Annotated in this window: 56 protein-coding genes and 1 pseudogene (1 of these 57 running past the window's edge); 21 read left to right on the forward strand and 36 right to left on the reverse strand. The window is 64.9% G+C overall.

All coding sequences use genetic code 11. The annotated features are described in order from the left end of the window. The coding region (locus QM590_RS13785) for a hypothetical protein (RefSeq protein WP_283279194.1) at positions 1-195 on the forward strand (195 nt) is incomplete at its 5' end. 192 nt (positions 196-387) lie between these two features. On the opposite strand, the gene tuf is transcribed toward QM590_RS13785, so the two are convergent. The 16 genes from tuf to QM590_RS13865 form a co-directional block, all read right to left on the reverse strand. Next, positions 388-1578 carry an elongation factor Tu gene (gene tuf / locus QM590_RS13790; protein ID WP_032380840.1) on the reverse strand — a complete coding sequence of 397 codons (1191 nt, stop codon included), beginning with the start codon at positions 1576-1578 and terminating at the stop codon, positions 388-390. 102 nt (positions 1579-1680) lie between these two features. Next, the gene (fusA, locus tag QM590_RS13795) at positions 1681-3783 is read right to left on the reverse strand and encodes an elongation factor G (protein ID WP_037191357.1); all 2103 of its coding nucleotides are present in this window, start codon (positions 3781-3783) and stop codon (positions 1681-1683) included. 94 nt (positions 3784-3877) lie between these two features. Continuing rightward, positions 3878-4348, reverse strand: coding sequence for a 30S ribosomal protein S7 (gene rpsG / locus QM590_RS13800; protein WP_003941856.1), 471 nt, complete (start codon positions 4346-4348; stop codon positions 3878-3880). A 1-nt stretch (position 4349) separates the two neighbouring features. Beyond that, complete coding sequence (gene rpsL, locus QM590_RS13805; protein ID WP_008714048.1) at positions 4350-4724, reverse strand: 30S ribosomal protein S12; 375 nt, start codon at positions 4722-4724, stop codon at positions 4350-4352. Between the two features lie 291 nt (positions 4725-5015). Next, positions 5016-5543: a DUF3558 domain-containing protein gene (locus QM590_RS13810; protein ID WP_269595325.1), complete on the reverse strand. Its 528-nt coding sequence runs from the start codon at positions 5541-5543 to the stop codon at positions 5016-5018. Next, entirely contained in the window at positions 5540-6040 is a 501-nt protein-coding gene (locus QM590_RS13815; RefSeq protein ID WP_411741343.1) for a DUF3558 domain-containing protein, read from the reverse strand. The genes QM590_RS13810 and QM590_RS13815 overlap by 4 nt, the downstream gene beginning before the upstream one ends. A gap of 21 nt (positions 6041-6061) precedes the next feature. Next, on the reverse strand, positions 6062-6589 hold the full coding sequence (locus QM590_RS13820) for a hypothetical protein (protein WP_269595327.1): 528 nt from the start codon (positions 6587-6589) through the stop codon (positions 6062-6064). Positions 6590-6631: 42 nt separating this feature from the next. Next, positions 6632-8038, reverse strand: a complete 1407-nt coding sequence (locus tag QM590_RS13825) for an amidohydrolase family protein (RefSeq protein WP_269595391.1) — start codon at positions 8036-8038, stop codon at positions 6632-6634. 61 nt (positions 8039-8099) lie between these two features. Further along, a complete protein-coding gene (locus QM590_RS13830) occupies positions 8100-8723 on the reverse strand; it encodes a TetR/AcrR family transcriptional regulator (RefSeq protein ID WP_094641518.1) in 624 nt (207 codons plus the stop codon). A gap of 45 nt (positions 8724-8768) precedes the next feature. Continuing rightward, positions 8769-9521: an enoyl-CoA hydratase family protein gene (locus tag QM590_RS13835; RefSeq protein WP_269595328.1), complete on the reverse strand. Its 753-nt coding sequence runs from the start codon at positions 9519-9521 to the stop codon at positions 8769-8771. Then, entirely contained in the window at positions 9521-10681 is a 1161-nt protein-coding gene (locus QM590_RS13840; RefSeq protein WP_068283787.1) for an acyl-CoA dehydrogenase family protein, read from the reverse strand. The genes QM590_RS13835 and QM590_RS13840 overlap by 1 nt, the downstream gene beginning before the upstream one ends. Next, complete coding sequence (locus QM590_RS13845; protein ID WP_269595329.1) at positions 10678-12651, reverse strand: acetyl/propionyl/methylcrotonyl-CoA carboxylase subunit alpha; 1974 nt, start codon at positions 12649-12651, stop codon at positions 10678-10680. Before QM590_RS13845 ends, QM590_RS13840 begins: the two co-directional genes overlap by 4 nt. Before the next feature lie 4 nt (positions 12652-12655). Further along, positions 12656-14254: an acyl-CoA carboxylase subunit beta gene (locus QM590_RS13850; RefSeq protein WP_269595330.1), complete on the reverse strand. Its 1599-nt coding sequence runs from the start codon at positions 14252-14254 to the stop codon at positions 12656-12658. Next, on the reverse strand, positions 14251-15399 hold the full coding sequence (locus QM590_RS13855; protein ID WP_269595331.1) for an acyl-CoA dehydrogenase family protein: 1149 nt from the start codon (positions 15397-15399) through the stop codon (positions 14251-14253). The genes QM590_RS13850 and QM590_RS13855 overlap by 4 nt, the downstream gene beginning before the upstream one ends. Continuing rightward, positions 15396-17090, reverse strand: a complete 1695-nt coding sequence (locus tag QM590_RS13860; RefSeq protein WP_269595332.1) for an acyclic terpene utilization AtuA family protein — start codon at positions 17088-17090, stop codon at positions 15396-15398. The genes QM590_RS13855 and QM590_RS13860 overlap by 4 nt, the downstream gene beginning before the upstream one ends. Further along, a complete protein-coding gene (locus QM590_RS13865) occupies positions 17087-17914 on the reverse strand; it encodes a TIGR03084 family metal-binding protein (RefSeq protein ID WP_269595333.1) in 828 nt (275 codons plus the stop codon). The genes QM590_RS13860 and QM590_RS13865 overlap by 4 nt, the downstream gene beginning before the upstream one ends. Before the next feature lie 100 nt (positions 17915-18014). Here QM590_RS13865 and QM590_RS13870 point away from each other — a divergent pair, with 100 nt between their 5' ends. From QM590_RS13870 to QM590_RS13880, 3 genes are all read left to right on the forward strand, one after another. Next, entirely contained in the window at positions 18015-19082 is a 1068-nt protein-coding gene (locus QM590_RS13870) for an endonuclease/exonuclease/phosphatase family protein (protein WP_269595392.1), read from the forward strand. 7 nt (positions 19083-19089) lie between these two features. Then, a complete protein-coding gene (locus tag QM590_RS13875) occupies positions 19090-19494 on the forward strand; it encodes an ASCH domain-containing protein (protein WP_269595334.1) in 405 nt (134 codons plus the stop codon). A gap of 397 nt (positions 19495-19891) precedes the next feature. Beyond that, complete coding sequence (locus tag QM590_RS13880; RefSeq protein ID WP_269595335.1) at positions 19892-21757, forward strand: HNH endonuclease signature motif containing protein; 1866 nt, start codon at positions 19892-19894, stop codon at positions 21755-21757. 94 nt (positions 21758-21851) lie between these two features. Here QM590_RS13880 and QM590_RS13885 read toward each other — a convergent pair whose 3' ends face one another. From QM590_RS13885 to QM590_RS13895, 3 genes are all read right to left on the reverse strand, one after another. Further along, a complete protein-coding gene (locus QM590_RS13885) occupies positions 21852-23924 on the reverse strand; it encodes an ArnT family glycosyltransferase (RefSeq protein WP_269595336.1) in 2073 nt (690 codons plus the stop codon). A gap of 102 nt (positions 23925-24026) precedes the next feature. Beyond that, a complete protein-coding gene (locus tag QM590_RS13890; RefSeq protein ID WP_269595337.1) occupies positions 24027-24704 on the reverse strand; it encodes a class F sortase in 678 nt (225 codons plus the stop codon). Between the two features lie 3 nt (positions 24705-24707). Continuing rightward, positions 24708-26108, reverse strand: a complete 1401-nt coding sequence (locus QM590_RS13895; RefSeq protein ID WP_269595338.1) for an ice-binding family protein — start codon at positions 26106-26108, stop codon at positions 24708-24710. Positions 26109-26505: 397 nt separating this feature from the next. On the opposite strand from QM590_RS13895, the gene QM590_RS13900 reads away from it, so the two are divergent. Further along, positions 26506-27192, forward strand: coding sequence for a TetR/AcrR family transcriptional regulator C-terminal domain-containing protein (locus tag QM590_RS13900; protein WP_269595339.1), 687 nt, complete (start codon positions 26506-26508; stop codon positions 27190-27192). A gap of 67 nt (positions 27193-27259) precedes the next feature. On the opposite strand, the gene QM590_RS13905 is transcribed toward QM590_RS13900, so the two are convergent. Both QM590_RS13905 and QM590_RS13910 read right to left on the reverse strand, forming a co-directional pair. After that, positions 27260-28954 carry an MDR family MFS transporter gene (locus QM590_RS13905; RefSeq protein WP_269595340.1) on the reverse strand — a complete coding sequence of 565 codons (1695 nt, stop codon included), beginning with the start codon at positions 28952-28954 and terminating at the stop codon, positions 27260-27262. A gap of 92 nt (positions 28955-29046) precedes the next feature. Then, positions 29047-30335, reverse strand: a pseudogene (locus QM590_RS13910) (MFS transporter). A gap of 92 nt (positions 30336-30427) precedes the next feature. On the opposite strand from QM590_RS13910, the gene aroQ reads away from it, so the two are divergent. The 5 genes from aroQ (at position 30428) to QM590_RS13935 (ending at position 34758) form a co-directional block, all read left to right on the forward strand. Beyond that, a complete protein-coding gene (gene aroQ, locus QM590_RS13915) occupies positions 30428-30862 on the forward strand; it encodes a type II 3-dehydroquinate dehydratase (protein WP_082899543.1) in 435 nt (144 codons plus the stop codon). 63 nt (positions 30863-30925) lie between these two features. Further along, positions 30926-31678, forward strand: a complete 753-nt coding sequence (locus tag QM590_RS13920) for a DsbA family protein (RefSeq protein ID WP_269595341.1) — start codon at positions 30926-30928, stop codon at positions 31676-31678. 16 nt (positions 31679-31694) lie between these two features. After that, complete coding sequence (locus QM590_RS13925; protein ID WP_269595342.1) at positions 31695-32267, forward strand: vitamin K epoxide reductase family protein; 573 nt, start codon at positions 31695-31697, stop codon at positions 32265-32267. A 145-nt stretch (positions 32268-32412) separates the two neighbouring features. Further along, on the forward strand, positions 32413-33945 hold the full coding sequence (locus QM590_RS13930; protein ID WP_269595343.1) for a C40 family peptidase: 1533 nt from the start codon (positions 32413-32415) through the stop codon (positions 33943-33945). 21 nt (positions 33946-33966) lie between these two features. Continuing rightward, positions 33967-34758, forward strand: coding sequence for an acyl-[acyl-carrier-protein] thioesterase (locus tag QM590_RS13935; RefSeq protein ID WP_411741342.1), 792 nt, complete (start codon positions 33967-33969; stop codon positions 34756-34758). Here the strand turns inward: QM590_RS13935 and QM590_RS13940 are convergent. The 7 genes from QM590_RS13940 to QM590_RS13970 form a co-directional block, all read right to left on the reverse strand. Further along, positions 34662-36107, reverse strand: a complete 1446-nt coding sequence (locus QM590_RS13940) for an AMP-binding protein (RefSeq protein WP_269595344.1) — start codon at positions 36105-36107, stop codon at positions 34662-34664. The two genes, QM590_RS13935 and QM590_RS13940, sit on opposite strands and share 97 nt — an antisense overlap. Further along, positions 36097-36714, reverse strand: a complete 618-nt coding sequence (locus QM590_RS13945; RefSeq protein WP_269595345.1) for an energy-coupling factor transporter transmembrane component T family protein — start codon at positions 36712-36714, stop codon at positions 36097-36099. The genes QM590_RS13940 and QM590_RS13945 overlap by 11 nt, the downstream gene beginning before the upstream one ends. Beyond that, a complete protein-coding gene (locus QM590_RS13950; RefSeq protein ID WP_269595346.1) occupies positions 36711-37391 on the reverse strand; it encodes an energy-coupling factor ABC transporter ATP-binding protein in 681 nt (226 codons plus the stop codon). The genes QM590_RS13945 and QM590_RS13950 overlap by 4 nt, the downstream gene beginning before the upstream one ends. Before the next feature lie 10 nt (positions 37392-37401). Then, a complete protein-coding gene (locus QM590_RS13955) occupies positions 37402-38553 on the reverse strand; it encodes a thiolase family protein (protein WP_269595347.1) in 1152 nt (383 codons plus the stop codon). Continuing rightward, positions 38550-39677 (reverse strand): AMP-binding protein, encoded by a 1128-nt coding sequence (locus QM590_RS13960; protein ID WP_269595348.1) that lies wholly within the window; start codon positions 39675-39677, stop codon positions 38550-38552. The genes QM590_RS13955 and QM590_RS13960 overlap by 4 nt, the downstream gene beginning before the upstream one ends. After that, positions 39674-40225: a biotin transporter BioY gene (locus tag QM590_RS13965; RefSeq protein ID WP_269595394.1), complete on the reverse strand. Its 552-nt coding sequence runs from the start codon at positions 40223-40225 to the stop codon at positions 39674-39676. Before QM590_RS13965 ends, QM590_RS13960 begins: the two co-directional genes overlap by 4 nt. Positions 40226-40376: 151 nt before the next feature. Then, positions 40377-42560, reverse strand: a complete 2184-nt coding sequence (locus QM590_RS13970; protein ID WP_269595349.1) for an HNH endonuclease signature motif containing protein — start codon at positions 42558-42560, stop codon at positions 40377-40379. Between the two features lie 74 nt (positions 42561-42634). Between QM590_RS13970 and QM590_RS13975 the strand changes: the two genes are divergently transcribed. After that, entirely contained in the window at positions 42635-43144 is a 510-nt protein-coding gene (locus tag QM590_RS13975) for a GNAT family N-acetyltransferase (RefSeq protein ID WP_269595350.1), read from the forward strand. Here QM590_RS13975 and QM590_RS13980 read toward each other — a convergent pair. The 3 genes from QM590_RS13980 to QM590_RS13990 all read right to left on the reverse strand — a co-directional run bounded on the left by QM590_RS13980 (position 43134) and on the right by QM590_RS13990 (position 45114). Then, a complete protein-coding gene (locus tag QM590_RS13980) occupies positions 43134-44081 on the reverse strand; it encodes a CPBP family intramembrane glutamic endopeptidase (RefSeq protein ID WP_269595351.1) in 948 nt (315 codons plus the stop codon). The genes QM590_RS13975 and QM590_RS13980 overlap by 11 nt on opposite strands. A 105-nt stretch (positions 44082-44186) precedes the next feature. Further along, entirely contained in the window at positions 44187-44438 is a 252-nt protein-coding gene (locus QM590_RS13985; RefSeq protein WP_269595352.1) for a hypothetical protein, read from the reverse strand. A 34-nt stretch (positions 44439-44472) separates the two neighbouring features. Next, a complete protein-coding gene (locus QM590_RS13990; RefSeq protein WP_269595353.1) occupies positions 44473-45114 on the reverse strand; it encodes a GAP family protein in 642 nt (213 codons plus the stop codon). A 66-nt stretch (positions 45115-45180) separates the two neighbouring features. On the opposite strand from QM590_RS13990, the gene QM590_RS13995 reads away from it, so the two are divergent. Next, positions 45181-45786: a TetR/AcrR family transcriptional regulator gene (locus QM590_RS13995; RefSeq protein ID WP_269595354.1), complete on the forward strand. Its 606-nt coding sequence runs from the start codon at positions 45181-45183 to the stop codon at positions 45784-45786. Here the strand turns inward: QM590_RS13995 and QM590_RS14000 are convergent. Further along, complete coding sequence (locus tag QM590_RS14000; RefSeq protein WP_269595355.1) at positions 45765-46958, reverse strand: MFS transporter; 1194 nt, start codon at positions 46956-46958, stop codon at positions 45765-45767. The two genes, QM590_RS13995 and QM590_RS14000, sit on opposite strands and share 22 nt — an antisense overlap. A 62-nt stretch (positions 46959-47020) precedes the next feature. On the opposite strand from QM590_RS14000, the gene QM590_RS14005 reads away from it, so the two are divergent. Both QM590_RS14005 and QM590_RS14010 read left to right on the forward strand, forming a co-directional pair. Further along, positions 47021-47563 (forward strand): GtrA family protein, encoded by a 543-nt coding sequence (locus QM590_RS14005; RefSeq protein WP_269595356.1) that lies wholly within the window; start codon positions 47021-47023, stop codon positions 47561-47563. Next, positions 47550-48074: a SixA phosphatase family protein gene (locus QM590_RS14010; RefSeq protein WP_269595357.1), complete on the forward strand. Its 525-nt coding sequence runs from the start codon at positions 47550-47552 to the stop codon at positions 48072-48074. Before QM590_RS14005 ends, QM590_RS14010 begins: the two co-directional genes overlap by 14 nt. Here the strand turns inward: QM590_RS14010 and QM590_RS14015 are convergent, their stop codons facing one another. Then, positions 48075-48275, reverse strand: a complete 201-nt coding sequence (locus QM590_RS14015) for a hypothetical protein (RefSeq protein ID WP_068053408.1) — start codon at positions 48273-48275, stop codon at positions 48075-48077. A gap of 161 nt (positions 48276-48436) precedes the next feature. Between QM590_RS14015 and QM590_RS14020 the strand changes: the two genes are divergently transcribed. The 3 genes from QM590_RS14020 to QM590_RS14030 all read left to right on the forward strand — a co-directional run bounded on the left by QM590_RS14020 (position 48437) and on the right by QM590_RS14030 (position 50978). Continuing rightward, positions 48437-49012, forward strand: a complete 576-nt coding sequence (locus QM590_RS14020; protein ID WP_269595358.1) for a hypothetical protein — start codon at positions 48437-48439, stop codon at positions 49010-49012. 62 nt (positions 49013-49074) lie between these two features. Continuing rightward, complete coding sequence (locus tag QM590_RS14025; protein ID WP_269595359.1) at positions 49075-50325, forward strand: histidine kinase; 1251 nt, start codon at positions 49075-49077, stop codon at positions 50323-50325. After that, positions 50322-50978 (forward strand): response regulator transcription factor, encoded by a 657-nt coding sequence (locus QM590_RS14030; RefSeq protein WP_269595360.1) that lies wholly within the window; start codon positions 50322-50324, stop codon positions 50976-50978. Before QM590_RS14025 ends, QM590_RS14030 begins: the two co-directional genes overlap by 4 nt. Positions 50979-50980: 2 nt before the next feature. Here the strand turns inward: QM590_RS14030 and QM590_RS14035 are convergent, their stop codons facing one another. Next, the gene (locus QM590_RS14035) at positions 50981-52303 is read right to left on the reverse strand and encodes an NAD(P)/FAD-dependent oxidoreductase (protein WP_269595361.1); all 1323 of its coding nucleotides are present in this window, start codon (positions 52301-52303) and stop codon (positions 50981-50983) included. A gap of 130 nt (positions 52304-52433) precedes the next feature. Between QM590_RS14035 and QM590_RS14040 the strand changes: the two genes are divergently transcribed. Next, a complete protein-coding gene (locus tag QM590_RS14040; RefSeq protein ID WP_269595362.1) occupies positions 52434-53333 on the forward strand; it encodes a LysR family transcriptional regulator in 900 nt (299 codons plus the stop codon). Here QM590_RS14040 and QM590_RS14045 read toward each other — a convergent pair. Further along, positions 53309-54277, reverse strand: coding sequence for an MsnO8 family LLM class oxidoreductase (locus QM590_RS14045; RefSeq protein WP_269595363.1), 969 nt, complete (start codon positions 54275-54277; stop codon positions 53309-53311). The two genes, QM590_RS14040 and QM590_RS14045, sit on opposite strands and share 25 nt — an antisense overlap. 93 nt (positions 54278-54370) lie before the next feature. Here QM590_RS14045 and QM590_RS14050 point away from each other — a divergent pair, with 93 nt between their 5' ends. After that, the gene (locus QM590_RS14050; protein ID WP_269595364.1) at positions 54371-54745 is read left to right on the forward strand and encodes a VOC family protein; all 375 of its coding nucleotides are present in this window, start codon (positions 54371-54373) and stop codon (positions 54743-54745) included. On the opposite strand, the gene QM590_RS14055 is transcribed toward QM590_RS14050, so the two are convergent. Continuing rightward, the gene (locus QM590_RS14055; protein WP_269595365.1) at positions 54742-55695 is read right to left on the reverse strand and encodes an endonuclease/exonuclease/phosphatase family protein; all 954 of its coding nucleotides are present in this window, start codon (positions 55693-55695) and stop codon (positions 54742-54744) included. The two genes, QM590_RS14050 and QM590_RS14055, sit on opposite strands and share 4 nt — an antisense overlap. 133 nt (positions 55696-55828) lie before the next feature. On the opposite strand from QM590_RS14055, the gene QM590_RS14060 reads away from it, so the two are divergent. Next, on the forward strand, positions 55829-57469 hold the full coding sequence (locus tag QM590_RS14060; protein ID WP_269595366.1) for a GMC oxidoreductase: 1641 nt from the start codon (positions 55829-55831) through the stop codon (positions 57467-57469). A gap of 45 nt (positions 57470-57514) precedes the next feature. Then, positions 57515-57671: the 5' portion of a hypothetical protein gene (locus tag QM590_RS14065; RefSeq protein WP_269595367.1), read on the forward strand. It continues 185 nt past the right edge of the window; only the first 157 of its 342 coding nucleotides appear in the window; it begins with the start codon at positions 57515-57517; its stop codon lies off the right edge, out of view.

Here is a 57671-nt window from a genome sequence, read left to right on the forward strand (position 1 = left end):
AGCAAGTTTGAACTCGAACGAGAAGTGTTGTCGATCCGGTTTCTCCACCAACGCATTCCTCCCTCGAACCCGCCACCGGTCGTAGAGCAAGATCACTGGGCCTGCCCCGCCACCGACCTTCTTAGCAGCCGAGACGGCACCGACACCATCCTCGAACAACGCTACCGCCGCGACCCGCTGATCCTCGGTAAGTGAACTTCGTGCACGCATACAAAACTCCCCGGTAGTCGGAACTGAATTACTCAGTCCAACTTCCGGGGAGCGGTGCACATACGTCTGAGCGGTACAAGGGTCCATTGACGCTCACGGGAGGGGTGCACGCACGCAAAAGCGGCACCCACCCCGTGAGGGTGAGTGCCGCTTCAGGTACAGCTGGGTGAAACTAGATCACTTGACGATCTTCGTGACGCGACCGGCTCCGACGGTACGACCGCCCTCACGGATTGCGAAACGGAGGCCGACATCCATGGCGACCGGCTGGATCAGCGTGACGGACATCTCGGTGTTGTCACCGGGCATGACCATCTCGGTGCCCTCGGGAAGGGTCACGACGCCCGTAACGTCCGTGGTACGGAAGTAGAACTGCGGGCGGTAGTTGTTGAAGAACGGCGTGTGGCGGCCGCCCTCGTCCTTCGAGAGGATGTAGGCGTTGCCCTCGAACTCCGTGTGGGGAGTCGTGGTGCCGGGCTTGATGATGACCTGTCCACGCTCGACGTCTTCGCGCTTGATGCCACGAACGAGGAGGCCGACGTTGTCGCCTGCCTGACCCGAGTCGAGCAGCTTGCGGAACATTTCGATTCCGGTGACGGTGGTCTTGGTCGAGCCGGGGCGGATGCCGACGATCTCGACCTCTTCGTTGACGTTGACCGAGCCGCGCTCGATACGCCCGGTGACCACGGTGCCACGACCGGTGATGGTGAAGACGTCCTCGACGGGCATGAGGAACGGCTTGTCGGTCTCACGGACGGGGTCCGGAACCGAATCGTCGACGGCCTGCATGAGCTCCAGAACCGACTCGCCCCACTTCTCGTCACCCTCGAGTGCCTTGAGTGCGGAGACCTTGATGACCGGTGCGTCCTCGTCGAACTCCTGCGAAGCGAGGAGCTCGCGGACCTCCATCTCGACGAGCTCGATGATCTCGTCGTCGTCGACCATGTCGGCCTTGTTCAGTGCGACCAGGATGTACGGAACACCGACCTGGCGGGCGAGCAGCACGTGCTCGCGGGTCTGCGGCATCGGGCCGTCGGTTGCTGCAACGACCAGGATTGCGCCGTCCATCTGTGCCGCGCCGGTGATCATGTTCTTGATGTAGTCGGCGTGACCCGGTGCATCGACGTGCGCGTAGTGGCGCTTCTCGGTCTGGTACTCGACGTGGGAGATGTTGATCGTGATACCACGAGCCTTCTCCTCCGGAGCCTTGTCGATCTGATCGAAAGCCGAGGCCTCGTTCAGGTCCGGGAACTTGTCGTGCAGAACCTTGGTGATTGCAGCCGTCAGCGTCGTCTTACCGTGGTCAACGTGACCGATGGTGCCGATGTTGACGTGCGGCTTCGTCCGATCGAACTTCGCCTTCGCCACTGTGTGTCCTCCTGGACTGATCTGTGCGGGCCCCGACGGGGCCGGCACGCGTATGTGTTCTTACTTATTACAGGTCGAGCGTGGTCCAGCAAACGAAGAGAATTACTCTCCGTTGACCTTCGCGATGATTTCCTTCGCTACGTTCGCGGGAACTTCTGCGTACGAATCGAAGACCATGGAGTAGTTAGCGCGGCCCTGTGTCTTCGACCGAAGGTCTCCGATGTAGCCGAACATCTCCGACAGCGGAACCAGTGCCTTGACGATACGGGCACCGCTGCGCTCCTCCATGGCCTGAATCTGACCACGGCGGGAGTTCAGGTCGCCGATGACCTCACCCATGTAATCCTCGGGCGTGATGACCTCGACGGCCATGACGGGTTCGAGAATGACGGGGCTGGCCTTGCGGGCGGCTTCCTTGAACGCTTGTGAGCCGGCGACCTTGAAGGCCATTTCCGACGAGTCGACGTCGTGGTAAGCACCGTCGAGCAGTGTGACCTTGACGTTGACCAGGGGGTATCCGGCGAGAACACCGTACTGCATGGCGTCCTGCGCACCGGCGTCGACCGAGGGGATGTACTCCCTGGGCACACGACCACCGGAGACCTTGTTCTCGAATTCGTAGGTCGCACCGTCTTCGCCCTCGAAAGGCTCGAGCTTGATGATGACCTTCGCGAACTGGCCGGAGCCACCGGTCTGCTTCTTGTGGGTGTAGTCGTGCTTCTCGACCGTCTTGCGGATGGTCTCGCGGTACGCGACCTGCGGCTTGCCGACGTTGGCCTCGACCTTGAACTCGCGACGCATACGGTCGACGAGGATGTCGAGGTGCAGCTCGCCCATGCCGCCGATGACGGTCTGGCCGGTGTCCTCGTCCAGCTTCACCGAGAAGGTGGGATCCTCTTCGGCGAGCTTCTGGATTGCTGTTCCCAGCTTCTCCTGGTCGGACTTGGTCTTCGGCTCGATCGAGACCTGGATGACCGGGTCCGGGAAGCTCATGGACTCGAGGATGATCTGGTTCTGCGGATCGCAGAGCGTGTCACCCGTCGTGGTGTCCTTGAGGCCGATGACCGCGTAGATGTGACCGGCAGATGCGGTCGCGATCGCGTTCTCCTTGTTGGAGTGCATCTGGAACAGCTTGCCCAGACGCTCCTTCTTGCCCTTGGTCGAGTTGATGACCTGAGCGCCGGAGTCGACCTTGCCCGAGTACACCCGGACGTAGGTCAGCTTGCCGAAGAAGGGGTGAGTCGCGATCTTGAACGCGAGAGCCGCGAACGGCTCGTCTGCGGACGGCTTGCGAGTGATCTCCTTCTCCTCGTCGCCGACGGCGTGTCCGATGGTCTCAGCAACGTCGAGGGGAGACGGGAGGTAGTCGATGACCGCGTCGAGCATGGGCTGGACGCCCTTGTTCTTGAACGCGGATCCACACAGGATCGGGTACAACTCGCTGTTGACCGTCATCTTGCGGATGGCGCCCTTGATCTCGTCGATCGTGAGCTCTTCGCCGCCGAAGTGCTTCTCCAGAAGCGCTTCGTCGGACTCGGCCACGGTCTCGAGCAACATGGTGCGGTACTCGTCCGCGCGCTCCTTGAGGTTTTCCGGGATCTCCTGGATCTCGTACTTCTCGCCGAGCTTGGTCTCGCCACTCCACACGAGAGCCTTCATCTGCACGAGGTCGATGACGCCCTCGAAATCATTCTCTGCGCCGATGGGCAGCTGGATGACCAGCGGCTTGGCACCGAGACGATCGATGATGGTCTGCACGGTGTAGTAGAAGTCCGCGCCGAGCTTGTCCATCTTGTTGACGAAGCAGATGCGCGGCACGTCGTACTTGTCGGCCTGACGCCAGACCTGCTCGGACTGCGGCTCGACACCTTCTTTGCCATCGAACACTGCGACAGCGCCGTCGAGGACGCGGAGCGAGCGCTCCACCTCGACGGTGAAGTCGACGTGACCGGGGGTGTCGATGATGTTGATCTGGTTGTCGTTCCAGAAGCACGTCGTGGCAGCAGAGGTGATCGTGATGCCACGCTCCTGCTCCTGCTCCATCCAGTCCATGGTGGCTGCGCCATCGTGAACTTCACCGATCTTGTAGGAGATACCGGTGTAGAAGAGGATGCGTTCGGTAGTGGTGGTCTTGCCGGCATCGATGTGGGCCATGATGCCGATGTTGCGGACCTTGAGTAGGTCGGTCAGCACGTCCTGTGCCACGAGTTAACCCGCCTTGGTGTTGGAAGAGGTATTGCCTGAGCTGATCAACGCTCCGGCGGTATCGGATAGTTCCGACACCGCCCGAGCGAGGAGATCACCAGCGGTAGTGAGCGAACGCCTTGTTGGCTTCGGCCATCTTGTGAGTGTCCTCGCGACGCTTCACAGCGGCACCGAGGCCGTTGCTGGCGTCGAGCAACTCGTTCGCCAGACGCTCGACCATGGTCTTCTCACGACGAGCGCGCGAAAACGTGACCAGCCAGCGCAGTGCCAGCGTGGTGGAACGGCCGGGACGAACCTCGACGGGCACCTGGTAGGTGGCACCACCGACGCGACGGCTGCGAACCTCGAGGGCCGGCTTGACGTTGTCGAGTGCACGCTTGAGCGTGACGACGGGGTCGGTGCCGGTCTTCTCGCGAGCCTGCTCGAGCGCCTGGTAGACGATGCGCTCTGCGGTCGACTTCTTGCCGTCGAGGAGAATCTTGTTGACGAGCTGCGTGACCAACGGCGATCCGTAGACCGGGTCGTTGATCAGCGGCCGCTTGGGTGCTGGGCCCTTGCGTGGCATATCAGCTCTTCTCCTTCTTGGCTCCGTAGCGGCTACGAGCCTGCTTGCGGTTCTTGACACCCTGGGTGTCGAGCGAGCCGCGGATGATCTTGTAACGCACACCCGGGAGGTCCTTCACACGACCACCGCGAACGAGCACCATCGAGTGCTCCTGCAGGTTGTGACCCTCACCGGGGATGTATGCGGTGACCTCGACCGAGGAGGTCAGGCGAACACGCGCGACCTTACGGAGCGCGGAGTTCGGCTTCTTGGGGGTGGTGGTGTACACGCGAGTGCACACGCCACGGCGCTGTGGACTGCCCTTGAGGGCAGCGGTCTTCAGTTTCGCGACCTTGTCGGTGCGTCCCTTACGGACCAGCTGGTTGATCGTTGGCATGAACCGGCTTTCTTCGTGTCGATAAACAGGGATCTAGCAGTTGGAGCAAGAGAACACTGCTCCTCACCCGGTACTGCTGCTCCAGTACTGCTACCGCGGGTCTCTTGCACCCCGCGGTCGGGTGTGTCGCATACCCCCACACGTCCAGCCGGTTGCGCGCTCTCAGAGCGAACGTGCGCACGGCTGTACCTCGCATAGGCACACAAACTGTCCGGCCAGGCCGGACACGACCCATAACGATACCCGGCGGCGCGGCCTCGGGTCAAAACACCCTTCGCCCTGATACGCAACCTATCTGCTCAGGTTGAGTGTGAGGTCGGCCAGCTTCGCCGCGGCCTGGCACGGATCGGGATGAGCGGCACCGGGCTGGTACTGCACCCACCACCCGAAGATGCCGTCCCGATCCGCCCCGGCCGAGACTCCGCACGAATCGGGATCGTTCGGACGCTGAGCCTGGATTGCCTTGCGGCCCTGCACCGTTGTGTCGGTGACGGTGTACATCATCTTTTCCTCGGCGGCCCGCTCGGCGGCCAGAGTGCCGGATTCGAACCAGTTGAACGTCACCTTCACCGTGCCCGCGGAGCCGACGAGATCCCACCGACAGATGGCCCCGAAGAAGCCGCGTTCGATGGCGTCGGCTCCGGTGGTCTCGGCGATCTGGTCGTCGGAGACGGCATCGCACTCGGACAACAATTCGGTGAATTCTTGGCCACCGGAGCCTGCGAAGCTCGCCGGTCTCGCAGTTCCCTCGACGGTCTGGGCGCACCCGGCGACGAGCAACAGGGTCGACGCCGCCGCGACCACTCGTCTGCGTGTCATTGCTTGCGCTCCACGGTCAGAGTCGCGAGTTCGTTTCCGACGTCGCACGGCGGACGCGCGGCCGGTCCGAGGGAGTACGTGATCGACCAGTGGAAGAAGTCGTCGCCGAACTGCACACCTATTTCGCACAGAGTGTCCTGCTCTGCCTCGAATCCCGGGTTGCCGTCGATCTCGATGTCTTTCGCCGGACGGCCGATCAGCTCGGAACCGGCGCGTTCGCGTCCGATAGGGCTGCCGCGGTACCAGGAGAAGCTGACGCCCGGTCCGCCGAACCCCGTGGTCTCCCACTGGCATCCGACGGAGTTACGGGTGATCTGCGCGAACGGGCCCGCTTCGAACGCGGACTGCACCTCGGCGTCGGTGATCGATCCGCATTCACCGAAGAAGGGACCCGGCTCGTACACCGTGGTCGTCGGGGCAGTCTCTTGCGTCGATGCAGCGTCGTCCTCCGCACCGCCGCACCCGGCGATCAGCACGGCTGTTGCCGTCACGACCATCGCGAACCGTCTCGTCATCTGCTACGGGGCCGAGAATCCGCCGACGCCGGGAATGTCGAACACGATTCCGGAGGCAAGGACGTGCGCGGTGAACAGGACCGGGCCGCTGCCGGTATCGGCGACGACCGGTCCCGCGGGCTCGAACACGCCGTTTCCCTGCCGGCAGATCGGTGCGTTGACCGACCCGGTGCGTCCGTTGGCGATGTTGACGAAGTCGACTTGCAGGCTGGCGAAGTTCTGGTACGACGTGCAGACCCGCGGATCGGCGGCACGGCCCCAGATGTGGGTCAGTCCCGGCGTCTCGGTACCGGCGACCTCGATCGTGCCGATCCACTGATCCGGAACGATGAGTCCGCCGACGGTGACCCCGAGGTTGGGAATCTGCAGAACGGGGACGGGACCCGGTCCAGGCGGGGGTGCAGGTGCGTTCTCGGTGGGTGCAGGCGGCGCATCGGCAGGCGGTTGCGCCTGTGCGAGCGGCGCGAGGGCCATGGTGCCCACAGCCGCGAATGCAGCTGCGAGGAGACCGAATCGAGTCCGACGAGCCATACCTGTGTGTCTCCTGATCCTTTGGAAGCGAGTCGCCATACGTTACCGCGAAGGCGCGAGCTTCCGGCCCTGGACGTAGACGCCGACGATGGCGGGCTCGCGCATCGACATCAGCAGCGCGAACAGGGTCTGGTCTCGGGCGAGCTCGGCATCGTCGGCGCGGACGCCGTGGTCGATCGCCGCCGCGAGCTGCGGCCATGCGGACGGATCGACCACTACGAAGTCGGCTTCCTTGCCCGCGTCGAAGTTGCCGATTCGGCTCTCCATGTCCAGCGCTCGTGCCCCGGCGAGGGTTCCGGTGAACAGCAATTCGGCGGGATGCAGGGACAGTCCTGCGTCACCGGCCTCGGAGATGTGCACCTTGAACGCGTCGGCCAGGACCTGCGGCAACAGCCACTCGTCACCGCCGCCGAAGTCCGACCCGATGGCGATGTTCACCCCCGCGGCGACGGTTCGCAGCCACGGCATGGTGCCCGAGCCCAGGAACTGCTGCGAGGTGGGACAGTGCGCGATGGACGTGCCGGTCTCTGCCATTCGCGCGAGTTCGACGTCCTGACAGTGCACCGCGTGGGCCAGGATGGTGCGCGGGCCCAGGAAGCTCTTCCCACCGACCTGCGAGCCCGGCAGAAACTTGCCGTCGTAGGTGTCGAGGTACGTCTCCACCCCGTAGGCATTCTTGGTGGCGTCGATCTCGCCGGTCCCCGGCCGGTTGTTCTCGTTCAGGTGTGTGTGGAAGTAGACGCCTCGGGCGCGCACGGAATCGTAGAGCTCGCCGAGGTTCTTCAGCGTCTGCGTCGTCACCGAGAGCGAGAACCGCGGTACGACGGCCACGTGCAGCAGTGCCGTGTCGACATCGCCGGTGTCGGCTGCGTGCCATTTCTCGATCTCCTCGGACACCAGTCGGATGGCCTCGTCCTCACCGGTGATCAATGCCTGCGCCGACGCCGGGCCGGTGGTCTGGATCCCTCGGCCGCTGACGATGCGTAGCCCGTGCTTCTCGGTTTCGGCGAACAGCGAGTCCTGCGCATGCGGGAACGCCGATCCGAACACCATCGCCTGCGTGGTTCCGGCCCGGATCCGCGCGGCGCAGAAGTCTCTGGCCGCAGCGGCAGCGAACTCGGGATCGGCGAAGCGGGACTCGGACGGAAAGATGCACGTGTTCAGCCACTCGAGCAGTTGCCCGCCGCCGTAGGAATCTCCGGCGTAGGTCTGCGGGAAGTGAATGTGGGTGTCGACGAATCCCGGCAGCAGGAACCCGAGCCGATGGTCGGCAACCGTATGCTGCGCGAATTCGGTTGGGAGCGAATCGAACTCACCGCAGTACTCGATGATTCCGTCGTCGCCGACCACGAGGGCACCGTCGGGAATCGAGACCAGCGCGGCGGCGGCGTCGAGCACCGTGGGCGATCCAGCGACGTGAAAGATGTGGCCGCGGTGCACGCGAGCGATTTCGGAAGTCACCCGCCAGACTCAAGCACACGTCGATCGGAACTGCAGATCGTGCGGCTCTCTACTGCGCTACCGCTCCCGCGGCGGACAGCCGCGCGTTCAACGACGCATCCAACACCTCTGCCCACGAGCGCACGACCTCGGCACGTCGTCGTGCGTCGTCGGTGAGCACATCGGCCAGACCCAGACCGCGGGCGAGGTCGAGGGTTGCCTGAACGAGACGGTGGGTGACGGGATCGTTGTCGTCGACCCCGAGGTTCTCGACGGCCATCTTGTGGGCGCGACGACCGAACCGTTCTTCGAGAGGAACGATCCGATCGCGCAACTCGGGGTCGGCCGAGGCCGCGGTCCAGACCTGCAGTGCCGCTTTGAACATCGGCCCGGTGTAGTACTCGACGAGCCGCTCCACCACCAGTGTCGTCCGGCCGGGGCCCGCCGGAATCTCCTGCGCCTCGCGGCGAGCACTGTCCATCCGAGTGTCGAACATGTACTCGAGCGCTCCGGTGATCAGGTCCTCGCGCGTCGGGAAATGATGCTGGGTGGCGCCGCGGGAGACGCCTGCACGTTCGGCGACCACGCCGACCGTCGTTGCGACCCAGCCCTGCTCGGCGAGCGAATCGATCGTCGCCTCGAGCAGTCGCTGACGCGTCACCCTGCTGCGGTCCTGCTTGGGTTCGCGCGCCATCACCATCGCCATACTCCCTACTACCGACCTGACTTCTCGGCCGCTCTACTTCTCGGCCGCCCAGGACGGGGGCCTCTTCTCCAGAAAGGACATCATCCCCTCTCGGGCCTCGTCGGATGCAAACAACCTGGCCGATTGCTCGGCGACGGCCGTCCCGCGCTCGTCCATCTCGCGCCTGATCGCGGCCGTGGCAAGGAGCTTCGACTCGGCCAGGCCCTGCGGCGAACACTTCCTGAACACGATCATGTAGTCGGCCACCACGGCTGCGGGAACGGCGTCGGCCACGGTGACCAGACCGATCGCCTCGGCCGTCGCCCCGTCGAACGTCTCCCCTGTGAGGAAATATCGACTCGCCGCGCGAGACGTCAGCCGCGGCAGCACGGCCACCGAGATGACCGACGCGGCCAGGCCCAGCCGAACCTCCGTCAACGCGAACGAGCTCTCGGGTCCGGCGACCGCGATGTCGCAGGCCGCGACGAGCCCCATCCCGCCTGCCCGCACATGTCCGTCGATCTTCACGACGACAGGTTTCGGGGTGTCGATGATCAGCCGCATCAGATCCAGCATCTGCCGCGTGCGAAGTTCCGGTGATGCTCCGGCTTCGCGGAGATCTGCTCCGGCACAGAACGTGGTGCCGGTGTGGCCGAGCACGATCGTTCTGACGTCGTCGTCGTGCGCCGCAGCGATGAGTCCCGCGGTCAATTCTTCGACCAACACCGAGGACAGCGCGTTCCGGTTCTCCGGCGAATCCAACGTCAAATACGCTGTGTCCTTGCCCGACTCGACGAGAACGGCCATCAGTAGCTTCTCGGCAGGCCGAGCGAGTGCTGGCTCACGAAGTTCAGGATCATCTCCCGACTCACCGGTGCGACGCGGGCGATGCGAGCCGCCCCGAGCATCGCAGCCAGGCCGTACTCGCTGCTCAAGCCGGCACCGCCGTGGGTCTGGATCGCCTGATCCAGCGCCTTGATACTGGCTTCGGCCGCAGCGTATTTCGCCATGTTCGCCGCCTCGGCAGCACCGAAGTCGTCGCCGGAGTCGTAGAGCACCGCTGCCTTCTGCATCATCAGCTTGGCGAGCTCGAGTTCGATCTTGCACTGCGCCAACGGATGCGCGAGACCCTGATGCGCTCCGATCGGCGTCTTCCAGACGGTCCGCTCGTTGGCGTACTTCACGGCGGCGTCGATGGCGTAGCGCCCCATTCCGACGGCCATCGCGGCACCGAGAATGCGCTCGGGGTTCAGCCCGGCGAACAGCTGCATCAGAGCGGCGTCGGCCTCTCCGACGAGCGCTTCGGCGGGGAGCCTGACGTCGTCGAGGAACAGTACGAACTGATGATCGGGCTCGACGATGTCCATCTCCATCTGCGTCTTCTGCAGTCCCGGAGCGTCCGTGGGCACGATGAACAGCGCCGGCTTGAGCTTGCCGGTCTTCGAATCCTCGGTGCGTGCGACGATCAGGACCGCATCGGCCTGATCCACGCCGGAGATGTAGATCTTGTTGCCCTTGAGAATCCACTCGTCACCGTCACGACGCGCCGTGGTCGTGATCTGGTGTGAGTTGGAGCCGGCGTCGGGTTCGGTGATGCCGAAGACCATGATCTTGGACCCGTCGGCGAGGGCGGTGAGCCACTCCTGCTTCTGATCGGCCGTGCCGTACTTGCCGATGATGGTGCCGCAGATGGCCGGGCTGACGACGACCAGCAGCAGACCGGCGCCGTGCGCGGCCAATTCCTCCTGCACGAGCGCGAGTTCGTAGATGCCCGCGCCACCGCCGCCGTACTCCTCGGGCAGGTTGACGCCAAGGAAGCCGAGCTTGCCCGCCTCGTTCCACAGTTCGGTCAGCGGCTCACCCTTGCGCGCCTTCGGCAGGACGTAGTCGATGTAGTTGTAGCGCTTGCCGAGTGACGAGACTGCGTTGCGCAGACCCTTCTGCTCTTCGGTTTCGATGAAACTCATGATTGCTCCACTCCCTCTTCGGTGACGGCTTCTTCGGTGACAACGGCGAGAACTGCGCCGACTTCGACTTGCTGACCTTCCACTACGTTCAATTCGGTGAGCACACCGTCGGCGGGCGCGGTGACCGTGTGTTCCATCTTCATCGCCTCCAGCCACAGGATCGGCTGACCGGCGGTGACGGTATCGCCCTGCGCAGCAGCGATTCTGATGACACTGCCGGGCATCGGTGCGAACAACGAACCGGCCGCGACCTCGTCGGTGGGGTCGGTGAACCGCGGGGCCTTGATCAATCTGACCGGACCGAGAGCGGAATCGACGAAGACGTCCGAACCGTAGCTGCTCACCTGGAAGATACGACGAATTCCATTGTCGTCGAGCGTCACCCGCGTCGGGGTGTGCTCAATCAGTTCGACGCCCTCCACCGAAGAGGTGAGTCCGCTGCGTCCGATCGAGTATTCGACGGTGATGTCGTTGTACGTCTTGCGCTGTGGTTGGGACCGGAGATTGCGCCAGCCGCCGGGCAGTCCCCGGTTCACTCGCGCCCGCGCGGTGTTGCTCGCTGCGTCGGCCAACGCAGCCGCGAGAGCCGAGAGTTCCTCGGCGCGGCCGTGTGCGATCGGCTGAGCCAGTACCTCGAGCCCGTGCGTGTCGAAGAAGGCCGTGTCGGTATCCCCGGCCAGGAACGCCGGATGCCGCAGGATGTTGACCAGTAGATCGCGGTTGGTCTTCAGGCCGTGAACGGTGGCCTTGTGCAACGCTTTCGCCAGTAGATTCGCAGCCTGATCCCGCGTCGGCGCGAACGAGATGACCTTCGCGAGCATCGGGTCGTAATGAGTTCCCACCACACTGCCGGTCTCGACGCCGGAATCGACTCTGATGCCGGCCTTGTCCAGCACCTCGAACTGCGCACCGGGGATCTCGAATCGGTGCACGGCACCGCTCTGCGGCTGCCAATCCTGGGCCGGATCCTCCGCGTAGAGACGAACTTCGATGGAGTGTCCACGCGTCTTCGGCTGCTCGGCGGGCAACCGCTCCCCCGCGGCGACCCTGATCTGCAGCGCCACCAGGTCGAGTCCCGTCGTGCATTCGGTGACCGGGTGCTCGACCTGCAGACGGGTGTTCATCTCGAGGAAGAAGAAGTTGCCCTTCTCGTCGGCGAGGAATTCGACGGTGCCCGCACCCTCGTAGCCGATGGCCTCGGTGGCCAGCGTCGCCGCATGGAAGAGCTTCTCGCGCATGCCGTCGATGCGTTCGACGAGCGGCGACGGTGCCTCCTCGACGACCTTCTGATGCCTGCGTTGGATCGAGCACTCGCGCTCGCCCACCGTCCACACCGTGCCGAATCTGTCGGCCATGACCTGCACTTCGATGTGCCGACCGGTTTCGATGTACCGCTCGACGAACACTGTTCCATCACCGAACGCCGAGAGTGCCTCGCGTCCAGCGGCTTCGAGCTCCGCCTCCAGGTTCTCGAGGTTGCGCACGATGCGCATGCCGCGACCGCCGCCACCCGCGGATGCTTTGATCAGTACCGGAAGCTCGTTCTCGGTGACCGACTCGGGATCGAGCTGGGTCAGCACCGGCACGCCGGCGTCGGCCATCATCTTCTTGGACTCGACCTTCGAGCCCATCAATTCGATGGCCTTGACGGGCGGCCCGATCCACGTCAGGCCGGCGTTCTGCACCTGTTGTGCGAAATCTGCGTTCTCGGAGAGGAATCCGTATCCCGGATGCACGGCGTCGGCTCCGGCGGCCGCAGCTGCGGCGATGACGAGCTCGCCGCGCAGGTACGTCTCGGCCGAACTGTTTCCGGGTAGCCGCACTGCCGAATCGGCCTCGCGCACGTGCGGGGAGTTCGCGTCGGCGTCGGAGAACACCGCGACAGTGTCGATGCCTTCGGCGCGACAGGTGGTGAACACGCGTCGGGCGATTTCGCCGCGGTTGGCTACGAGGACGGAGGTTACGGTCATGGCGTCACATCCGGAAGACACCGAAGTTGGCGGTGCCTTCGATCGGGGCGGTGGCGATGGCCGACAGGCACATTCCCACCACCGTGCGGGTATCACGGGGGTCGATGACGCCGTCGTCGTAGAGGCGTCCGGAGAGGAACATCGGCATCGACTCGGCCTCGATCTGGCCTTCGATCATCGCGCGCATTCCGGCATCTGCTTCGGCATCGAAGGCTTGTCCGCGAGCTTCGGCGGCGGCGCGTCCGACGATGGAGATGACACCGGCGAGCTGCGCGCCGCCCATGACAGCTGATTTGCTGGACGGCCAGGCGAAGAGGAATCGCGGATCGAAGGCGCGTCCGCACATGCCGTAGTGGCCGGCACCGTAGGAGGCACCGAGCAGGATCGAGATGTGCGGCACCGTCGAGTTGGACACGGCGTTGATCATCATCGAACCGTGTTTGATCATCCCGCCCTCCTCGTACTCCTTGCCGACCATGTATCCGGTGGTGTTGTGCAGGAACAGGAGTGGGGTGTTCGACCGATTGGCGAGCTGAATGAACTGCGTCGCCTTCTGCGATTCCTCGCTGAACAACACACCGCGGGCATTGGCCAGAATGCCGATCGGATATCCGTGCAGCTCGGCCCAGCCGGTGACGAGCGAACCGCCGTACATGGGCTTGAACTCGTCGAAATCCGAACCGTCGACGATGCGGGCGATGACCTCGCGTGGGTCGAACGGGATCTTCAGATCCGTGGGGACGATGCCGAGCAGGTCCTCGGGATCGGCCAACGGCTCGATGACCTCGGCGCGCGGCTCGGGGCCCTTCTTCTTCCAGTTCAAACGGGAAACGATGCTGCGCCCGATGCGGATGGCATCCTGCTCGTCGACGGCAAAGTAGTCTGCGAGACCGGACTTTCGGGCGTGCATCTCGGCACCGCCGAGCGACTCGTCGTCCGAGTCCTCTCCGGTCGCCATCTTGACCAGCGGTGGCCCGGCGAGGAAGACCTTGGAGCGTTCCTTGACCATGACGACGTGATCGGACATGCCGGGGATGTACGCGCCGCCTGCGGTGGAATTACCGAACACCAGCGCGATCGTGGGGATGCCCGCCGCCGAGAGCTGCGTCAGATCACGGAACATGCGACCGCCGGGGATGAACACCTCCTTCTGCGTCGGTAGATCGGCTCCACCGGACTCGACCAAGGAGATGACCGGAAGCCGGTTCTGCGTGGCGATGTCGTTGCCGCGGAACCCCTTCTTGAGGGTCCACGGGTTGCTCGCCCCGCCGCGGACAGTCGGGTCGTTGGCGACGATGAGGCATTCGACGCCGCACACCACGCCGATACCCATGACGGTGCTGGCTCCGACGGGAAAGTCGCTGCCCCAGGCCGCGAGTGGGCACAATTCGAGGAAGGCCGAGTCCTCGTCGATCAGCAGTTCGATGCGTTCACGGGCGAGAAGCTTGCCGCGCTTCTTGTGTCGCTCGACGTATTTTTGACCGCCACCGAGCAGAGCCTTCGAGTGCTCGGCCTCGATCTCGCCGAGTTTGGTGTTCATGGCCTCGACGCTCCCCGCGTACTGCTCCGATGCGGTGTCGAGGGTGGATTTGAGCACGCTCATGCCTGGTACCCCAATCGTTTTGCAGCCAGCCCGGTGAGAATCTCGGTCGTCCCGCCGCCGATGCCGAGGATGCGCATGTCGCGGTACTGCCGCTCGACCTCGCTCTCGCGCATGTAGCCGAGCCCGCCGAAGAGCTGCACCGCTTGATTGGCGACCCACTCTCCGGACTCGACGGCGGTGTTCTTGGCGAAGCAGACTTCTGCGATGAAGTCGCTGTCCTCCAGCATGGACCGTTCGGCGATACTGCGGGTGTAGACGCGGGCGATGTCGATCTTGCGGGCCATCTCGGTGACGGTGTTCTGTACGGATTGCCTTGCGATGAGCGGCTTTCCGAAGGTCTCACGATCACGGACCCACTGCAGCGTCAGATCGAGGCACCGCTGCGCGCTGGCGTAGGCCTGCGCGGCGAGGGCGATGCGCTCGGTGAGAAACGCCTGCGCGATCTGCGCGAAGCCGCTGTTCTCGGCACCGACGAGGTTGGCAACCGGGACGCGGGCGTCGACGAACGAGAGCTCCGCGGTATCGGATGCGCGCCAGCCCATCTTGTCGAGCTTGCTGGTGACCTCGAACCCTGGCGTGCCCTTCTCGATGACGAGCAGCGAGACGCCCGCTGCGCCCTCGCCTCCGGTGCGCACCGCGGTGACGATGAAATCTGCTCGGCACCCCGAGGTGATGTACGTCTTCGAGCCGTTGACGACGTAGTGATCGCCGTCCTTGACGGCCTTCGTCCTGAGGTGCCCGACGTCGGAACCGCCACCCGGTTCGGTGATGGCGAGCGAGCCGATCTTCTCCCCCGCCAGCGTGGGCCGCACCCACTTCTCGATCTGGTCGGCGTCACCCGCAGCCACCAAGTGCGGCAACGCAATTCCACTGGTGAACAGTGATGCGAACAGTCCACCCGACGCACCGGCCTGGTGCATCTCCTCGCAGATCACAACGGCGTCGGCCAGATCTCCACCATCGCCGCCGACCTCCTCGGGAAAGCCTGCTCCGATCAGTCCGAGAGCCGCTGCCTTCTTGTGCAGCTCACGCGGAATCTCGCCGTCGGTCTCCCACTGATTCATGTGCGGGGCGATGTCCTGCTCCACGAAACTGCGGACGGTCTTGCGCAGCTGCTGACGCTCCGGCGTCGTCCAGATACTCATTCGAGTTCTCCCTTGTAAGCGAGTGTTTCCGGGATGTCGATGTGCCGCGACCGCAGCCATTCACCCAGTCCCTTGGCCTGTGGATCGAATCGGGCCTGCGAGGCGACGCCTTGGCCGAGGATGCCCTCGATGACGAAGTTCACGGCCCGCAGATTGGGCAGTACATGACGCGTGACGGTGAGCGGCTCGGCCTCGGGCAGCATCTGCTTCAGAGCCTCTACCGTCAATGCGTGCACCAGCCAGGAGAATTCGTCGTCGGTGCGGACCCAGACCCCGACGTTGGCGTTTCCGCCCTTGTCGCCGCTTCGAGCCGCTGCGATGGTGCCGAGTGGAAGGCGAATGGCCGCTTCGGCCGCTCTGGGTGCAGGCAGCACCGGTTCTTCCACGGGCTCCAGTACCTGAGTCTCGGCCGAAGGAGCGATGGTGGACTCGGTGCCATCGGCCAGGTGCGCGACGTGCGGCACCTCGGCTGCGTCGACGAAGCCTGCGGTGAACACCCCGTAGGGCGCACCGTTTCCGGGTGGGGCGGTGACCGAGAATCCGGGATAGCTGGCCAGGGCCAGTTCGACTGCTACGGCGGAGAACTGACGTCCGACGGCGTCGGGGTTGCTGTCGCGGGCAACGCAGCGCAGCAGGGCGCTGGCCGTCTCCTCGGTCTCGGCGTCGGGCTTGTCGGTGCGCACCAGCGTCCAGTCGAGCTCGGTGGGGCGAGCCGGGAGCCAGGACTCGAACTGCCGTTGTGCCAGTGCTGCTTTGGCTTCGATATCGAGGCCGGTGAGCACCATCGTGAATTCGTTGCGGAACCCGCCGAGTGCGTTGAGCGAGACCTTGTAGGTGGGTGGCGGTGCTTCGCCGGTGACGCCGGTGATGGACACTCGATCGCTGGACTCCTGCGCCAGGATCGCCGAATCTATTCGCGCGGTGACGTCGGGGTTCGCGTACCGCCCGCCGGTGATTTCGTACAGCAGCTGAGCGGTGACGGTGCCGACGCTGACGGCACCGCCGGTGCCCTCGTGCTTGGTGATGACGGACGAACCGTCGGACTCGATCTCGGCGACGGGGAATCCGGGCCTGGACATGTCTGCGATTTCGGTGAAGAACGAGTAGTTGCCACCCGTCGCCTGCGTTCCGCATTCGATGACATGTCCGGCGATCACGGCCCCGGCCAACGCGTCGTAATCGGTGGGTGCCCAACCGAAGTGGGCCGCGGCCGGTCCGACGATCACGCTGGCGTCGGTGACGCGCCCGGTGACCACGACGTCGGCACCGGAGTTCAGGCATTCGACGATGCCCCACGCGCCGAGGTAGGCATTTGCGGTCAGCGGGTTGCCGAGGCCGAGTTCGGCCGCTCGGCCGAGGAGGTCGTCGCCGTCGACGTAGGCGATCTTCGCGCCGGAGTCCAATTTTTCCAGCGCCTCTGCCAGGCCTCGGGGATTGAGCCCACCGGCGTTGGCGACGATCTTGACACCCTTGTCCAGCGCCAGCCCCAGGCAGTCCTCTGCCTGCCGCAGAAAGGTTTTGGCGTAGCCACGGGTCGCGTCCTTCATGCGATCGCGGCCGAGAATGAGCATCGTCAGCTCGGCGAGGTAATCGCCGGTGAGGTAATCGAGTTCGCCGCCCTCGAGCATCTCTCGCATGGCGGAGAGGCGGTCTCCATAGAAGCCCGAACAGTTGGCGATCCGTACCGTCATGCTTGCTCTCGTCCTGACTGTGTCCGTCCGGCCCTGTCTCGTCCTGCTCCGGGAGGGCCTGCGAAGGCTTGGGCGATGGTGAGCCAGTGCGCGGCGTCGGTTCCCTCGGCATGAACGGCGAGGTCGTCGGGGTGGGCGCGCTGTGTGACGAGGAGGCAGAAGTCCAGGGCCGGACCGCTCACTCGTTGGGTGGCGTTCTCGGGTCCCCAGGTCCAGAGCTCTCCCGAGGGCGCGGTGAGCTCGACGCGGAAAGGTTCGGAGGGAGGCGTTTGCTGGTTGATCGCGTAGGCGAAATCCCTTGTGCGGACGCCTATGTGTGCGACGCCGCGGATTCGGTCGGTGGCGACGCGGGTGACGCCCACCGCGTCGGCGACATCCTGACCGTGCGCCCAGGTCTCCATCAGACGCGCCGTGGCCATGGACGCCGTACTCATCGGGGGTCCGAACCAGTCGATCTTGGTCCCCGGCGGAACCTGTGCGAGTGCTTCGGTCATGGCACGGCGTCGGGTACGCCAGGTGCTCAGTAGTTCGGGATCGCGAGATTCCTCCTCGGCCGCCTCGTCGACGAAGCCGGTGGGGTTCTCCCATGCCTTCTTCAGAGTGAGAGCGAACTCCTCCTTGGCCTCGACATCGCCGGATGCTCCGGACGTGGTCCGCTCCGCGACGTGATCGGTCCAGGAGAGGTGCGCGATCTGGTGCGCGACGGTCCACCCCGCGGCCGGTGTCGGTGCCGCCCACTGCTCCGGGGTCAGCTCGGCGACGAGTGCATCGAGGTCATTGCCCTCGGCGCGTAGGTCGTCGACGAGAGAGTCGAGGTCTGCCATGAGCCCAGCTTCACAGGAGGTCCTGAAAAAAGCAAGCACGCCTGCTTGTTAATTCGTAACCTCGTGTTCGCTTGCCATCCCTACGGTGGCGAGCGTGAGAATGTCGAGACTCGTGGCCGTCACCGTTACCCTCGCCGTCATGGCCGCCGGTTGTTCCTCTGTGAATCCAACCGCCACGGACCCGGCCCCCGACGAGCCGTCGAGCATTCGGGTGGCGACGTTCAATGCCAGCCTCAATCGGCCGGTGGCCGGGCAGCTGGTGACGGACCTGAGTGGAGAGGACGTCCAGGCCCGCGCGGTCGCCGATGTGATCGCAGCGAACTCACCGGATGTGTTGCTGGTCAACGAGTTCGATTACTCGGGCCAGGACGCGGTGACATTGTTCAACGACAACTATCTCGAGGGGCAGTACCCGTATTTCTTCACTGCGCCGGTCAACACGGGCGTCGACTCGGGCCTCGACCTGGACCAAGACGGCAAGCTGGGCGGCCCGGGCGATGCCTGGGGATTCGGGCAGTTTCCCGGTCAGTACGGGATGGTCGTGTACTCGAAGTTTCCGATCGCGACCGATTCGGTACGTACGTTCCAGAACTTCCTGTGGAAGGACATGCCGGATTCGCTGCTACCGCGCGACTACTACGGAGAGGTGTCCCACGCGCTTCGACTGTCCAGCAAGGCCCATTGGGACGTGCCGATCGACGTGAACGGGAAGACGCTACATGTGTTGGCGTCCCACCCCACTCCCCCGTCCTTCGACGGGCCCGAAGACCGCAACGGCAAGCGCAACCACGACGAGATAAGGCTCAGTGCCGATTACATCTCGGGTGCGGACTACCTGTACGACGACAACGGTGTGCGCGGCGGGCTGGAGGACGGCGCATCGTTCGTCATGCTGGGCGATCAGAACAGCGATCCGGTCGACGGAGATTCGGTGGCCGGTGCCATCGCGCAGGTTCTCGACCTTCCGCGGGTGCAGGATCCGGCACCCATGTCGGCCGAACATGGCACGGACACAGCCGATTTCGCCGACCCTACGCCCGGCGACCTGCGCGTCGACTACGTGCTGCCGTCGGACGATCTGACGGTGATCGACTCCGCCGTCCACTGGCCCTCGGGCACCGAGCACCCGTCGGACCACCGGCTGGTGTGGGTCGACCTCGAAATATGATGTGCGAGTGACCGATCTACCGATTGTCGAATTCGCGTACCCAGGACCGCTGCGGGACAGACATGTTGCGGCTGTGCTGTCCGGTGAGAAGACCAGCACAGCGAGCCTGTTGATTCAGTACACCGAAGAGGAGCTTCCGAGGGTCGGTGAACGCGGCGCGGTGGTGGATTCGGCCGGAGTCGTGGTGGGAGTCATCGAAACCACGGGTGTCGATATCGTTGCGCTGAAGAATGTTTCGCTCCAACATGCCCTCGACGAGGGTGAGGGATACATCGACGTGGCACACTGGCGAGCCGGGCACGAAAGATTCTGGCACTCCACCGAGGTTCGCGCGGAACTGGGTGATCCCGATTTCACCGTCGACGACGACACTCGAGTGGTGTTGGAGCGATTCATACTCGTTCCGGAGTGAGTTGGGTGGGGATCGATGCCACTGGCCAGCGCGAAGAGGTCGAAGAAACCGAGAGCTCGGGTTCGGAATTTCGGTCGATTCAGCGAGATTCGCGGGGGGACGGTGACGAACATCGGCATGCCCTACAGGCCGCACAGGAGCTCGGGTGCGACGGCATCAGTTCCGGGAATCGATACCGGGCTCACCTCGAAGGCGGGGTAGTTCTGGCTCGTGATCATCCTGGAGCCTTACGCGGCGTCGGAGTCGAATAAAATTGTCGGCGGCTGGGTGTATAGGCCGTTTCGATCAATCCTTCCTCGGCACAACAGAATTGGGGTTGACGAACTTCGTACTGCGCCGTACCATCGAACGTACGTTCTACTTCTAGTCGGAACACGTGCCGGGGGGCGACTACACAGTGATCACATCCAGTTCGACGCGCAGTCGGTTCGCGGCCTATCTCGGGCCGCAACCGAAGCCGTATATCGACAGCACAGTGCTGGGCGAAATTCGCGACGTTGCGATTCTGGAGAATCAGGCGTGCGCTCGCAAGGTCGCTCTGGCCGCAGCTATCTGGGACTCGTGCATCCATCAGAACGTGCTTGTCGGTGATGTCATTCAGGACGCGGGCAACTATGCGGCATCCGAAGTTGCACGCGTTCTCGGTTGCTCGAAGACTGTTGCGAACACGTACGCCGAGGTAGGAATGGACCTTCGGCTACGGCTTCCTACCGTCGCGGCCGCGTTCGAGGCCGGCGAACTCGACCTTGCCCGCGTCCGCGCAATATACCGCTGTACCCACAACCTGACGAAGGACGCGGCGACGGCCGTCCAAGGCGAGGTTCTGCACGCTGCCCGACGCCTGTCACCTGGTCCCCTGGCGACGGAAATCTGGTCGATCATGTATCGCATCGCGCCCGAGCAGGCCGCCGCTCTGCGTAAGGACTTGGAACGGCACACGAACGTCACGTACACCGACAAAGACGTGCTGTCGACGCTGAAGGCCGACCTCACCGCCGCCGACGCCGCAGCTGCCTGGCAGTTGATCAACGAGATGGCCGCTACCGTCTGCCGTCGAGATCCGCGGAACAAGGGGCAGAAGCGTGCAGCAGCGTATGTTGCTCTACTGCAGCAGGAGTCGTCGGTGGTCTGCAAGTGCGAACCCGATGACGACAATCCTTGTACGGCCGATTCTGTGCGTCCTGATCGACGGGCACCGCTGACGGTGATCACGGTGGACCTCGCCACGCTCGCCGGTCTGCTGTCCAATCCTGCCCACCTTGCCGGCCACGGTCCCATCGATGCCGAGTACGCCCGTGAACTCGCCGACAACGCACACTGGCAGATCCTGCTCACCGAAGCCCGCGATCTGGCGGAGAATCTCGGTTACGGCGAAGACCTGGAGTCACTCATCGACCTCGATACCGATACCGATACCGGCGCAGGCGCAGGCACTGGTGACAAAGGTGCCGAGAGCAGAGCCGACAGCGGCACCGGCACCGGCAGCACGAACAACAGCAGATCGAAAAATGGCCAGAAGAAGCCCAGAGGATCCAAGGTAGGCAAATCGAGTAACAGCAGGTCCAAGGGCAGCACCTCACATCTGGTGTTTCATCCGCTGGGGCGTGGTCGTCGCCGTGTCGGCGGTATTGCTCCTCGGCACCCGCGGGCGCCGAAGTCCGCACAACCACCACGGAACAGCTGTGTCGCCACTCCGTATCGCGGTACTTACACTTTCGTTGCCGAACTCGAAGCAGCGATCGCATCGGATCCAGCTCTCGGGATCGCGCTGTACCCGGACGGTCACGGCGGTCTCGAGCTGCCACCACCCGGAACCCTCATCTATCGCCCGACTGTCGCACTGGCGGAACGTATTCGGTACCGCGATCGCACCTGCCGACATCCGGGTTGCGACGTCCCGGCCGAACAGTGCGAAATCGACCACATCGTCCCGTACTTCCATCGCGATCCCTCGTCGGGAGGCTGGACCATCGACACCAACCTGCACTGCCTGTGCCGCTACCACCACAGCCTCAAGACCATGGGTCTGTGGACTCCGGTGATGCTCGCCGATGGCGTCGAGTTCTGGGTCTCGAATGCCGGCACTTCAGCGGTTACGGTTCCCGGCACCACGCAACTCGCAGACCTGAGCCACCTGCCCGCCGTCTATCGCAGGCCCAAAGGTCAAGCGATACAGTCGGATACGTCGAGCCTGGAGATCATCCAGCCGCTGCCCGCGCCGGTACCTACCTCAGCATCGGACGATGATCCTCCGCCTTTCTGATGAATCTCGGTTCAGTACACAGAAGTTCCACCGCAGTCGAAGTGTCCGCGGTGGAACAGCTGTGCCTTCTGGCTGTCGCTCCGTTCGGTCGGTGTCAGCCTGTGTAGGTGCTGAGGTCGTACACCGTCGCGCTGCCGACCGTGGTGGCGGTGAAGTTCGCCTCGACCCATTCCTGGATCTGTGAGGACGTACTCTCAGAGTCGCCGCCCAAACCTCCGCGCGCCATGCCCCCGCCCATACCGCCCGAGACGTAGTACGTCACTTCATGATCGGCCACGTACTGGATGAACTCGTCGAGCGACGGCGCAGGATCTCCGCTCCACCCGCCGATGGCCATCACCGCCGTGTCGGACGCCAACTCGTAACCCGCAGCCGACATCGAACCATTTACTGCAGCAGACCATTTCGTGGTCGTCGACTCGAGCAGCGCAGCCAACTCCTCGTTGGACTCACCGCCCATGCCGCCCATGGCCATCCCGCCGCCCACGTTGCCGCCGGCAAAACCGGCCGGAAGATCGGCAGCATCAGCAGGCAGGCCCGCATCACCGCTCGGCATAGCATCGCTTGGCATCGCATCGATCGGCATTCCGCCACTGGGCATTCCACCGCTCGGCATTCCACCGCCTGGCATTCCGCCGGGACCGCCGTCGCTGACTGCACCGGTCGGACCTGCGGTGGGGACGGAACCACTGTGCGCATTGGTCGTCGTAGCGATGGCATACGACGCGCCGCCGCCCAGACCTGCCACGGCTCCGAGAATCAGCGCAGCCGCAGTGAGCCTTCGGTATCGCCCGGCCGCCAGGATCATCACGGCCGCAACGATGGTTCCCACCAACAGGATCCACTTCAATGCCGGTAGCCAGTCCGCGTTGCGATGCAACAGTACCCAACTCCAGACCCCGGCTGCGATCATCATCGATGCCATACCGGCTCTGCCCCAGATCGATTCACGTCTGAGCCACAGTGCGTAACCACCGGTTCCGATCATCCCGGCCAAAGCCGGGGCGAGCGCGACGGTGTAGTACGGGTGGATGGTTCCGGACATGTAGCTGAAGATCAACGCCGTCACCAGGAACCACCCGCCCCACAGAATCAGGGACGCACGCAGGAGGTCGGTTCGCGGTGCTCGGCCACGAGCGATCAGCCCGAAGACCAGCGCCACCAGGGCCGTCGGGATCAGCCAGGAGATCTGGATGCCCATCTCACTGCCGAACAGCCGATCCAGACCGGTCGAGCCGCCGAAGCTGGACCCGGCTGCCCCAGCGCTCATCCCGGCCGGAGCCTCCATGCCACCTCCGCCGCTGTTGCCGAAGATGCGGCCGAGCCCGTTGTACCCGAGCACCAGATCCACCACGGTGTTGTCGGTGGACCCACCGATGTACGGTCGGGCACTTTCCGGCCAGAGCTGGACCGTCACCAACCACCCGGCGGCGACCACGAGAGCGGCCGAGGCCCCGACCAGATGCAGCAATCTGGCCCGCAACTGAGCCTGTCCTGCAACGAGATACGTGAGACCGAACGCCGGCAACACCAGCAGCCCCTGCAGCATCTTCGTGAGGAACGCGAACCCCAGCGCCACGCCGGCAAAAGCGAGCCACATCGCGGCCCGCCTTCCGGCCGCTGTCTGCAGAGATCGCACGACGAAGTAGCCGCCGAGTGTCATGAGAAGCACCAGCAGCGCGTCGGGATTGTCGAAGTTGAACATCAATGCCGCCGCCGGCACCGATGCCAGGGTAAAGCCGGCGAGCAAACCGGCCATGGGGTTCGCGACACGCTTGACCGCGGCATACACCGTCGCGACCGAGGCGACACCCATCAATGCCTGCGGCAGAAGCAGACCGAAGCTCGAGAACCCGAACAGTCGAGCCGACAGACCCATGACCCACAGCGAGGCCGGCGGCTTGTCCACGGTGATGAAGTTCTCGGAGTCGAGGGATCCGAAGAACCACGCCGTCCAGTCCTTGGTACCGGCCTGCACCGCGGCGGCGTAGAACGTGTTCGCGTATCCACTTGCCGTCAAATTCCACAGGTACAGCGTTGCCGTGGCCGCGAGCAGAATCAGCAGACCGAGCAGGTGCCGGCGGCGATACCACCACGTGTTCTGCCAGGACGGCTGGCGGGCGTGCGACGGAGGCATCGCGGCCGGTCGGTCGAGTTGGGCAGTCATCGCACATCCTGTTCGTCGAAGTTGTCGACTACGAGAGTGTGCGATGGACCGTCGGCCCGGCTGGGAGCAGCCTGCGAACTTGCTGTGAGCGAAAGAGCTCGTTCAGACGCGATCTGCGTACACGACGATGTTGTCGTCGTAACTCGATATGTCCGAATCGAATTGGCCGCCACAGGTGATCAAACGCAAGCCTGGGTGATCGATGTCTCCGTAGACCTTGTCGGTGGGGAAGGCATCCTTCGGATACTGCTCCACCGCGCTGACGACGAACCGGACAGTGTTTCCGTCCTGGCTGACGACGGTGACATCGTCACCCTGTCGGAGATCGCGGAGCCGGTAGAAAACGCCGGGGCTGCCGTCCCAATCCACATGCCCCGCAACGATCGACGGTCCCAGTTGCCCCGGAACCGGCGACCCGGTGTACCAACCGGCCGGGAAACCGACCGGTGGAACTTCCATCGTGCCGTCCGGACGCAGACCCAGACCCATCACATCGGAGTCGACACCGATCGCACCGATCTCGAGGCGCGCAGGCGGTGACCCGGCAACCGACGATTCGGAAACACCCTCGTCTGTCGGGGCGACGGCTGCAGGAGCAGAAGAAACCGAGGACGTCGAATCAGTCTGCAAGGGAACGGTATCCGACGGCGTTGCACACCCGGTAACCAGGAACAGCAGCATGAGGAACGCCGCTGCCACCGCCCGCACCACGACCCGATGACGGATCGTGGTGCGGGCGGATTCAGCGAGAGGTACTGATACCTCGACGGTAGGGTTCACCGATCAGTGCCGACGACGAGTCAGAGTCAAGGCAGAGACTGCACCGACCGCGAGCACGGCCAGCAATGTCCAGATCGCAACGAACGGCGTTGCGTCAGAGGACGACACAGTACTGCCGTCACCGGTGTCGACGCCACCGTTCGGGATCTGCGTGATCTGCCCACCCGGGTTGTACGTGCCCGGCTGATCCGGGCCGCTCGGCGTGTTCGGCTGATTCGGAACACCGGGTGTGTTGGGGGTGTTCGGCTGATCAGGCGTGTTGGGCACGTTCGGCTGATTGGGCACGTTCGGCTGGTTCGGCACGTTCGGCTGGTTCGGCACATTCGGCTGGTTCGGCACATTCGGGATACCGGGGATCGCCGGGATCGTGATGCCGGGGACGGGCGGCAGGCCTGGGATCGGGGGTACTTCGATGACGATCGGCGGCGTTCCGCCACCGTCACCCGGGGTACCCGGCGTTCCGCCACCGTCACCCGGGGTACCCGGCGTTCCGCCGCCGTCACCGGGAGGCGTCGTGGTGACCGGAGGGGTAGTCGTCACCGGAGGGGTCGTGGTCACCGGGGGCGTTGTCGTGACCGGGGGCGTTGTCGTGACCGGAGGCGTAGTGGTCACCGGGGGTGTTGTGGTCGTCGGCGGAACGGTTGCACAGTTCGGGCTGGTGATGCGGTTCGAGTCCAACGTCACGGCACCGATCCGGGCGAGCAAGCGTCCGTCGACGGTGGCACCGGTGGTCGCGGTGATGGACGCCAGCGCCATGACGGTGCCGACGAACTGGGTGTCGGTGCCCAGTGTCGCGGAGCTGCCGATCTGCCAGAACACGTTGCATGGATTCGCCCCGTTGGTGAGCGATACCCGACTGTTCGAGGCAGTGATCAGCGTCGATGCCGCTTGGAAGATGAACACTGCGTTGGAGTTGCCTTGCGCATCGAGTGTCAGTGTTCCGGTCAGGCCGAGCGTGCCCGAGCCTCCGTACAGTCCCGCCAAGAGAGTCTGCCCGCCGAGTTCGACCCCGACGTCCGCAGGGCCGGTTCGACCGGCCGCGTCGTTGTAACCGACGGTGAGATCCGACTGTGCTTGTGCAGCAACGGTATCGCGGTCGTGGATCACCCCGACCGTGACCAAGCCGGGCGGAAAACCGGTGACACTCGGCGGCTCACCCTCGCCTGGACTGACGCCGACGTCGCCGCTGATGGTCGAGGTGCCGGTGTTGGTGACTGTGGAGCCGGCCAGCACAGCGAACGTCTCTGCGGTTCCGAGGCCCACCGTGGTGGGCTGGGCCAGCGCCAGTGGGGCACTGACCAGCATGAGAGCGCTGGTGGCCAGGGCAATTGTTCCTACTAAAGGAACGAGCGTCTTGCTGCGGCCGGTGATGGTGGACGCATGGGTGCGCTGCGGAGCAAGCATGGATTACATACCGATCTGCTGGTGGGGGGACGAAGCGGGCGTGCTGCCACGCTTCGTGGGTCACGCATCGATCCCCCGACGAGTTCGATTGCGTTGCAAGTGATGTCGCGACTTTCGACGATGTTCACTGGAATACACCAGGGGCGTCGAGGTCTCGCGGTCTGTGCACTTCGATGGCATCGCCTGCCGGCTTTTTGCAACACAGCGATAGGAGTGAGAAGTAAGCGGAGGCTCTTGGCCCACTCCGCAACTAAGAGTTTCCCCGTATCTCTACGGTGTAGAGCTACAGCACACCACGTGTAGCATCGTGCGTCAAGCGAAAAGTGTTGGTGAACAACAAGTTTATTTGACGCTACTTACCGGTCGGTTCACAGCTTTTCGAAAGGGGTGCCAGCCGATGTCCACTACAGACCGATTCGGCCCACACTCCAGGGACAAGATCGACCGCGACTACGTGGTGTCGGCCGCACTGTCCATCGTCGACCGAACCGGACTCGACAGCCTCTCGATCCGCAGCCTGGCGACGTCGATCGATCGCGATCCGATGACGGTGTACCGGTACCTTCCGACGAAGGAGGCCCTGCTCGACGCCATCGCCGATTCGATTCTCAGCCCGCTCGTCACGGTCGACCGAACGGACCCCGACTGGCAGGGACAGCTTCGCTTGTTCGCCCGACACTATCGGCGTCTCGCACTCGAGCACCCACATGCGGCAATTCTGCTGTCCACTCGCCCACATCGGACGCCGCTCGGGCTGGGCACCACGAGGTCTTTGCGGTCACTCGAAAGCGTGATGGCGTTGATGACCAACGCAGGATTCACCGCACCCGAGGCGTTGTCGACCTATCGGCTGCTCAAATCCTTCCTCCGAGGTCACGTACTGAGCGAGACCCAGGAAATGACCGAGAATCCGGACGAGACCGGCGACCGCCTCAGCCTGGCGTTGCGCCGACTCCCCGCCGACGAATTTCCGTTGCTGTCCACGCTGCCGCCGCTCATCACCGCGTACGACGGTGCCCACGAGCTCGAGCATGGCCTGGACGTCCTGTTCGCAGGTCTCGTGAGCACCATCGCGCCGCGATGAAACCCGCCGACACCGCGGGCGAAACGCTTCACAGCTTCTAAAGTCACAGCTTCTAAAGTCACAGCTTCTACAGCAAGCCGGGTCCCGCCTCCTGTGCCTTCTCTTCGTCACGCTGCTGCTGAGCCGCAGCCAGGCCCGACATCGTCCGCAGCGGAACCTCTTTCAGGAACAGGACCAGCACGAAACCGAGGACCATCAGAATCGACACGGCCAGGAACACGTAGTCCATGGCGTCGGAGAACCCGATGCGGAACGGCTCGGCCAGTGCGGGTTCGAGCTTCTGAATGAACGAACTGTCCTGCAGCGCACTGCCCGCGACGGAGGCGTCACCCGAGGCGATGGCCTGGGCGAAACCGGATTCCAGTGGATCGGAACTGGTTGCGGCGCTCTGCACTGCTTGCTGGAACTCCGGCGTCGAACTCGCGGCAATCAGCGCGTCACCCGTCTTGGGGGTCAGCTGCGTGAACAGCATCGACAGGAACACCGCCACACCGACCGTCGCACCGATCTGCCGGAAGAACGTTGCGGCAGAGGTGGATACACCCATGTCCTTGGGCGGCATCGCGTTCTGGATGGCCAGGGTCAACGGCTGCATCATCGACCCGAGACCGAGGCCGAACACGCCCGTCACGACCATCGTCTGCCACAGCGGGGTATCGGCGTGCACGTAGTGGAAGACGAACATCGCGATGGCCATCAGTGCAGTACCGACGATCGGAAAGATTTTGTACCGCCCCGTCTTCGAGATCATGCGACCCGAGACGATCGACGCGACCATCAAGGCACCGACGAGGGGCAGGGTCTGGTAACCGGCCAGCGTCGGCGAGGATCCCTTGACCACCTGCAGGTACTGCGGCAGTAGCGAGATGCCACCGAACATGGCTGCGCCGGCGATGACGCTGACAGCAATACACAACGAGAACAACGGGTTTCGGAAGAAACGCATGGGGATCAGGGCGTCGTCGCCCATCTTGATCTCGGCGAGCACGAACGCGATGACGCCGACGATGCCGATTCCGAAGCACAGCAGGGCCCGCGGCGAGCTCCATCCCCACACGCGACCCTGCTCGGCGATGATGAGCAGCGGCACGAGGCCGACGCTGAGAAGCACTGCGCCCCAACAGTCGACGCGCGCCTCGCGGCGGTAGACCGGCAGGTTCAGCACTCGCCACACGACGACGAGCGCGATGATCCCCAGCGGGACGTTGATGTAGAAAATCCAACGCCAGCCGGTGATTCCGAGGATCGACGACTGCCCTGCGAGCAGTCCACCGATGACCGGCCCGAGCACGCTGGAGGTACCGAACACGGCCAGGAAGTACCCCTGATACTTGGCCCGTTCACGCGGCGGGACGATATCGCCGATGATGGCCAGCGCCATCGACATCAGACCGCCCGCACCGAGACCTTGAATGGCACGGAAGGCAGCGAGTTCGTACATCGACGTCGCGATCCCGCACAGCATGGACCCGACGACGAAGATGGAGATGGCCGTCATGAAGAACGGCTTGCGCCCGTACAGGTCGGACAGCTTGCCGTACAACGGGGTCGAGACCGTCGAGGTGATGAGGTAGGCCGTCGTCACCCAGGCCAGAACCGAGAACCCGTTGAGGTCGTCGGCGATGGTCCGAACGGACGTCGAGACGATGGTCTGGTCGAGGGCGGCGAGGAACATGCCCATCATCAGGCCCGACAGAATCGTCATGATCTCGCGATGCGAATACTCGCCGGTCGCGGGCTTCACTTCTGGCTCGGTAACCATCTCTTGGATTCACCTTTACGTAGCATTCACTTGTGTCTTACAACGATATTCGGGACACCAGCATGCGCGCAGAACGCCGTCTGCGCAAAGGTTTATTTGCGGCGAATCCGGTCCCGCACCTCACGCATCGTGTGCGGGTGAATGCCTTCGGCAGCGAGCACCCTACGAGTCTTGCGACGCGTCGACAGGACACCGATGATCGCGACAATCCACACCGGGAACTGCGCGAGCAGCGCCACCCGGAATCCGTCGAAGGTGTAGCCGCCCATCGCGTCGAGAATCCAGCCGATCGCCGCGATCACCAACAGCGACGCCAGGAAACCACCGATGTTCACCATCCCCTGCGCCGTCCCCAGATTGGCGCTCGGATTGAACGTTCGCGCGAGGTCGAACCCGATCACCGAACCGGGGCCACCCACCGAGATCACCACCACGAGCAACACCAGCAACCACAGCGGAGCGGGCCCGGGCAACGCCAACACGATCGCCCACATGGTCGCGTTGCCGATCATGATCGCCAGCACCAGCCACGACCGTCGCATCGGATAACGCCCGGTGAGAACACCAACCACGATGCCCGACGCCACCGCCGATGCCACCGACACCGTCAGCAACGCTCCGGCCGTCGACGCCGACAGGCCCTGTGCCGACGTCAGATACGGAACACCCCACAGCAACGCGAACACCGTGATGGAGAACTGGGTACCCATGTGCGAGAAGAAGCCGAGCCGGGTGCCGGGGCGTCGCCACACCTCGGCGATGGAGGCGAGGGTCTGTTTCAGCGTCGTCGGTTCGAACACGGGGGCAGCTCCGTCGTCGGGGCGATCCCTGACGAGCGCGAGAACCAGTACGAGAGCAAGGAGACCGAGTGCCGCTGCGCTACCGAACGCGAACGTCCAACCGGGGCCGTTCAGCAGAATCAGGAACGGGACCGCCGAGAGCACCTGGCCGAGCTGGCCGAGCAGACCGGTCAGCTGCGAGACGATCGGCACTCGCCGCGGCGTGAACCACACCGGCACCAACCGCAGCACCGAGATGAAGGTGAGAGCATCGCCCACGCCGACTAACGCGCGGGCGACCACCGCGACGGAAGCGACTCCGTCAACGCCAGCGTGATCTGTGCCGACGCCATGATCAGCGCGCCTGCGGCGATCATCTTGCGCGAACCGATGCGATCCAACAGCACCCCGGCCGGGATCTGCATCCCCGCGTAGACGATCACCTGCAGCACCACGAACGACGACAGCAGCGACGGCGACACCGAGAATCGATCCGCCGCACTCAGCCCGGCGACGCCGAACGACGTTCGATGCAGCACTCCGACGATGTAGGCGAAGACGCCGACGCCCCACACCACCCAGACTGCCTTGCCAGTACTCACCGGACGATTGTGTCAACCACGCTGTGGAATAGTCGTAGCCGGTAGTACTCGGAGCGGGCAGTAGTACCCGAAGCAAGAAATGGAGCGACGTCGTGGCCAAGCAGCTGTTGGTGCTCAACGGGCCGAATCTGAACATGCTCGGCACCAGGCAGCCGGAGGTGTACGGCCACGCCACCCTCGCCGATGTCGTCGCCCTGTGCGAGAAGACCGCCGCCGAGCACGGGCTCACCGTCAAGGCAGAGCAGTCCAACCACGAGGGTCAGCTCATCGACTGGATCCACGAGGCCCGCGGGGTGGCGTCGGGCATCGTCATCAACCCGGGCGGACTGACGCACACCTCGGTGGCGCTGCGCGACGCCCTCGTCATCCCCGAGGTGCCGATCATCGAGGTGCACATCTCCAACGTGCACGCCCGTGAGGAGTTCCGGCACCACTCCTTCGTCTCCCCCATCGCCAGCGGCGTCATCGCCGGACTCGGGATCGACGGATACCGATTCGCCATCGAACGTCTGGCTGCACTTATCTGACACAGCTCTCGTTCAACCCAGCTCTCATCTGACACTCAGGTTGTACTGCATAAACTGGTCGCCGTGAACACGAGCAAGAACGTCTCGAAAGACATCAAGGCCATGCAGAACGGCGACAAGAATCGTCGGACTCTGATCCAGATCGTCGTCGCAGTCGTTCTGATCGCGCTCGTGGCGGCGATTGCCCTCTTCATCCTCAACAAGGATTCGACGTCGGGGGATGCATCTTCCGCCGCAGGCTCCGGCGAATCGACCGGCACCCAGCTCACTCCCACGTCGGTGACGGACGACGGTGCCATCCGCTTCGGCAACCCCGATGCCACCACCGTCGTCAGCGTCGTCGAGGACTTCCAGTGCCCGGCGTGCAAGAACTTCGAGGCCATCAGCGGATCGACGTTGCAGCAGCTGGCCGACGCGGGAAATGTCGCCGTCGACTACCGCCCCATCTCCATTCTCGACCGGTTCTCGAACGGAACCATGTACTCCACCCGCGCGGCAAGCGCCGCCATCTGCGTCGCCGAGAACGACCGCGACAACTGGATGAACTGGCACACCACCATGTTCGAGCAGCAGCCGGCCGAGGGCGGAACCGGACTGACGAACGACGAGCTCGTCGCGATCGCCGCCTCTGTAGGGGCCGACTCCCCCGCCGTCGCGTCGTGTATCACCGACGGCAGCTACACCGATTGGGTCACCACCCAGACACAGTCGGTCCTCGGCGAAGGCATCAACGGAACGCCGAACGTGCGCGTCAACGGCACCGACATCTCCTTCCCGACGCCGGAGAACATCCTCGCCGCCGCTGCCGGTAACTGAGCGGCAGCCGGTCGCCATGAGGACACGCGCAGGCGCTGTTGTATTCACCGTCTTCAGCGCGCTCGGGCTACTCGCCGCGATGACGCTGACGATCGAGCGATTCAAACTGCTCGAGGACGCGTCGTACGTCCCGTCGTGCAGCCTGAATCCGGTGCTCTCGTGCGGCTCGGTGATGGTGACGAAACAGGCTGCGCTGTTCGGTTTTCCGAACCCCATCCTCGGCATCGTCGCCTTCTCCATTGCCCTCGTCGCCGGGGTTCTCTGGCTCGGCCGCGTCGAACTACCGCACTGGTTCTGGCTCGGACTGAGTGCAGGCCTGCTGCTCGGCGAGGTCTTCGTGCACTGGCTGATCTTCGAGAGCCTGTACGTGATCAACGCCCTGTGCCCCTACTGCATGGTGGTGTGGGCGGTGACGATGCCGTTGTTCGTGCTGGCTCTGAGCCGATTGGTCGGCTCCGGCCCGAACAGCGGCGGTACCGTCGGCCGACTCTTCCTGGAATGGCGCTGGACGCTGCTCGCCGTGTGGTACGCAATCGTCGTCGCGCTCATCGGAATCCGGTTCTCGGACTACTGGGCAACTTTGGTTTGAAAATACTGCTCCGACAACCCTGCATTTCCTTTTGCGAATCTCATGAGTCGAACGTCTGCACCGTGCATGATGGGTGCAGCACCCGAGTGAGACTGATCACAGCTCCTGGCTCGGGGAAGATCGTTCGAGTAGCAGGAGTCGATACATGGCAGGCGATCCATTCGCAGTCATCGTTGCCGTCATCGTGTCCGCCGCCGGTGTAGTCGCCGGAACCGACGCCCCGGCTCCGATTCCCGATCAGGCGGTGCAGGACCAGGCGGCAGACATTGCCGCCAACGCCGAAGATCAGGCGAAGACGATGAGCGATCAGTGGACCGAACTACTGGGCACCATGCCCGAACCGGCCGCCGACATCGCCGACCGCACCCTCTCCGACGCCGCCGAGGGCCTGCACACCGCCGCCGAACCGATGCTCCCCGATCTGCCGACGGTGGAAGACATCGAAGCAGTGGACACAGAAGCAGCCGATACCGCTGATCCGGCCAGTGCCACCGATCCTGCTGCGGCGGCGACAGATGTTGTTACCGCCGCTCCTGCCGCTCTCGCTGCGGCGGTACCCAGCGCGCCACTGCCGTTCAGTGTGTTCTCCTCGGGCGCTGGGTCGTCGAATGCGGTGTCCACCACCGCAGCCGCGCTCGGTGCCGGTGCCGTTCAATTCGCCGGCCGTACGTACACCGCCGCCGATATCGCCACCCAGACCGCGTTCATGGCGTCGGCCGAGGCCATCAGGCGTGCGCTGTTTCCCGGTCAACCCGCCACGTTCACCGGCATCAACGTGGGCGCGATCGGCTTGGGTGCTGTGGGAGCCATCACCGCATTCGTGCCGTGGCTGCAGAAGGCGGGCAACATCTGCGGCGGCGTCAAAGCGACGACCATCGCGGCACTGTATGCCGCCGAGAACGGTTTTCGGCACGGCCCCACTGCTCCGGTCTCGAGCACCGGCGCGCAGGGGCCAGGGCAGTTCATGCCAGGAACCTGGGCGACCTACGGCAAGGACTACGACGGCAACGGTGTCACCGACGTCAACAGCATCGGTGATTCGGTGATGGCGTCGGGCACACTGCTGTGCGATATCTACGGGCAGGTAGACGGATGGAAGCGCGAGGGCAAGGTATCCGGTGACACCTTGGATCTGACCCTGGCCGGATACAACGCCGGCGCGGGAGCGGTGCTGCGATCGGGCGGTATGCCCTCTGGCACATTCGATTACGAGACGCAGACCAAGCCGTACGTCTCTCGCATCCGGGCGACCGAAACGCAGTTCGCCGCCATCCTGACCCCGTTCGCCGGACTCGACCTCACCGGAATCGGCGGACGATCGGTGCAGTTGGCGATGGACTACCTGGGGCTGCCGTACGTGTGGGGCGGCGGCAACATCAACGGACCGTCCGGCGGCGGATTCGACTGCTCGGGTCTGACGTCGTATGCCCTCTACAAGGCCTCGGGCGGAAAGGTGACGCTGCCCCGAACCTCGGAAACTCAGTGGAACGTGGGCAGCGAGATTCCGATGGAACTGGCGCAACCGGGCGATCTGCTGTTCGGTAACTTCGGACCGGCCGGGCCGGGCCACGTGGCGATCTACATGGGCAACGGCCAGATGGTCCACGCACCCCAACGCGGCGACGTGGTGCGCGTGGCACCGGTGTTCGACGGTATGCGCGCCCGTCACATCGTGTAGGTGCGCGCGTACAGTGCGGACGTGACCAATGCACGTGTGGAACCGGCAGGCTTCGACGACGAACTGGCACCGGAGCCGCCGCCCGGTGAGGGTTTCGAGACCGACTGGCCGGTGCGAACCGGCGACATCGATCCGAACAACCGACTTCGGTTCGACGGCGTTGCCCGCTATCTGCAGGACATCGGTACCGACAACCTCGACGCCACTCCCCTGGGCAAGACGGATCCCATGTGGATCGTGCGGCGCACCGTCATCGACGTCTTCGAGCCGATCCATTTCCCGGACCGAGTGCACATGCGGCGTTGGTGTTCGTCGATGTCGACGCGGTGGTCGAACATGCGCGTGGCACTGACGACACCGAAGGGTGGGCGCATCGAGACCGAGGGCTTCTGGATCAACATCAGCAAGGACACCGGAATGCCGACCCGCATCAGCGACGGCGCCCTGGAAATGCTGGCGCGAACCACCGATCAACACCGGTTGCGATGGAAGGCATGGCTGACCGAGCCGGTGCCGGCCGAATCGACCACGGATGTGCAGTTCCCCTTGCGCGCAACCGATATCGATCCGTTCGACCACCTCAACAATGCGGTCTACTGGCACGCGATCGAGGAGTTGCTGGTCGACGTGCCCGAGCTGGCCGCGTCGCCGCACCGCGCCGTCATCGAATACCTGAGCCCGGTGCTGGCGGGTGAACGGGTCACTCTGCGCCACCGCTACGAGGGCAGCGCGTTGACCGTCTGGTTCGTCGTCACCGGAGCATCCGGCGAGCCTACAGTCCGCACCGTGGCCAAGGTTGCCGCCAGAGCCTGACGGTCGAGTTTGCCGCGCGGCGTACGCGGAAGAGCGTCCACGACGGCGATCACCACGGGCAGGCTCGGCCCCGGCAGCACGGTGCGCAGGTGGCGGCGAATCCGAGCCACGGATATCGAATCGGTCTGCGCCACAACGACTCCGGCAGCAGGCTCCTCACCGGTTCTGTCGTTGGGCAACCCGACCACCCCGGCCTCGAGCACACCGGGAACTGCGAGCAGGGCTGCCTCGATCGGGGTCAACTCCACCGTGAGACCGGCCCGGACGATCGTCTCGCTGCCGCGGCCGTGCAAGGTCAGTCGGCCCTCTTCGACACTGCCGCGATCGCCGACGGTCATCCACCCGTCGACCGGCCCGTTCGTCAGGGTGGTGTGGCCTCCCACTCGGCTCAGGTAGCCGTCGAACAGCATGTCACTGCGGACGTGGAGCAGATCGTCCCTGATCTCGACCTCGACCCCGTCGAACAGCTGACCGCGGACCTCGGTGCCTTCGATTTCGCTTCGGTCGTAGGAAACGAAACTGAGCTCGGACGCCCCGTAGAAATGTGTCAGCGCCGCGTTCGGAAGTACCGCCGCCAGAGCGGCCCTCCCCGGCTCCGCCCATCGCGCCGCGGACGAGAGCACCTCACGGACACTGTTCGATCGCACTCCCGAGCGAGCGATGTCCCACGCAATGGTCGGGACCGAATACAGATGTGTCGCAGCACCTTCGAGAGCTGCCGTGGGCCCTCGTAGGTCGACCGTCGCCCCGCGGGTGAGCCCGTGCAGTGCGCCGTAGAGAAAGTGCGTGTGATCGAGAGTGCCCGGTGCGGACACCCGATCTCCCGGACCGAGATCGAACAAGGCATCGGAGCGATCCAGCGTCGCCGCCCACGACGCTTGATTCCGCACGAACAACTTGGGCGGACCGGTGGTTCCCGAAGTGACGCCCACGAGCAACTCGGAATCCGGTGTGGGGGTGGGCGCGGCGGTTGTCTTGGCAGCCATGTCCTCGGGTGCGAACACGTCGACTGCACCCCAACCGTGCACTCTCGCGTGCTGACGCGGGTGCGCGACAATCAGCGAGGGCTCGCAGACCGCCACGACATCGGCGAATTCCGGAGCCAACAAATGCCGATGCAGCAGAACGACACTCACCCCGGCATGCATCGCCGCGACGACGACCACCAACGACCCGATGTCCGACGTCGGCAGAACCGCGATGCGACGCATCCCTGCCACTGCGGACGCCGCACGCGTCACCCGGTCCCAGAATTCGCGGTAGGTGATCGCCCCGGTCGCGTCGACCACGGCTGCCTCGGAGCGGTCGAAATGCCGCGCTATCCGGGCGGCGAGGAGTTCACTCGTCATCGTCACCGTCATCATCTACGCCGCGCGCGACGAGGGCGTCTCCCATCGCGTCGGCGGTGCGAAGGGCCCGCACCAGAACCGGCGTTGCCAGTGCCGTCATCGACCACTGCAGTCCGCGTGCCTTACGCGCCTGTGACACCTCTTGGACGATGGACGCGAGCAGAGGGATGCATCGGATGGCCAGGGCCAGCAGCAGCCCGATGCGATCCGGGTCGACGCCGAAGCGGCGGACGGGGCCGAGCGCTCGGGTGACGGTATCGAGCATGTCGGTCACGCGGGTGGTGAGGGTGACGAGAGCTGCCAGTGCAACGGAGATCACCAGCACCCCACACACCACGACGGCGCGCTGCCAGGTCGTGATTATCACCTGGAAGACGCCGATGATCAGCAGCATCCACAGCACCGGACGCAGTTGCGCCAGTGCGACTTTCGCTGGAATGCGAGCCACCGCGAACAATGCCGCGACCAGTACCGCTACCGCTGCGACCTCGAGCGGAGTGCGCGCGAAGATCACCGTCCCCAGGATCGCGAGGATCAGCGCCAGCAGCTTCGATCCCGGGCTCATCCGGTGCAGCAGCGAGGTACCGGGCCGGTAGAGACCGATCATCCGATCAGCTCCCGATAGGCCGGGACCGCGGCGGCGGGGGTGCCGTCGAACGCGATGCGGCCGTCGTCGATGACGATGACGCGCTCGAAGCTGTCCAGCAGGGCCAGTTGGTGGGTCACGACGATGACTTGCTGATCCATCGAATCCAGAGCCTGCGCGACGACGCGTCCGTTCCGCAGATCCAGCAGCGTGGTCGGTTCGTCCGCCACGACCACCTCCGGTCGTCGGATGAGGACGGCACCGATCGCCAGCAATTGCTTCTGTCCACCGGAGAGCAGATGCGCCGGATGGTCGCGGTGCTGATCGAGACGGAAGCGGACCAGAATCTCCTCCACCCGCTCGGCCACCTCGGCCTTGTTCAACCCGGACCTGCGCAGCGAGAACGCGAGATCCTCGGCGACAGTGGGCATCACGATCTGCGAATCTGGATCGGTGAACACGAAGCCGACCTTCTTGCGTACCTGCGCGCCCTTCTTGGCGGCGTCGATACCGTCGACCGTGACACGGCCCGTATCGGGTTTGATCAGACCGTTGATCATCCGCGCGAGCGTCGACTTGCCGGAACCGTTGGAGCCGATGATGCCGATCCGGCGCTCGTCGAACTCGAGATCGATGCCGTGCAGCACCTGCCGTTCTCCGAACGAGTGCGAAATGTTCTCGAACTTGATTGTGCTCATATGACCCTGCTCATGTCGCTCGTTCCACCAGCATCGCTATTCCCTGCCCGCCGCCGATGGCGCAGGCCGCCAGGCCCAGTGCCGGACCCCCGGGTTGCAGCATTCGAGAGGCCAACCGTACCAGCAGAATTGCGCCTGAAGCTCCCCACGGATGCCCCATCGCTATGGCTCCACCTTGCGGGCAGATGCGGTCCTCGTCGAGACCCAATTCATCCGAGACCGCGAGCACGACCGACGCGAAAGCCTCGGTGATTTCGATGGTGTCGATGTCGGCGAGGCCCACCCCGGTGCGGGCGAGCAGCTTCTCGATCGCCGGCACCGGACCCAGCCCGGGAAGAGCCGGGTCGGACCCTGCGACGGCACTGCCGAGGATGCGCAACGCCGGCATCCCGGCCGCCCGCTCGGCGGTGGTGATGGCCAGAACCGCTGCGCCGTCGGATATTCCGCACGAGTTGCCCGCGGTCACCGTGCCGGCTGGGGTGAACGTGCCGGCTGGGGTGAATGTGGGACGCAGTCTGCCGAGTCGCTGGGCGGTCATGTTTGGGCGGATGCGCTCGTCGGTTGCGACCTCGTTCACTTTGACGATTTCGGCCGAGAAGTCGCAGGCCGCCGCGCGCGCGAACGACCGTGCAGCGTAGGCATCTTGGCGTTCGCGCCCGATACCGCGGATTCGCGCGAGGTTGTCGGCTGCCACACCCATGTCCGGGTCCGCGAAGCCGTGCGGAGCGAACGGCGCTCGGGTGTAGCGGATAGGTTCTTCGCCGTCGACCGGTGGCCAGAACCTCCACGGGCTGGTGCTGGCAGATTCGACGCCACCGGCCAGTATCAGCGTCTCTTCACCGCTGCGGATGCGCGACGCGGCCTGCGCCACTGCGTCGAGCCCGGATCCGCACTGCCGATCGACGGTGACTCCGGGAACTCCGACACCGAGGCCCGCGAGCAGCGCCGAGACCCGTGCGACATCACCGCCGGGACCGAGGCAGTTGCCGAGCATCACGTCGTCGATGGGAATGTCGAGCGAGCTGATCTCTGCTGCAACAGCTTTCAGCACGGGCGCGGCGAGGTTCGGGGCGGTGACATCGGCGAAGCCGTGCCCGGCGATACCGATTGCCGAACGCTTGCCCGCAACGATGACTGGGCTGTTCGAAGCAGACACATTCACAGCAGGGCCCTTCGGGCGATCTTGCCGCTCGCGGTGCGGGGCAACTGCTGCACCACCGTCCAGCGTCGCGGCAGCGCCTCCTTGGCCATGATTGCGCGAGCGTCGGCGCGCACCAGGTCGAGGTCGCGGGTTCCGTCGAGTTCGATGACGGCTGAGACCGTTTCGCCGAGAACCGCGTGCGGTGTGCCGATTGCTGCCGCAGCTCGGACGCCGTCGAGCCCGGTCAGGATGCTTTCCACGTCCTCGGCGATGACGGTGGTTCCGCCCACGTTGATCGCTGCATCTCCGCGGCCGTAGACGAGGAGTTCGGAGCCGTTCAGTTCGGCCAGATCACCGACGCCGAACCAATCGCGCGCACCCAGCGCGGCGTACGGCGATCGAACGAACAGGTGCCCGTCCTCGGTGCGTGCTTCGACATCCCGGAGCAGCCTCAGCGACGATTGTTCGCCCACCACCCTCGCCGCCACCAGCGACAACTCCGCCGAGCCGTAGTATTCGACCAGCCTGACGCCTTGCGCCGAGATCGTCTGCGCGGCAGCATCATCGAGGCCGGCTCCGGCAGCGACGGCAATCCGGGCATGAGGCATCCGGCAGAGGACGTCACGGAGTACCGCGGGCACCGCGTGGACAGCAGTGGCCTGCGCGGGATCGTCGGTGACGCATGCCCCCAGCCACAGTGCGTGCACCGCGGCGAACAGGTGCATCGTGGCGTGCAGCGGTCCGGTTATGAGCACGGTGTCGGTCGGGCGGATATCGGATATGTCGGTGAACTCGGGGAAGCTGTCTACCCACGACGCGGCCGTGCGAGCGAGCGGTTTCGGCCGGCCGGTGGAGCCCGAGGTTGCCACCAGCAGGAACGCGTCGGGATCGATATGCGCAGGGCGCTCGGGACGGGCGCCCGGATCCTCGACCCGGACAGCACTGCCCTGCCTGGCTGCCGCGAAAACGCAGATCAACGCGTCCGGCAGCTCCAGTGCTGATGCGTCGTGAAATCGAGCGCCGTGCACCGGGAGGTGAGGCCACTGCTCGACGGCTGCGTCGAGTTCGGCGTAGGTGAGTGTGCGACCCGCCCAGGAGATGGCGGTGTCGTTGTCGCGGCCTCGACCTCCCAGCGTCAGATTCACGCCTTGATCAGGCCCGGGTACGCGCGATGGACGCTCTTGGCGACGACGGTGGCGACGACGACCTTCGCGATGTCGCCGGGCAGGAACGGTCCGTTGGAGGTGACGGCGGCCCAGAGTCCGACGTCGGTGCGCAGAACGAGTCCGATGATGCCGAACGCGTAGACGACCACGATTCCGCCGACGGCGTTGATCAGTAGGCCTAGCGCGATCGAGTACTTGGGCAGGATGCGCGCAGTGAGCAGGCCGATCAGGAACGCGGCCGGTATCCAGCCGACGAGGTAGCCGACGGTGGGCCCGGCCATGGCGGCGAGACCGGTGCGTCCTCCGGCCAGCAGCGGCAGGCCGATCATCGTCAGGGCGAGGAACACCAGGACCGCGGCCGTGCCCTTGCGTGGTCCGAGGATCGCGCCCGACAGGATGATGCCGAGGGTCTGCAGGGTGATGGGGACGCCCGAGAACCCGACTGTGATCGATCCCGGCAGACCGAGCGCGGCGATGAGTGCTGCGAACACTGCGATCTGCGCCATGTCGCGGGCGGAGACGTTCATTCGGCTGACCTTACGGCTCGGCTGGCGGGTACTGCTGTCGACATCTGACACGGTGGCTCCTCGAGGAGTGGGGCGGTGACCTGCCCCAGAAACTTGAACGGCGTTCAAGGTAGCAGGCCAGCGGCCTGTGCCACACCGGCACGGGTGTGGTTCAGAAGGGCGGAGGGTCGTATCGGGTGCGGTCGTATCGAACGCGTGCATGAACGACGCGACAGTGTTCCAGGTAGGACCGTCGCTTCTCCGCCAACTTCTTTCGGTCGATACCCGTTGTCGCAGAACGACAGTCGTCCAGAGTCGGTGGTGCACACCCGCTGTACTCGAGCTCCCAGCGGGTGGGTTCGAGCAGGCTCGCTCCCGGCCTCGACGAGACCCTTCGCCGTCGGCGGGATGCGCGGGGAGTCGCGATCGACAACTCCGGCAACGTGACTCTGCGTAGACCGAGCGAGTTCGACCACAGAATCGCGCCGCCTGCGAGCATCACCGCCGACCACGCCCCCGAGGTCTTGGCCTGATGATGGAACACGCACACCGGCTGAAGGTTGGTCACGATCGTCCAGCCGCCCCGCTCGGGATCGTCGTGATCGAACGGAACCAGATGATCGATCTGACACCGGGCCGCCGGCACGTCGCAGTTCGGGAAAGTGCACGTGCGATAGGCAGCCCGAACGAACGCCGCGACGCGGGCACCGGGCCGATACGTCACCGCAGACCGCGACGGAGCGGACTCGCCGCCATGACCGTCGGGAAAGATGCCGCGAGCACGCTCGGGCCGTTCGGCAATCCATGCAAGCCACCGTGCGACGAGCCCATCGCGGACAGACTCCTCCCCCAGTAGCGGGACTGCAGGTGGGAGGCAGTGGGCATCCCCGAGACGCGCGGACGGAAGCTGGGCGGCACCTCGTACCCGACCAATGCCGACCACCCGACGCAACAACGACGGCACCGCCGTAGGGAACGGTCCGAACGAACTCGACTGCATACCCAGCCCATCGCCGCTGCGGAAGCCGGTTTGGTCAGGGCCGGAGTGCGAGCGACTGCCGGGGCGTTCCGATGCCGGGCCGTCAGGGGTGCCCGTGGTGCCGCCGCTGCCGCCGTTGGGAGAACCGCGGCCGCCCGAACCACCGCCATCGGGGCCAATGTCGTCTGGACCACCGCTATCCGGGTCATCGCCATCCGGGCCGCCCCCGTCAGGACCGCCGTCGTCAGGGCCATCGCCATCCGGGCCGCCGCCGTCAGGACCGCAGTCGTCAGGGCCGCCGTCGTCAGGACCGCCATCGTCAGGGCCGCCTTCGGTGCCACCGTCCAGCCCATTGGTATCAGGGCTGTCACCGTTTCGGCTGTCATCGTTCGATCCGTCGTCGCCCGTGTTTCTCTGTTCCGGCTTCAGCATCTCGACCAGCTCGGTCAGCAGTGCCTGCCACTTGGCATCCGTGGAAACGATGCGCGCCACTTCGGGGTCGATGGGCGTCCCGTCGGGGAGGGTTGCAGGCTCCGAGGACAGTCCCAGCAATGTCTCCACAGCCACCACGATCTGGAGGAGATGCCCGCGCCGAGGAGGAATGTCGTCGATAGCGCCTGCCACCGGGCAGTCGTCGCCGCGATCGCACTGGCACGCCAGTGAATGCTCGCCGTGCAGCAACGCCATCAGACCCGCGGCCCGAAGTGTGCCCGTCGATCGTGGGTCGCGCTTGCAGACCGTCCCGACGATCTCGACGATGAGCGCATCCGCCTCTGCCGCTTCGAGATCTGTAATCTTCGCAATGAGCGACGCGATCCCACCCGGACCGGTGCGGTCGATCCGCACGCCGACCTCCTCGGACTTCGCGGTCTCACGGGCAGCTGCGGCACCGATCGGGTCGGCCTTCATCCACAGCCGCCAGATCCGATTACGCAGCGCCTGCGGACGCATCCGGCCACCCGCCGCACACACCTCGTACTCGATCTTCGCGATCGTCTCGTCGCTGGCACGATGCAGCACCGAGGTGATGGTGACCACCGTCGACCAGTCGAAGCTGCCGGTGACGAAACGCAAGGCAGTCAACGGCATTCGATGCAGACGCTCGGCGACGTCGTGCACCACGGACGCATCGCGGCGCGTTCCGGTCATCGTCACGGCCAGATCGCACAGGGCACCGCGGACTGTCTCGCCCGGATCTCCACCGGCAGCTTCGGCTGCCTCGAGGCGCATCTCGAGCACGTCGCTGTAGGCGAGCACGGTCGCTGCCCGAGCGAGATTCTCGTTGACACGGTTGAGTGCGATGACGTCGAGAAACCCCGCGATGCAGTCATCGACCGGCGGCGTCTCCGCCGCTCCCCACCCCCCGGTATCGAACATGAATTCGATGATACGAGAGGGGTACGACAAGAAAATCCGAGAACAATTCGAGTCGTATCGGTATAACTGCAACGGTGGCCAGCTACACGATCCGCGACATCCGCCCGGGCGACGAGGAGCAGCTGGGCGCAGCGCACGTGGCGATCTGGAAGGCGACGTACGCGGGAATGATGAACAGCGCCAAGCTCGATGCGATACGCCCTCGCGATCGCATCGAACGATGGGAGCAGATCATCGCCCGCCTCGACGAGCAGTCGAGCCGCGGTGTGCGCACCCGATGCGCCGTCGACACCAGCGATTCACGCATCGTCGGTTTCGCCACCGGCGGCCCACCACGCGACGAAAATCCGCCGGCACCGACCGAACTGTGGTCACTGAACGTTGTGCCCGAGCACCACGGCACGGGCGTCGCGACAGAACTCAGGACCACCGTGATCGACCGGGAGGCATCCACATATCTGTGGGTGGCAGCGGCCAACCATCGCGCGGTGGCGTTCTACCGCAAGCATCGGTTCGAGCTGGACGGCACCGAGAAGTTCGACCCGCTCTGGGAGTGCCTCGAAGCCCGGATGGTCAGGGCTTGACCGGCGGTTCTCGTCTGGACTCGTCGGGATCGAGCTTCTCGGGGTTCAGTACCACCTCGGCCACCATCGGAGTCGTCTCGACGGTCGAATCGCCGTACCGAACGGCCACCGTGTTCGGCAGGAAAGCTTCCAGCGCACGCGGAGTGATCCACCACAGCAGCGCCGAGAACAGGATCAGAATGTTGACCCACTGCAGAACTGTCGCCGCATTCTCGGACGGAATCACGCGATCGAACACCTGGATGTTCATCACCAATCCGTGGATGGCGATCAACACCCACAGTCGTCGGTAGCGGTAGAACACCCAGACCGCCGCGGCACCCCAGCACAGTGCCCACAGAAAACCGCCTCCGCCGAAGTACATGTAGAGGAGGCCCCGCATCGTGCCCGACAACGCCATGATCGCCCAGATCGGGACTCGGCCGACGAGCAGCAGCACCGGCAACGCGACCAGGATCGGCTCCTCCCGTAGACCAACGACGAGAGCGGAAACCACTGCGAGCCAATCGGACTCGACCGAGGCCGGGATCGAGAAGCTGAATCGGACGATGTCCAACCGCGACAACACGAGCAGCGAAGCAGAAGCGGCACCGATCGCGGCACACCACGTGAGCGCAGCCTCGAACGCGGTCCCACTGCGGGCCGGCCACACCGTAGGCAGCTTCCGACGCCGAACGAACCAGACGATGGCGATCGCGACGGCACCCACCAACACCTGCGCCGCGCCGACAGCGAGATCGGCCCACTGATCCCCTATCGACAGAATCGGGGCCGGCGCGTCGGGCTCACGGAAACGCCACAGCGCACCCATCAGGCCGACCAAGTAGACGACGACCCAACCGGCCACCAAACCCAGGACGATGACGGCGGTACCGGCAGCGGTCAGACCACGCCGAGGCGAGCGCTCAGCAAGCCCCGCGTCGACACCGGTCGTCACCAGGCCACCACCATTCCGCTCGATACAGCACCGCCGAACAGCTTGTCTATCACGCCCGGGCCGAGAATTCAGTACCGTCCTGGCGATACGAGCCGGCAGAGCCACTCACGGCCGAGGGCCACGCTCGGGTGTGTTGCTCGAATTCGCACCGCCGACGATGTCGTCTCGGAGTTCCGCAAGCAATCCCTTCCTCGGGGTGCCGCGGCGCGATTCCCATACGTCGACCATCGCGAGTACCACCAGAACACAGCCGATCGGGCCGCCCTGGAACCAGAAGAACCGAAGGTCCCAGAAGAACAGCGCCAGCACAGCTCCGACGACAATCACGACGATGCTGCGCGCATTCCTTGCTTTCATCGTTTCCCTTTCATCGATTCGGACCACAATTGGGTCAGACCAGGTTCAGTTCGATTGCCGCATCCGCGGCCAGTAGCGCGCCCACCACGAGCAACACCGTCGCCGACACGTCCCCACTCCAGTGATCCACGCGCCGGAGCAGAGTTGGCGTGAGCGACGAAACATATTCCTGCGCAAACACTCTGGCGATGAGCAGGACGAGAGCGGGTGAGAGCGTCACGAGCACGTACCCCGCGAGCAGTAGCACCGAGAACCCCCACCCCAGGCCGGACTCGACGACCGCATCGATCGCCGCGAAGTAGGGCAGCATCGTCGCCACTTCCACCGCGCCCACAGCGACGGCGAGCAGGACCACACCGCGAACGCTTCTCGGGGGCCGCGCCCACCACGCACTGCTCGGGTCCCGCCGCCGACGCTCACAGACCAGGCCCATGACCAGAACCACAAGACCCACCGCCAATCGAGTCCACGCGTCACCAGGAATCGCGCCGCTCAGGCCATCGGTGGCCGCCCACAAGGCGACACCGACCCCGAAGTAGACCAGCCCCAACACGCCCAGATGCAGCAGAACGACACGCACCCGAAACGACGGCCGCAGCATCATCCACAGCGGAACCGCCAAAGTCCCGACGCCGATGCTGTCCATCAGCGCGAGCCCCACCAACTTAATTAACACAGCTGTACCGTAACAGGATTTCAACACATCTGTGTGAAAAAGATGTCCTCGTGCTAGAACAGACCGATGCCGAAGATCGTCGACCACGACGCACGCCGGGCGGAGATCGTCGCCGCCGTGTGGCGCGTCATCGAGCGATCGGGAATGGACGGGGCGACGGTTCGCAGCGTCGCCGCCGAGGCAGGCGTCTCCCCCGGATCACTGCGGTACTACTTCTCCGACCAAGGAGAACTGGTGCTGTTCGCGGCCGAGGCCATGACGCAACGCGTCGTACATCGGTTGGAGGCGCACCCGGCCGATGGTGACGGACCGACGCGAGCGATCCGCGTCCTCGAGGAGTTGCTACCCCTCGACGAGGATCGCCGCGCTGAGGCGTCGGTGTGGTTGGAAGCGATCGTGCGTGCCAGATTCAACGAGCGACTTGCCGCCCTCAAGACGGCCGGGTGGTTCGGCAGTCGGTACCTGTGCCGGCTCGCGTGGGCGCACCTGCACGATCTCGACCGCCCGAACTCTCCCGCATTCACATTCGACCGCGCAGAGGACGAACACGCAGCGGCCGAACTGCATACCTACATCGACGGCCTGACGCTGCAGGCGGTGACGTATCCCGAGCAACTCGCGACCGAGGAGGTACGTCGGTTGTTGCGCACTTACCTGGAGCCGCGGTCCTGAGTCGAGTCGACAGGGAATCTGCGGCCGTAGTACCACCCGATCACCGCGACGACGACGCCCGCCGCGGCAATGGCACCCAACACCGATCCGAAGCCCGACGCATCCACGACGCGACCGACGGCCAAGGGTGCCACGAGAAATCCGATCCGGGACACCAGCGACACGATCGAGATGGCCGCCGCCGAGGACACACCGGGAAGCCGCCCGGCCAGGCTGAAGACGATGGGAAACAGTGGGCTCGCGCCGAGGCCCGCAACCGCGAACGCCCCGATGACCAGGACCGGTAGATCCGCGGTCAGAACCGATAGTCCCAGGATGACGAGAAACGCCACGGCCACCAGTGACGCGCCTCCGCTGAGCACCGTCGACGGGCCGAACCGGTCGACGACCCGGTCTCCGATCAACCGACCGATCAGCATCGCGGCCGAGAACGCAACGAACGCCATACCGGCCGAACCCGGGCCCGCGCCCTCTTCGGTCGTCATGTAGACCGCGCTCCACGACTGCGGAAAGTCCTCCATCAGCCCGGCGAGCAGCACCACGGCCCCCAGCAGGGCCAGTGCTGCGGTCGGGCGCACAAGAACGGGGCCGGATGCTGGGTCCTCGTGATCGTCGAGTGCCACCGATTCCGGACCCACCAGACCCCGTCCGACGGCAGCAAGAACGAGCACCAGCACTACCGCGACCAGACCGAAGTGCGCCGCCACCGGCATCCGGACGCCGGCCGCGGCCGCGCCGGTCACTCCCCCGACGACGGCACCGACGCTCCAGGCGGCATGGAAGCCGCTCAGCAGCGACTTCCCCGCTCGTTCCTCGACAAGGACGCCCTGCGCATTCATCGAAATGTCCATCACCGCATCGGCTCCGCCGAGCAGTACCAGCGCCGCCAGCAGCGTCCACCACGACACTGCGACCGCGGGCAGGACGAAGGCCGCGCACAACAGCAACCCCGAGGCGAGAATGGTCCATCGACTGCCGAACCGTCGGACCGAAGCAGCGGCGACGGGGGCTGCCGCCAGCCCGCCGAGCCCGACACCGGTCAAGGCGAGGCCGAGCGTTGCGACGTCGATCGACAGTGAGTTCTGAATCTCCGGAATGCGGGGAGCCCAGTTCGCGAACACCGCGCCGTTGACGAAGAAGACGACGAGAACGGACAGCCTGGCACCAGTCATATCGATGCGAGCCTATCGTTCGTCGTCTGGCCGGATCCGTTACTCGAGGTAACGTCGATGGGATGCATGTGTCCGACCGCCTCACCGACCGCGTTCCCGAGCGCTGGCTCGAGCCCCTCGTCAAGCACGCCGAGGCCCTCAAGTTCCTCATCGTCGGAGCAATCACCTTCGTCGTCACCGTCGTACTGTTCTTCGGCCTGAAGTGGACGATCCTGCAGGACAAGCCGGTGACAGCGAACGTTCTGGCCGTGCTGATCGCGACGATCGTGTCGTACATCCTCAACCGGGAATGGTCGTTCACAGCGCGAGGCGGGCGACGTCGTCACCACGAGGCAGCGCTGTTCTTCGCCGTCGCCGGAACCGGCCTGGCAATCAACCAGCTACCGCTCTGGGTGTCGAGCTACATGCTGGATCTGCGGTCGCCGAACGTGTCCTTCCTCACCGAAAACATCGCCGACTTCGTCAGCGGCTCCATCATCGGCACGTTGCTGGCAACCGCATTCCGTTGGTGGGCGATGCGCAAGTTCGTCTTCCCGGAACCGGTGAACGTTCTGGCCGACCCCGCCGCCGTGACCGTTTACGGTGGACGGCATGGCGACAACTAGGACCCTCGTGCTCATGCGGCACGGAAAATCCGGCTACCCCGACGGAGTGCCGGATCACGAACGACCCCTGGCGCCGCGCGGCCAACGCGAGGCGGCAGTCGCCGGAGCCTGGATCACCGAACACGTCGGCCGCGTCGATGCAGTGCTCTGCTCGACGGCCCTGCGCACCCGCGAAACGCTGGCCGCTACCGGCCTGGGCGACGCTCCCACCCGCTTCGAGCGAGACATCTACGGCGGATCCGCCGACGAGATCATCGACGAGATCCGCCTTGCGGACACGTACTTCGACGACGTGACCGTCTCGGCACTGCTAATCGTCGGACATGAACCCGGAATTCCCTGGACCGCACTCGAATTGGCGGCAGACGACGACACCGACGTGGCCCGCGAGGTTCGTCACCGCTTCCCCACCTCGGCAATCGCCGTGCTCACCACGGAGAAGTCGTGGGCAGAGCTCGCAGCAAGCTCGGCCACGATCACCGAGTTCTGCATCCCGCGCGCCGATCAGTAGTCAGCGGTTCCTGAGGTACAGGTAGCCGGCACCGCCTGCTGCAATCAACAGGATCAGTGCTGCGGGGAACCCGAGCAGCCACCACACCAGCGCCAGTACCACCAACGCGGGCGCAGCGGCGATCAACGCGATGCCGGGATTCTCTCGAACCGTCTCCAGCGCGGACTGTGCATGCACTCTGTCGATCTTCTTGCCTGCCATGGCGGACTCCCTGTTTCGTATGTCCTGTATGCGTACTTCCACAGTAGCGCGATCGGCTACGACTTTCGGTGGAGCGCAGCATCGTACCTTCGGCCGAACCACCAGCTACGACGCCTCCGCGGGGGTATCGCGTGCACGCCGACTGCGGTGAAATCGGGTCCATGGACAATCCGATTCTGCTCACGATCGCGATCTGCGAGGTCGGCTTCTGGGCTCTGGTGATCGGCGGCCTGTGCCTGCGCTACCTGGCACGCATGCGACGCGCCAGCACCATCACGTTCGCCCTGCTCCCGGTCCTCGACCTCGTCTTGATTGCGGCGGTGGCGCTCGATCTGCACCGGGGCGGAGACGTCGAATTCGCTCACCGCCTCGCCGGCATCTACCTCGGCTGGACCGTCGTGTTCGCGCACTCCACCGTCGCCTGGCTCGACGTACGCTTCGCGCACCGATTCGCCGGTGGACCCGCACCGGTCAAGGCCCCGAAGACCGGTCCGCAGGCCTACCGCAACGAGATCCGCGGATTCGTGAAGTGGCTGGTCGCCGCCACTATCGCACTGGTGATCACCTACGGCCTCGCATACACCGTGGCAGACTCGGAGCAGGCAGCGGCACTGAAGACCGTGATCCAGCCACTCGGCGTCATCACGTTCTTCTGGTTCGTCACCGGACCGTTGTGGGTAGCCGGCAAGCAGAACTCGAGCTCGAAAGACGCGGCAGGAGAACGGAGTCGACTCTGATGGTGGGTGGTTCCAGGACACTGCGCAGGTTTCGACCCGCATGGCGACCGCGAAATCCCGTGGTGCTGCCGCTCGAAATGCTCCTGGCCACGCTCGTCTACGCCGGATTCCAACTCTCCACCGGCATGGTCGGTGACACCAGAGACGAACTCGTCCGCAGCCCGACCCTGATCGCAGTGGGTATCGCTGCCCTGCTGGCGATGACCGTCGCGACGTGTGTGCGCCGATCGTTTCCCGTCGTGTCGTACCTGTCGGTGGTTGCGATCAGCGTCGCGCTGATTCTGGTTCTGCCGGACCGCACTCTCGGATTCACTCCGCTGTACTGGTTTGCGATCGCCGCGTTGGCAATTCGAGTGACCGGGCCACGCCTGTTCGCTCCCCTCGCCGTCGGCCTCATCCTCGAAATCGCGGTCAGCGTCGACACCCGTCTGTCCTTTCCTGATGCCGCAGCCGGACCCGGTGGCACGATCGGGGTGGTGGCCGAGCAGGTCGTGAACCTCGCCATCAACTACACGGTGCTCATCGCTCTGGGTAAGTACATCGCACGGAACAGAGCCCAGGAGCTCGAGAGCGAGGCCGCCCTCCGCCGAGCCGAGATCGAACACCGCCAGCAGCTCGACGCGGCGCTGGACAACGAGAGAAAAGCCATGGCACGCGAACTCCACGACGTCGCGGCTCACCACCTGACCGGCATGCTCATCCAAGCCAAAGCATCGAAGACCCTCATCCCGAGCAACCCCGAGCAGGCACGCGAACTACTGACCGGCGCAATCGGACACGGCCAGCGCACCCTCGACAGCCTGCGCCAGATCGTCGGCATCCTGCGACCGAGCGACACGGCCTACAGCTTCAACACCGACCTCGGCTTCGACACCGCCACTGCACCGCAACCGATGATCTCCGATATCGCCGAGCTGATCGAACAGTCTCGAATCTCGTTCGAGCGCGTCGAGACGAGCATCGTGGCAGACAGTGACGATACCGACAGCGCCGTGCAGCTGACGTGCTATCGCGTCGTTCAGGAAGCGTTGTCCAATGCCCGAGTCCATGCGCCGAACTGCGTTGTGCGCGTGCAGGTGACCGTGGGTTCGTCGGCCGTCGAGGTAACCGTCACCAACACGATGCCGTCGGACGGGACAGAGCAGCGCGAGTCCACAGGACAGGGATTCGGTATTCCGGGAATGCGGGAGCGGGCCGCTCTACTCGGCGGGACCCTCGACGCCGGCTTTTCCGACGACCGAACGACGTGGACCGTGCACGCTCGATTGCCCGTCGGCGGAAAGATCTCTCGGGCGCAGGAGGTGCCGGCATGATCACCGTTCTGATCGCGGACGATCAGCCCGTGGTTCGACAGGGGTTCGAGCTGTTCCTGGCGGGCCATCCCGACATCGAGGTTCTCGGGCACGCGCACTCGGGAAGACATGCTGTACAACAGGTATCGACCCTGAAACCGGACGTCGTACTGATGGACATCAGAATGCCGAACGGTGACGGACTGACCGCAACGCGAGAGATACTGGCGCAGTTCGACAGCGTTCGCGTCATCGTCGTCACCACGTTCGACCTCGACGAGTACGTGTTCGCCGCCCTCGACGCCGGGGCGTCGGGCTTCCTGCTCAAGGACACCGATCCCGACGAACTCGCCGACGCGGTGGTCACCGTCGCCGGCGGCGGGGCGGTACTCTCTCCTCGCCTGACCCCGCGCCTGATGACCGAGTTCGCCCGCCGCGGCGCGCCGAGTCGAACCACTCCCGTTGCCCCGCAACACGACCTGAGTCTGCGAGAAATGGAAGTGGTGCAACTACTGGCGCAGGGCCTGGGCAACAACGAGATCGCGCGGGAACTGCAACTCGAACAGAGCACGGTGAAGACCCACATCGGTAACATCTGCCGCAAACTCGACGTCAAAACCCGAGTGCACGTGGTGATCTGGGCCTACCGCAACGGCCTCGTGAGCAGCCGGTAGAGCTAGGCTGCTTTTCGCTCCTCGTCATCGGCAGTCTCATCGGCGCGCTCGACCAGCGAGGCAGAGTGGTCGGTGTACTGGAAGTGCGGTCGCTTGTCGCCGATGTACGAGGTCATCCACGACACCACTGCGACATAGCGGTTCCGGAAGCCGACCAGGTACATCAGGTGCACCGCGAGCCACATGAGCCAGGCGATCGGGCCCGACATGTCGACCTTGCCGAACAGTCGCGCCACCGCACTGAACCGGCCGACGATCGACATGCTGCCCTTGTCGGTGTACTCGAACGGTGTTCCCGCGTCGACCTTTCCGATGATCATCTTCGCCACGTGCCTGCCCTGCTGCATCGCCACCGGCGACTGACCGGGGAGCTTGTGCAGCGACGTCACGTCGCCGATCGCGTAGATGTCCTCGGCCGAGCCGACCGTCAGATCGTCGTGGACGAGAAGGCGTCCGGCACGGTCGGTCTCGCACCCGGTGCGCTCGGCGATCGTGGCCGCGAGATCGCTGGCCTGAACGCCTGCCGACCAGATGACAGTCTTGGCCGGGTAGGTACGCGAGGTCTTGGTGTCGACATCCTGCACCGTGACGACGTCGTCGGCGATGTCGGTGACCATGGCTCCGGTGACGACGTCGACGCCGGACTTCTCGAGCTTCGTGCGGGCGTACGCGCTGAGCTTGCCGCCGAACGCGGGCAGAACTTCCTTGACTCCGTCCACGAGAGTGACCGTGACGTCGCTCGGGTCGATGTCAGGGAACGAGCCGGCGAAATAGCGGTGCGCGAGATCCCTGATCTGGCCGGCCAATTCGACACCCGTCGCGCCTGCACCGACAACGACGAAGCTCAGCAATTCCTTGCGAGCAGCCGAATCGGTTGTCAGGTGCGCAGTTTCGTAGCAACTCAGGATCTGCTCACGCAGAGCGATCGCGTCGTCGACGGTTTTGAGCGCGAACGTGCGGTCCTTGAACTCGTCGCGTCCGAAGTACGCCTGCGTGGCACCCGTGGCGACGATCAATCGACCGAAGCCGATGGTGTGGCTCTGTCCGGCACCGATGTAGGTGACCTGGTGAGCATCGGGATCGACATCGACGACGCGTCCGAGACGCACGTCGGCCGACTCGTACTGAGAGAGGATGCGCCTGATCGGAGGGGCGATCTCACCGGTCGAGAGCATTCCGGTGGCGGCCTGATAGAGCAGCGGCTGAAAGAGGTGTTCGGTGGTGCTGGAGATCAGCGAGAACGTCACACCGGCCTTGCCCAGAGACTTGGCGGCAGCCAATGCTCCGAATCCCGATCCCACGATGACGACGTCGTACGTTTGCACAGCACTTTCCTTTTCGGCTCGAGTCTTTTCCTCTACGAAGAACTACCTCCATGAAACTCCGACCGCGATGCTCTATCAACGCGGAAGTTGAAATAGCATCTATGAGCAGAACTCATGATTGGATGGCTACATGGAACTGCGGCAGCTGAAGTACTTCCTCGCGGTCGGCGAGGAACTGAACTTCTCGCGCGCTGCCGAACGCTGCTACGTCTCGCAATCGGCGATCAGTCTGCAGATCTCCAAGCTGGAACGAGAAATCGGTGAGCCGCTGTTCGAGCGGACCTCTCGTACCGTTCGATTGACCGTTGTCGGAGCACAATTGGTTTCCATCGCCCGGCACATGGTGGAGCTCGAGCAGGCCGCCCTGGCGCTGACGACGCGCAAGCGGAATCAGCTGCGCCTGACCGGAAACATGACGTTCGCGGCCAACGCAATCTCCGCCATCGTCGCGGTCCGCGAGCGCCATCCCGACGCCGAGATCGACTTCGTGCTGAAACGATTCGCAGAACAGATCGAAGCGGTGACATCCGGCGACTGCCAGGTGGCGCTGATCCGCGGTAGCGTCGAACGCTCCGGTCTCCATGTGACCGAGCTGTGGACCGAGGATCTCGTCGTCGTTCTTCCCGAGGGTCATCCTCTGGCGGGTGAGGACAACCCGAGCCTGAGCCAGCTCGCCGGCTACCCCCTGCTACTTCCCAAACGGAGCGAGCAGATCCTGCTGCACCGGGTGATCGAACGCGAGATGAAGCGCAGCGGGCTGCCATTGAGCTTCGGCCCACCCGTGGCGTCGGATCACACCGCCAGCGCCGAACTCCTCAAGAACCCGCAGTGCTGGTCCATCCTGTACGCCAGCACCGCCGACAGCACCCCCAAGACCGGCCTGGTCTTCCGCACCGAGGCCGACCGCAGGCTGCGGCTCCCGGTCTCGGCCGTCGTCGACGCGACCGTGGCCGCCACCGACATCCAGCGCGACCTCGTAGCAGCCCTGGCTGCGACAGCACCTGTTCAGCCCGCCACCCCTGCGAGCTGAGCGAACGCGGCATCGGCGTCGAACAATTCGGCGCGATCGTACGTGGACGTCGAGGCCATGATCTCGTTCGCGTTGGTGCGCTCGATCACCTCCTCCAACCGAGAACGGACCTGCCCGGTCGTGCCGAGGATGCTAGACGCCAACGACGCCTCGATTCGGTTCCGTGTCTGCGGCGTCCACTGCGATTGATCAATCACAGACGCTCGCTCCAGAGCTGGAAACTCGCCCTCGCGTCTGGACCTGGCCATCGCCCATGCCTCCGGGACGGCCAACCTACGTGCATCCTCGGCGTCGGCTGCGATCGTCACGTCGAGCGAGATGATCACGTACGGTTCGGGATTCGAGAGCGTGGGCCTAAAGTGCTTGCGATACATCGCCAACGGATGATCCTTCTGCAGCACCGGTCCACCGACGACCACCGGAAGCCCGGCGCGAGCGGCCACCTCGAGACCGGCTCCGGTGGCGAGGACGAACACCGGTGGAGCAGCGGTGGCAGGGCGGGCCGTCACCGGTGCCGAACCGTCCAGATACGAACGCAATTCGGCGATGTCGGACTCGAACGTGTCGGGCGCGTCACGGTCTCGGCGCAATGCTGCGCGGACCGGTTCGGTGAATCCGAGGGAGCGGCCGACTCCGAGGTCGATTCGGCCCGGAAAGAGGGACTCCAACATCAGGAACTGCTCGGCCACGATCAGGGGCTGATGATTGGGCAGCATCACCCCGCCGGATCCGACGCGAATGCGCGAGGTGCGCGACGCCACCGCCGCAGCAAGTACCGCGGGCGCGCCCGACGCGATACCGGGAACACCGTGATGCTCGGCCACCCAGAACCGGTGCAGCCCGATCTTCTCCGCATGTACCGCTCGTTCGACGGTATGCCGCAGCGCCGAGGCGTCGTCCATTCCGGATCGAGTGCGGGATCTGTCGAGCAGTGAGAACAACACGGATATGTCAACCGACGAGGCGTCGGGCATATTTCTCGAAGCGTTCGGTGATAGCGGACCGACTGTGTCCGCAAAGGCGCTCACCATTGCTCCATGAACCTCACCATGAAGATCGAACTCGTCACCCTCGCCGTCACCGATGTGGACCGCGCCAAGGACTTCTACACCTCGATCGGCTTCGAGGCCGACCACGACGCCCGCCCCTGGGACGGCATCCGGTACGTCCAGCTCACTCCCCCGGGTTCGGCGTGCTCCATCGCGATCGGCGAGGGCATCACCGACGCCGAGCCGGGCAAGGGAGCCGGGATTCTGATGGTCGTGGACAACATCCAGGAGGCCTACGAGCACCTCACCTCGTCGGGTCTGACCATCGATCCGCCCAAGGACGAGGGCTGGGGCACGTTCGTGTACTTCGCCGACCCCGACGGAAACAAGTGGTCGGTGCAGCAGTTGCCCGCGCAGCCCTAGTGGGGACCGAAGGCAAGCCGGGCCAGGATGCCGCGGTGGTCGGAACCGGTGACCGTCACCGGCTCGACCGATCGAACCGCCATGTCCGCCACCAGAACATGGTCGATGGCGATGACGGGTGGGTACCAGGTGTGCGCCGGATACGTCCTGAGCATCCCGGCCCCGGTGGCCACCGCGGCATCGACGAACCGGCCGTCCTGTAGATCTCGGTACCGCCGATGATCCTGCGTCGCGTTGAAGTCGCCGGCCACCACCACGGGACCGTCGTCGACGGGGATCTTGGCCAATAGTTGACGCAGCAGCGCGAGCTCGCGAACCCATTCGGACGGCTCCCGCGGCCACGGCGGCACCGGGTGGACCGCGAACACCAGAGGCCGACCCGGCATCTCCACCCGTGCAGAGAGCAATTCGGTCACAAAACCGTCGTGCCGCTGCTCGTCGACGAGCGGGAAACGGCTGTAGATGCCGGTGCCTTCGCCTCCGGGGGCGGCGCTGACATACGCGTGCGGCAACGAGCCGGACAGTCTCGGGCGAAGACGGGCCTCGGCCTCGGGCGTCAGTTCTACGAGAGTGAGCACGTCCGGTCGATGTTGCTCGACCAGCGCAACCAACGCGTCGAGATCGGCCTGTCCCAGCCAGATGTTGGCGTGCAGGACCGTCAGAGTCGGTGCCTCGGTCGTCGTCCGGGAGCGGTGCCTGTGTAGTGGACGGTGCCTCTGCAGCGGCAGCTGCGTTGCGATGGCACCCGTCAGTACAGCGGCCCCCGCAGCCAGCCCCCACCACCCGAACGCCACGGCCGCGAGTGCAGTGCCGGGCACCGCGGCGAGCATGAGGACATGTGCCAAAGACGCGGCAACGAGCATCGCCTGCCCCCGCGCGTCGACGAGGTGCGCCACGATGCCGATTACCGCTGCGAAGAGCAGTAACAGGGCCAACGATGCCGAAACCATGAGCGGAAGTCTTACAGGCAAACCTGAGGCCGACCTGGGAAGCGTCTTCGAGACCGACCGAACTGTTCGCTTTCTCGCCGCAAACACGACAGAATCGACAACGCTGTCCGTGAGTCAAGTAGGGGGACTTTCCGTGAACCGAAGGCAACTGCTGCGGTTGGCCGCTGCCGGAATGCTCGGCGCTGCCGCCGCTCCGGTCCTGAACTCGGCCGGAACGCCGGGCTCCGCCACCGCAGGCGCGCTGCCGATCGGTGCCGAACGCATCCGAGCACTGGTTCCCGAGCTGTTCGCCGACCCCCCGCGCCCACCGGACCACTCACCCGTGATCGTCATCGGCTCCGGATTCGGTGCCAGCGCCGCCGCCCTCCGCATGGCTCAGGCCGGCACCCAGGTCACCGTCCTCGAACGCGGACTGCGCTGGCCACGTGATCCATGGCGCGAGATCTTCACCGCCGACATGACCGCCGACGGACGCGGACTGTGGCAGCAGAGCTCGTTCACCAACATCACCGGCATGCCCGTCGGGCCGGTCGACCTGTTCGGCGGCGTCCTCGACACCACCCGCTACGAGAACCTCTCCGTCTGGCGCGGCGCTGCCGTCGGCGGCGGCTCGATCGTCTACACCGGCGTCACCATCGCCCCCGACAAGAAGTTCTTCGACCTCTCCTTCGGCGGACGACTGAACTACGACGAGATGGCCGCCACCTGGTACCCCAAGGCGCGCTCGATGCTCCGGCCGTCGGCGATGCCCGAGGACATCTACAACAGCCCGAACTTCGCACACTCACGCACGTGGGACGACCACGCCAGGCGGGCCGGCTTCACCCCGCAGGCAGTGGACGGCAACTGGAACTGGAACGTCGTCCGCGACGAGATCGGCGGTCGCTCCAGGCCGTCCGCGACCGTCGGCGCGAGCACCTTCGGCAACTCCAACGGCGCCAAGCACGACCTGACCCAGAACTACATCCCCCAGGCCGAGGCCACCGGCAACGCGACGGTATGTCACAGCCATCGCGTCGCGGCGATCGGCACCGAATCCGGCGGCCGCTACCGCGTCGAGATCGAACGCCTCGACCCGTTCGGCACCGTACTCGAGACACGCACGCTCACCTGCGACACCCTCGTCCTCGGAGCGGGGTCCATCGGCACCACCGAGCTGCTGATGCGCGCCCGCAGCACCGGTGCGCTGGCGAACCTCAACGAATTCGTCGGCACCGGATGGGGCACCAACGGCGACGCGTCGATGACGCGGTCGCTGGGGCCGATGTCGGCCGGACCGCAGGGTGCGCCGTGCGCATCCCGCATCGTCGACGACTCAGGACTGCCACTGACCGTCGAGAACTGGTACGTGCCGGGCGTTCCGGTGAATCTCGGTTTCATCGGCTCCCTCGGTATGACCATCGACCCCCTGCGTGGAAACTTCGGATTCGATTCCGCCACAGACGCATTGACCCTCAACTGGCCGAAGGGTGGCAGCCGCGACACCGTGGAAGCCCTACGCGCAGTGCAGAATCGGATGGCTCAGGCCGGCGGTACCGTCGTCGCAGCCGAACCGTTCACCCGCGACGTCGACGACACCTTCACCGCCCACCCACTCGGCGGCGCGGTACTGGGCGACGCCACCGACAACCACGGGCGGGTGAAGGGTCACCCCGGGCTCTACGTCGTCGACGGTGCCCTGATCCCCGGTAGCACCGGAGCCGCCAACCCGTCGCTCACCATCACCGCATTGGCCGAACGCAACGTCGCGCAGATCATCGCCGACGGTCGCTGACCGTCCGAAGTGGGTAGACCCGCGCCGAACGGGTAGCCCACAGATATGCCCGTCAACGACCCGACCGAACGCACCATCGCCGATCGCGACGTCGAAAAGCGCTGGAACGACCCCGGTGCCCTTCGTAAGGCTGCGGGATACTGCGCAGGTGTGGTGGCGGTGGCTGCCGCCCTGACCGCGGTGTTCCTGGTCGTCGACCGCT

Source organism: Rhodococcus sp. IEGM 1372 (assembly GCF_030056835.1).
Lineage (GTDB): Bacteria > Actinomycetota > Actinomycetes > Mycobacteriales > Mycobacteriaceae > Rhodococcoides.

Bases quoted from the DNA above. Each gene is read 5' to 3' on its own strand.
- QM590_RS13855 (WP_269595331.1), bottom strand. From the start codon at position 15,399: ATGAGTATCTGGACGACGCCGGAGCGTCAGCAGCTGCGCAAGACCGTC.
- QM590_RS14050 (WP_269595364.1), top strand. From the start codon at position 54,371: ATGAACCTCACCATGAAGATCGAACTCGTCACCCTCGCCGTCACCGAT.
- rpsL (WP_008714048.1), bottom strand. From the start codon at position 4,724: ATGCCAACGATCAACCAGCTGGTCCGTAAGGGACGCACCGACAAGGTC.
- QM590_RS13830 (WP_094641518.1), bottom strand. From the start codon at position 8,723: ATGGCGCGCGAACCCAAGCAGGACCGCAGCAGGGTGACGCGTCAGCGA.
- QM590_RS13945 (WP_269595345.1), bottom strand. From the start codon at position 36,714: ATGATCGGTCTCTACCGGCCCGGTACCTCGCTGCTGCACCGGATGAGC.
- QM590_RS13865 (WP_269595333.1), bottom strand. From the start codon at position 17,914: ATGGCAGACCTCGACTCTCTCGTCGACGACCTACGCGCCGAGGGCAAT.
- QM590_RS13835 (WP_269595328.1), bottom strand. From the start codon at position 9,521: ATGGCCGTTCTCGTCGAGTCGGGCAAGGACACAGCGTATTTGACGTTG.
- QM590_RS14005 (WP_269595356.1), top strand. From the start codon at position 47,021: ATGCATGTGTCCGACCGCCTCACCGACCGCGTTCCCGAGCGCTGGCTC.
- QM590_RS14010 (WP_269595357.1), top strand. From the start codon at position 47,550: ATGGCGACAACTAGGACCCTCGTGCTCATGCGGCACGGAAAATCCGGC.
- QM590_RS14030 (WP_269595360.1), top strand. From the start codon at position 50,322: ATGATCACCGTTCTGATCGCGGACGATCAGCCCGTGGTTCGACAGGGG.
- QM590_RS14040 (WP_269595362.1), top strand. From the start codon at position 52,434: ATGGAACTGCGGCAGCTGAAGTACTTCCTCGCGGTCGGCGAGGAACTG.
- QM590_RS13985 (WP_269595352.1), bottom strand. From the start codon at position 44,438: ATGAAAGCAAGGAATGCGCGCAGCATCGTCGTGATTGTCGTCGGAGCT.
- QM590_RS13900 (WP_269595339.1), top strand. From the start codon at position 26,506: ATGTCCACTACAGACCGATTCGGCCCACACTCCAGGGACAAGATCGAC.
- QM590_RS13930 (WP_269595343.1), top strand. From the start codon at position 32,413: ATGGCAGGCGATCCATTCGCAGTCATCGTTGCCGTCATCGTGTCCGCC.
- QM590_RS13950 (WP_269595346.1), bottom strand. From the start codon at position 37,391: ATGAGCACAATCAAGTTCGAGAACATTTCGCACTCGTTCGGAGAACGG.
- QM590_RS13815 (WP_411741343.1), bottom strand. From the start codon at position 6,040: ATGGTCGTGACGGCAACAGCCGTGCTGATCGCCGGGTGCGGCGGTGCG.
- QM590_RS13905 (WP_269595340.1), bottom strand. From the start codon at position 28,954: ATGGTTACCGAGCCAGAAGTGAAGCCCGCGACCGGCGAGTATTCGCAT.
- QM590_RS13925 (WP_269595342.1), top strand. From the start codon at position 31,695: ATGAGGACACGCGCAGGCGCTGTTGTATTCACCGTCTTCAGCGCGCTC.
- QM590_RS13840 (WP_068283787.1), bottom strand. From the start codon at position 10,681: ATGAGTTTCATCGAAACCGAAGAGCAGAAGGGTCTGCGCAACGCAGTC.
- QM590_RS13965 (WP_269595394.1), bottom strand. From the start codon at position 40,225: ATGAACGTCTCCGCCCGCGACATGGCGCAGATCGCAGTGTTCGCAGCA.
- QM590_RS13850 (WP_269595330.1), bottom strand. From the start codon at position 14,254: ATGAGCGTGCTCAAATCCACCCTCGACACCGCATCGGAGCAGTACGCG.
- QM590_RS13820 (WP_269595327.1), bottom strand. From the start codon at position 6,589: ATGGCTCGTCGGACTCGATTCGGTCTCCTCGCAGCTGCATTCGCGGCT.
- QM590_RS13870 (WP_269595392.1), top strand. From the start codon at position 18,015: ATGTCGAGACTCGTGGCCGTCACCGTTACCCTCGCCGTCATGGCCGCC.
- QM590_RS14015 (WP_068053408.1), bottom strand. From the start codon at position 48,275: ATGGCAGGCAAGAAGATCGACAGAGTGCATGCACAGTCCGCGCTGGAG.
- QM590_RS14055 (WP_269595365.1), bottom strand. From the start codon at position 55,695: ATGGTTTCGGCATCGTTGGCCCTGTTACTGCTCTTCGCAGCGGTAATC.
- QM590_RS13885 (WP_269595336.1), bottom strand. From the start codon at position 23,924: ATGACTGCCCAACTCGACCGACCGGCCGCGATGCCTCCGTCGCACGCC.
- QM590_RS13995 (WP_269595354.1), top strand. From the start codon at position 45,181: ATGCCGAAGATCGTCGACCACGACGCACGCCGGGCGGAGATCGTCGCC.
- QM590_RS14000 (WP_269595355.1), bottom strand. From the start codon at position 46,958: ATGACTGGTGCCAGGCTGTCCGTTCTCGTCGTCTTCTTCGTCAACGGC.
- rpsG (WP_003941856.1), bottom strand. From the start codon at position 4,348: ATGCCACGCAAGGGCCCAGCACCCAAGCGGCCGCTGATCAACGACCCG.
- QM590_RS13895 (WP_269595338.1), bottom strand. From the start codon at position 26,108: ATGCTTGCTCCGCAGCGCACCCATGCGTCCACCATCACCGGCCGCAGC.
- QM590_RS14020 (WP_269595358.1), top strand. From the start codon at position 48,437: ATGGACAATCCGATTCTGCTCACGATCGCGATCTGCGAGGTCGGCTTC.
- QM590_RS13810 (WP_269595325.1), bottom strand. From the start codon at position 5,543: ATGACACGCAGACGAGTGGTCGCGGCGGCGTCGACCCTGTTGCTCGTC.
- QM590_RS13940 (WP_269595344.1), bottom strand. From the start codon at position 36,107: ATGACGAGTGAACTCCTCGCCGCCCGGATAGCGCGGCATTTCGACCGC.
- QM590_RS13845 (WP_269595329.1), bottom strand. From the start codon at position 12,651: ATGACCGTAACCTCCGTCCTCGTAGCCAACCGCGGCGAAATCGCCCGA.
- QM590_RS13860 (WP_269595332.1), bottom strand. From the start codon at position 17,090: ATGACGGTACGGATCGCCAACTGTTCGGGCTTCTATGGAGACCGCCTC.
- QM590_RS13970 (WP_269595349.1), bottom strand. From the start codon at position 42,560: ATGTTCGATACCGGGGGGTGGGGAGCGGCGGAGACGCCGCCGGTCGAT.